This is a genomic window from Micromonospora zingiberis (assembly GCF_004331455.1).
Taxonomy (GTDB): Bacteria; Actinomycetota; Actinomycetes; order Mycobacteriales; family Micromonosporaceae; genus Micromonospora; species Micromonospora zingiberis.
Genome location: NZ_SJJR01000005.1, coordinates 230,687 through 288,357 on the forward strand (window position 1 = coordinate 230,687; position 57,671 = coordinate 288,357).

A 57,671-nucleotide genomic window follows, 5' to 3' on the forward strand; every position below is an offset into this window, starting at 1 on the left:
AGCCCAGCTCGTACCTCGCCGACGCCCGCACCGGCCAACTCGTCTGGTCCACCCCGGCCAGCGGGGACAACGGCCGGGGCGTCTCCGGCGACATCTGGGCCGGCAGCCCCGGCGCCGAAGCCTGGTCGTCGGCGGTCAGCGGCCTGGCCAACACCCGGGGCCAGAACGTCGGCCGCAAACCCTCCTCGACCAACTTCCTGATCTGGTGGGACGGCGACCCGGTGCGGGAACTGCTCGACGCCACCCGCATCGACAAGTACGGCCCGAACGGCGACACCCGACTGCTCACCGGCGCCGACGTGGCCGCGAACAACGGCACCAAAGCCACCCCCGCACTGTCGGCCGACATCCTCGGCGACTGGCGCGAAGAGGTGGTCTGGCGGACCAGCGACAGCCGGGCCCTGCGGATCTACAGCACGCCCCACCCGACCAGCACCCGCATCCACACGCTGATGCACGACCCGCAGTACCGGGTGGCGGTCGCCTGGCAGAACACCGCCTACAACCAGCCTCCACACCCGAGCTTCTTCCTCGGCGACGGCATGACCGTGCCGCCGGCCCCGCGCATCCACCTGCGTTGACCGGGGAATGAACAGGCGGTAGGAAGATAAGGAACAGGCACCGGGCCGCAATCGCGGAATCCGCACAACTGCGGCCCGGTGCCCCACACCGCGGCACCCCCGACCCGTCCCGACCGGGGAGTGCCGTACCACCACCGGATACAAAGTTAGGCGGCCTCCGCGTCGCCAGGGTGACGCTGTCGTGAAGATCGTGTTTCGCGGTCCAGAAACGCTGTGACCTGGGACACCACCACGCCAGCGCGGCCCCCGCTCAACGCCGAAGTCCTCCGGCGACCTCCTCGGCGACCAGCTCGAACGAACGCACCCGGTCGGCGATGTCGTACACCATCGTGGTGAGCATCAACTCGTCCGCCCCGGTCCGCGCCAGCAACTCACCCAACTGCCGGCGAACCGTCTGCGGCGAACCCGTCGCCTGACCCTCACGCCGCTGCGCCACGAACTCCCGCTCAAGATCGCTGTACGGGTATGCCGCCGCCTCCTCCGGCGAGGCCAGCGGCTCCGGCCGCCCGGAGCGCAACCGCAGGAAGGACAACCCGGCCGGGCCCGCCAACCACTCGGCCCGCTCGTCGGTGTCCGCGCACACCACGTTCACCGCCACCATCGCGTACGGCCGCTCCAACCACCGCGACGGGCGGAAACTCTGCCGATACAGCGCCAACGCCGGCACCGTGTGCTGCCCGCTGAAATGATGCGCGAACGAGAACGGCAGACCCAACGCGCCGGCCAACTGCGCACTGAAGCCGCTGGAACCCAGCAACCACACCGCCGGCCGCTGGCCGCGCCCCGGGCTGGCCATGATCCGACCCGACCCGTCCTCGTCGAAAAAGTCCATCAGCGCGGCCAACTCCTGCGGAAAACCCTCCGCAGACAGCCCCTCCATGCTCCGGCGCAACGCCAACGCGGTCACCTGGTCGGTACCCGGCGCCCGACCGATCCCCAGGTCGATGCGACCCGGATGCAACGCCTCCAGGGTGCCGAACTGCTCGGCCACCACCAGCGGCGCGTGGTTGGGCAACATCACCCCACCCGAGCCCAACCGGATCCGGCTGGTGTGCGCGGCCAGGTGCGCGATGAGCACCGCCGGCGCCGACGACGCGATCGCCGGCATGTTGTGGTGCTCAGCCACCCAGAACCGGTGATAGCCCAACTCGTCGGTACGCCGAGCCAACTCGGTGGTGTGCCGCAACGCCTCACCAACGGAGGCGCCGGCCGCGACGGGAGCGAGGTCGAGAACAGAAAGCGGTACGTCGATCACAGCGCCTGCCAACCCGTGAGCTGCCGGTTTTGTTCCCCGCACCCGCGCTGACGTGATCAGCCCAACCCGCGCGCCTGCTCGAAGATCAGGCTGGTCTGGGTGTGCTGCACCGCCGGATCCACCGCCAGGTGATCCAACACGAAGTCGCGCAGCGCCTCGGCCGAGGCGGCCCGCACATGCAGCACGTAATCCTCCGCACCGGCCACGTGGAACACCGACACCACCCCCGGCAGCCGCACCGAACGGGCCCGGAACGCGTCCACCGCCGCCCGGGCGTGCTCGGTCAGCCGTACCGACACCAGCGCCTGCAACGGCAGACCCACCGCCGCCGGATCCACCTCCGCGTGGAACCCGCGGATCGCCCCGCTCTCCCGCAACGCCCGAGTACGCGCCAGACAGGTCGACGGGGCCACCCCCACCCGCTCGGCCAGCGCGTTGTTCGGCAGCCGCCCATCGGCGGACAACGCGGCCAGGATCGCGCGGTCGGTGTCGTCGAGGGCCGAGAACGGCCGTACATCGTTCGATACGAGGGGCATGACGACATCCTCTACCGAACAAGTGCACAGGCGAAAGCTGATTTAGCGAATGCTATTCGAAACTATTGCCTCGGATGCTCGATTCATTCGATCCTGTCCGGCATGACGACCGTGGACACCCGAGCCGTGCACGCCGGCCGTGAAGACCTCACCGCCCTCGGCGTCCACGTGCCGCCCATCGACCTGTCGACCACCAACCCCCTGCCCTCGATCGACGACGGCGGCGACGCGTACCAGACACTCGCCACCGGCGGCCCCCTGCCCACCGGCGCCAGCGCCGTCTACCAGCGGCTCTGGAACCCCACCGTGGCCCGCTTCGAAACCGCCCTCGCCGAACTCGAAGGCACCGCCGAAGCCGTCGCCTACGCCAGCGGCATGGCCGCCCTCACCGCCGCCCTGCTCGCCGCCACCCGCGACGGCAAACGCCACCTGGTCGCCGTCCGCCCCCTCTACGGCGGCACCGACCACGTGCTGGCCACCGGCCTGCTCGGCACCGAGGTCAGCTGGGCCCACCCCGACCAGGTCGCCGCCGCGATCCGCCCCGACACCGCCCTGGTGATCGCCGAAACCCCGGCCAACCCCACCCTCGACCTGATCGACATCGCCGCCCTGGCCGACGCCGCCGGACCCGTACCACTGCTGATCGACAACACCGTCGCCACCCCGATCCTCCAACAGCCCACCCGGCACGGCGCCCGCCTCGTGCTGCACAGCGCCACCAAGAGCATCGGCGGCCACGGCGACGTCCTCGCCGGGGCGATCGCCTGCGACGCCGAATGGGCCGCCCGACTCCGCCAGGTCCGCGCCCTCACCGGCGCGATCCTGCACCCGCTCGGCGGATACCTGCTGCACCGCGGCCTGCAAACCCTGCCCCTGCGGGTCCGCGCCCAGCAGGCCGGCGCGGAAAAACTCGCCGCCTGGCTCAGCGACCAACCAGCGGTCACCCGGGTGCACCACCCCGGCCTCGACGACCCGGCCGGGCTCGTCGGACGGCAGATGTCCGGCCCCGGCAGCCTGCTCGCCTTCGAGGTACGCGGCGGCGCCCCGGCCGCGGCGGCGGTCGCCAGCGCCTGCCGACTGATCACCCACGCGGTCTCGCTCGGCGGCGTCGACACCCTCATCCAACACCCGGCCTCGCTGACCCACCGCCCGGTCGAGGCGGACGCGAAACCCGACGTCGCCCTGCTGCGGCTCTCCGTCGGCCTGGAGGACCCGGAGGACCTGCGTGACGACCTGGCCCGGGCGCTCGCGGCGAGCTGACCACCCGGCCCCCATCCACCCCGCCGGCGGGTCACCACTCCGGCCCACCGGCGGCAGCGAAACCGGTGCCGGCCGGCACCCGAGACTCGCGCCCGCCGGTACCCGAGAGCGGGCTGCCTGTTCGGTCATGACTTCGGCCCGACGTGGCGGTCCAGTGCGGCGACCGCCTCCCGGCGGGCCACCGAAAGGCTGTTGCGACGGTTCATCCGCCACCCGATGCCGAGCAGGTCCAGCGCCCACTGGCACAGGCCCATGATGTCGGCGGACTCGTTGACGAACATGTAACGGGGATAGACGTACTCCCTGCCCCGGACGGTGACCCGATTCGAGACGCGGCAGCCGTCGGAGTGGAAGAGCCCACGTACGAAATGGCCTGGCTGTGCCGTCACGATCTCCTGTTGCCATCCAGCAAGGATGATCGGGCGCTGGTGTTTCTTGCCCGGACCGTGTTGCGGGATCAGGCACGGCCAGTGCTTGCCGGTGCTCTGCACTGCCACACAGCCCTGCTTCTGGATTCGCTGGACCCGATTCGCAAGCACGGCTCTCATCGCGGCATCGCATGACTCGATGAGGTTCAGCCAGGTGTCGGTGCAGTAGATGCGTAACACCGGCACCCGGTCGGTCGTGACGAGATGGCCGTCGCCGAGGTACAGACCGAGCAGGTAGGCATAGGCGGTGGGGTCGGAGGGGCCGACCTGATCCGGCCGACAGCGGAAGCAGCGGGCGGCGCTGTTGGCCTGGACAGGATCAGGCCGGTCGACACACCAGTGCCACACGGTGGTGTACGGCAGAGCCAGGGTGCGGGCCACCGAACGGATGTTGTTGCCCTGGGCGCGCAGAGCGCGGACCCGCGCCCGCATCTCGGGAGAATGCACATCGGGCATCCTCGAACGCCTGTATGACAAAAGTGCCGGGAGCGGGATTCGAACCCGCAAGCCCTTTCGGGCAGAAGTGTTTGAGACTTCCGTGTATGCCGTTCCACCATCCCGGCGGGTGCCGCTTACTGTACCCGACTACGCTCGTGCGGGAGCATGGGTGGTAACCGTGCCGGAAACGATGGTGGGAGTGGCTCGTGGCCGAGACGCAGACGGATGCCGCGCGCAGGCGGGTACTGATCGCCGAGGACGAGGCGCTGATCCGGCTGGACCTGGCCGAGATGCTGGCCGAGGAGGGCTACGAGGTCGTCGGGGAGGCGGGCGACGGCGAGACCGCCGTCCGGCTGGCCGAGGAACTCAAACCCGATCTGGTGATCCTCGACATCAAGATGCCGATCATGGACGGGTTGGCCGCCGCCGAGCGGATCGCCGGTGCCCGGATCGCCCCGGTGATCATCCTGACCGCCTTCAGCCAGCGTGACCTGGTGGAGCGGGCGCGGGCGGCCGGTGCGATGGCGTACCTGGTCAAGCCGTTCCAGAAGAGCGACCTGGTGCCGGCGGTGGAGATCGCGCTGTCCCGCTACTCGGAGATCGCCGCGCTGGAGTCCGAGGTCGCTGGGCTGACCGACCGGCTGGAGGTCCGCAAGACCGTCGAGCGGGCCAAGGGCGCGCTGATGACCACGTACAACATGACCGAGCCGCAGGCGTTCAAGTGGATCCAGCGGACGGCGATGGACCACCGGATGACCATGAAGGAGGTCTCCGAGCGGATCCTCGCCGAGACCGCCGGTGGTGAAGTGGCGCAGCCGGCCTCCTGAGCCGGCTTTTCCGGGGCGCGGGAAACGCGTCGGCGTCGATAGCATCGAATCCGTGGTGATCCGGCGCTGGGGCGCGATCGTTGCGGGTGTGGCGGTGGCGCTGGCCAGTTGCTCGCAACCGGATCCGCCGCCGGTTCCGGGGCCGGTGCACCCGGCCTGGCAGGCGATGGTGTTGCCGGCGCCGCCCGAGATGTCCAACCGGGTGCTGGTGCGCGACGCGGTCGCCTGTGGCGGACGCTGGTACGCCGTCGGCGGCATCGCCGGTCCGGCGGGGGAGAACGCCCCGGCGGCCTGGACCACTTCGGACGGTCTGGTTTGGTCTGCGGTGCCGATGGTGCCGTCGAGTATGTACGGTGCCCGGCACCTGCTCTACGCGGTGGCCTGCCGGGACGGGCGGATGGTGGCGCTGGGCGCGGCGAGTGGGGGTGCGCACGGCAATCCGCGTACCGCCACGTGGGCGCAGCATTCGGACGGTGGGCTGCGGGAGGCGCCGGCCGGGTTCGAGTTGTTCGGCGGGCCGCGAGCGGTGAGTGTGTCGCGGGTGGCGGCCGGACCGCTCGGTTGGCTGCTGGTGGGGGCCCGGTTGAGCGGGGCGGCGGTGTGGACCTCGCGTGACGGTGAGCGCTTCACGGTGCACGAGGCGTTGCCGGAGTTGGCCAGTGACGACCGGGGTCGGACGGTGGCGTACGACGCGGTGGCGGTGCCGGCGGGTTGGCTGGCGGTGGGTGCGGTGCTGGTGCCGGGTGCCGTGCCGGTGGCGTGGAGTTCGTCGGATGCGCGGGTGTGGCGGCGGGTGGAGTTGCCGGGGGCGGACGGTCGTGGTCAGGCGCAGCGGGTGGTGGCCACGGGCGATGCGGTGCTGGCGGTCGGTCCGGTGCGGGACGGTTTCGGGGTGTGGCGGTGGGCGGATTCCGGTTGGCGGTGGGCGGGCGCCTTCGGCTCGGGGAGTCGGGGGGCCCTGTCGGTGCGTGCTCTGGTGGCTGCCGGCGGCCGGGTGGTTACGGTAAGTATCGACGGTGATGGTTATCGCCTGTGGTGCTCGGCGGATGGTGGGGGTTCGTGGCGTCCGGTGGCCCTGCCGGTGGAGGTGCCGGCGGGGGAGACTGCGCTGGTGGTGGCGTTGCGGGACGACCGGCTTATGGTGTTCGCGGACGCCGGGGGTGGGTCTCGTGCCTGGTGGGCGCACCTTTCGGCGGGCTGCTGAAAGAAATCCGCCCAGAGGCGGGTTGCCGCCGATAAAACAAAGGCGAACCAGCCTCACGACTGACGGTTCGACGGTGGCCTCTTACAGCGATCGCACCCTATCCGCCACGGCGTGTAACGGTTCGGTCAACGGCCCCTCCCGGGACTTACGTCACGGCTCCACGGTGGGATAACGTCCGGCCCCAGACCGGCGACGACGGTCTGGTTCGTCCGCCCCCGCAATGGCCAATTGGCAGCGGGTGGTTCGGGCCATGGGACGGAGGAGGGTTCGGGCCGTGAGGCAGAAGTTCGCACGTTTGGTCGGCGGGGTGGCGATCGCCGCTCTCGCCATGGGTGGCGTGACCGCCTGCAAGTCTGACAGTGGAACCGACGAGGCCGCCGGTGACTCCTGCGGCGCCAAGATCGCTTTCTTCGGTGCGCTCACGGGTCCGGCCGCGGCGCTCGGCGTGAACATGAACGGTGGCGTCAAGCTCGCCATCGACAAGTACAACAAGGAGAACGCCGACTGCCAGGTGACCCTGGTGCCGCTGGACTCCCAGGGCAACCCGGAGCAGGCGCCGGCCCTGGCCCAGCAGGCGCTCGACGACGCCAAGATCCTTGGCATCGTCGGCCCCGCGTTCTCGGGTGAGTCCGAGGCCGCCAACCCGTTCTTCTCCGAGGCCGGTCTGGTGCACATCAGCCCGTCCGCGACCCGGCCGAGCCTGGCCGACCAGGGCTGGAAGACCTTCTTCCGGGCGGTCGGCAACGACTACAGCCAGGGCCCGGCGGCCGGTCGTTACATCAAGGACGTGCTGAAGGCCGAGAAGGTCTACGTCGTCGACGACCAGTCCGCGTACGGCGCCGGCCTGGCCGACGAGGTCAAGAAGGTCCTCGGTGCGTCGGTCGTGGGCAGCGAGAAGGTCCAGGGCGAGGGCAAGCAGAGCGACTTCTCGGCCACCGTCACCAAGGTCAAGTCCTCCGGCGCGACCGCGATCTTCTACGGCGGGTACTACCAGGAGGCCGGTCTGATCCGCAAGCAGCTCACCGCTGCCGGCGTCACCGCCACCCTGGTCGCCGGTGACGGCGTGAACGACGCCTCCTACATCACCGGCGCTGGCGCGGCGGCGGCCGAGGGCACCATCCTCACCTGCCCCTGCCAGCCGGCCACCGAGGCGCGCGGCAGCTTCGTCGAGGACTTCAAGGCGCTCAACGGCGGCGAGCCGGGCACCTACAGCGACGTCGCCTTCGACGCGGCGAACATCCTGCTCGCCGGCATCAAGGCCGGGAACACCAGCCGCGACAAGATGCTGGAGTTCGTGAAGGGCTACTCCGGCGAGGGCGTCGCGGCGAGCTACAAGTTCACCGAGACCGGCGAACTGGACCCGACGCAGGTCAAGGTCTGGGCGTACAAGGTCGTGGGTGGCCAGGTCGTGCCGGACCAGGAGATTCCGAAGTCCTAACCGTTCCGCTGTGATTGTGGGGTGCGGCCGGGGAGCACCTTCCCGGCCGCACCCCCCACTGTCTTCCCTTCCTGTACGGAGTGCCCTTCCTTGGACTTCAACGCCCTGTTCTCCGATTTCGGGGGATATACGATAACCGGGCTGACGGTGGGCGCCATCTACGCCCTCGTCGCGCTGGGTTACACGCTGGTCTACGGCGTGCTGAGACTCATCAACTTCGCCCACTCCGAGGTCTTCATCGCCGGTGCCTTCGCCGCGATCTGGGGCTGGGCCGCGTTCGGCCTGGACCGCGACTCGGTGGTCAGCGGATTCGGCTCGATCATGCTCTACCTGCTGGTCGGCGCACTGATCGCCGCGGTGGCCTCGGCCGGCACCGCGACGGTGATCGAGCGGGTGGCGTACCGGCCGTTGCGTAAGCGCAACGCCCCGCCGCTGGCCTTCCTGATCACCGCGATCGGCGCGTCGATCGCGATCGCCGAGGCGTTCGGCATCTACACCCGCCGGCTCCCGGTCGGTGCCCCCACCGTGGTCAAGAACGACGTGCTGTTCGAGGTCTTCGGCGCGGAAGTCACCGTGGTGCAGTTGCTGGTCATCGGTTCGGCACTGGCGATGATGGTCGCGCTGGACCTGTTCATCAACCGCAGCCGGATCGGTCGGGGTATCCGGGCGGTCGCCCAGGACCAGAACACGGCCGCGTTGATGGGCATCAACAAGGACCGGATCATCCTGGTCGTCTTCATCATCGGTGGCGCGATGGCCGGCGTCGCCGGCATGCTCTACGACATTCGGATCGGCACGCTGACCTACAGCGTGGGCTTCCTGCTCGGGCTGAAGGCGTTCACCGCGGCGGTGCTCGGCGGCATCGGCAACCTGCGCGGCGCGCTGCTCGGTGGGCTGCTGCTCGGCCTGGTCGAGAACTACGCCTCCGCGCTGTTCGGTGCGAACTGGAAGGACCTCGTCGCCTTCGTGGTCCTGGTCGTGCTGCTGATGTTCCGGCCGACCGGTCTGCTTGGTGAGTCGTTGGGGAGGGCCCGCGCATGAACAGCGTGAGGGAATGGATCTATACCGGCCGCCACGCGGTGGCCGAGCGGTGGCACAACGCGCCGCGCTGGACCCGGTGGGCCGTCATCGGTGCGGTGATCGTGTTCTTCTACGCGCTGCCGAACCGGGAGTTCTACCAGTGGCTCGGCCCGATCCCGACCACCGGGTCGAACTTCGGGCAGGTGCTCTTCACCATCTCCATCTACGTGCTGCTGGCGGTCGGGCTCAACATCGTGGTCGGCTTCGCCGGCCTGCTCGACCTGGGCTATTTCGGCTTCTTCGCGGTCGGTGCGTACACGGTGGCGGTGTTCACCTCGCCGAGCAGTGACCTCAAGACGCTCTGGCCGTGGCTGCTGGCCCTGCCGCTGGCGATCGCGTTGACCATGGTCTCCGGGGTGTTCCTGGGTACGCCGACGCTGCGACTGCGCGGTGACTACCTGGCGATCGTGACGCTCGGCTTCGCCGAGATGATCCGGGTCGCGGCGACCAGCTCCGAGTTCCTCAAGGGGCAGCGCGGCTTCAACCAGATCCCGCACCCCCCGGGCAGCTACTCCGACGGCAAGCCGATCTTCGGGGTGCTCGACCCTCGGCCGTACTACTGGCTGGTCCTCACGGTGATCATCCTGGTGGTCATCGGGGTGCGGAACCTCAACCGCAGCCGGGTCGGCCGGGCCTGGATCTCGATCCGCGAGGACGAGGACGCGGCGCAGCTGATGGGTGTGCCGACGTTCAAGTTCAAGCTCTGGGCGTTCGCCTCGGGCGCGGCGATCGGCGGTCTGGCCGGGGCGTTGTTCGCCGGCAAGCAGAACTTCGTCAGCTCGCAGAACCTCGAACTGCTCAACTCGATCATCATCCTGGCCGCGGTCATCCTCGGCGGTTCGGGCAACATCGTCGGCGCGATCGTCGGCGGTGGCCTGGTGGCGTACCTGATCGAGCGGTTCCGTGGCATCGAGTTCTTCGGCGTCGAGCTGTACGAGTACCGTTTCATGTTCTTCGGCCTGATCCTGGTGGTCATGATGATCTTCCGACCGCAGGGCCTGATACCGAACCGACGACGAGCGGCGGAGTTCAAGGACCGTCGCAAGGAGGTGATCGTCGGTGGGTGAGACCGTGCAGAAGCCGACCGTTCCGGAGCAGGCCGGTGCGCCGGCGGTGGAGTCGACCTCCGCCGGTCGGGAGCCGCTGCTGGAGGTCGACCACGTGACGCTGCGCTTCGGCGGCGTGGTGGCCCTCAACGACGTGGACTTCACCCTCTACAAGGGGGAGATCCTGGGGCTGATCGGCCCCAACGGCGCCGGCAAGACCACCTGCTTCAACGCGATGACCGGCATCTACCAGCCCTCCGAGGGGGAGATCCGGTTCCGCGGCCAGCGGATCACCGGCAAGAAGAAGCACCACATCACCAAGTTGGGTATGGCGCGGACGTTCCAGAACATCCGCCTGTTCCCGGAGATGACGGCGCTGGAGAACATCCAGGTGGGCGCGGACGCGCACCACAAGACCAGCGTCATCTCCGCCCTGTTCCGGCTGCCCCGGCACCGCCGCGAGGAGCGCGACGGGCTGGAGAAGGCCGAGCGGCTGCTCGACTTCGTCGGCATCCCGCATCGGATGCACGACGCCGCCCGCAACCTCTCCTACGGTGAACAGCGCCGGCTGGAGATCGCCCGGGCCCTGGCCACCGACCCGGTCCTGCTCTGCCTGGACGAGCCGGCCGCCGGCTTCAACCCGGCCGAGAAGGAGGAGCTGCTCCAGCTCATCCGCAAGATCCGGGACCAGGGCATCACCGTGCTGCTCATCGAGCACGATATGCGCCTGGTCATGGGAGTGACCGACCGGATCGTGGTGCTGGAGTTCGGAAAGAAGATCGCTGATGGACTCCCCGCCGAGGTGCGCGAGGACCACCGGGTGATCGCGGCCTACCTGGGGGTGCCGGATGACGACGTTGCTTGAGATCGAAGACGTCAGTCTGCTCTACGGGCGGATCAAGGCGCTGCACGGGATCAGCCTGACCGTGGACGAGGGCGAGATCGTGGCCCTGATCGGCGCCAACGGCGCCGGCAAGTCCACCACGATGCGGGCCATCTCGGGCATCCGGCCGGTCGCCTCGGGCCGGATCCGGTTCGACGGTGAGGACATCACCAAGCTCCGGGCCGACCTGCGGGTGCGGCGTGGGCTCTGCCAGGCACCCGAGGGTCGGGGCATCTTCCCCGGCATGACGGTGATGGAGAACCTGGACATGGGTGCCTACACCCGGCGGGACCGTCCCGAGGTGGCCAAGGACCTGGCCAAGGTGCTGGAGCTGTTCCCCCGGCTGGCCGAGCGGCGTAAGCAGGTCGGTGGCACGCTCTCCGGCGGCGAGCAGCAGATGCTGGCCGTGGGCCGGGCGCTGATGAGCCGGCCCAAGCTGCTGCTGCTCGACGAGCCGTCGATGGGTCTGGCGCCGATGCTGATCCAGCAGATCTTCAGCATCATCACGGAGATCAACCAGCAGGGCACCACGATCCTGTTGGTGGAGCAGAACGCACAGCAGGCCCTTGCCCGGGCGCACCGCGCGTACGTGCTGGAGACCGGCCGGATCGTCAAGGAAGGCACCGGCGCCGAGCTGCTGCACGACCCGTCGGTCAAAGAGGCCTACCTCGGCGTGGCCTGAACGGCCGTCACCCCTCTTCGCAAGGAGTACGACATGTTCAAACTCAATGGGAGCCGGCGGGCCGTGCTCGGCGTTGCCGGTGCGGCACTGCTCACTCTCTCGATGGCCGCGTGTGGCGAGCAGGAGAGCGGCGACCAGCCTGGTGCGGGTCCGTCCGTGTCGGCCGCGCCGGACTCGGATCTCGCCGCGAAGGTGCCGGACGCGATCAAGGCGGACGGTGTGATCAAGGTCGGCACCGATGCGACGTACGCCCCGGCGGAGTTCCTCGACACCGACGGCAGCACGGTGATCGGCTTCGACGTCGAGCTGTTCAACGCGGTCGCGCAGAAGCTCGGCCTGAAGGCGGAGTACGAGTCGGCGCCGTTCGACGCCATCCTGCCGGGTGTGGACTCCGGCAAGTACGAGATCGGTGTCTCCTCGTTCACCATCAACGCCGAGCGGTTGCAGACCGTCAACATGGTGAGCTACTTCTCCGCGGGCACCCAGTGGGCCACCAAGGTCGGCAACCCGGCCCAGGTGGACCCGAACAACGCCTGCGGCAAGAAGGTCGCCGTGCAGGTCGGCACCGTGCAGCTCGACGACATCCAGGCCCGGTCGAAGAAGTGCACCGACGCCGGCCAGCCGGAGATCAGCATCGACCAGTACCAGGCGCAGAGCGACGCCACGGCCGCCGTGGTCAGCGGCAAGAACGACGCCATGCTGGCTGACTCGCCGGTCGGCGCGTACGCGGTGCAGCAGAGCAACGGCCAGCTTGAGGTGCTCGGCGACATCTACGAGTCGGCGCCGTACGGCTACGCGGTGAAGAAGGACCAGGCGGCGTTCGCCGAGGTGCTGAAGGAGGCCGTGCAGGCGGTCATCGCCGACGGCAGCTACGAGGCGGCGCTGAAGAAGTGGGGCGTCGAGGGTGGCGCGATCACCACGTCGGAACTGAACCCGACCAGCTGACATGTCTGTCGGCACCGATTCACCCGAGCGGGCACGGCCGGAACCCATCCAGGCCGTGCCCGTGCGGCATCCCGGGCGGTGGGTCGCCGTCGCCGTCATCGGGGTGCTGGTCGCCATGTTCGTGCACCTGCTGGTGACGAATCAGGCGTTCAACTGGTCGTTCATGGTCGACAACATGTTCCGGCCGCCGATCATGGCCGGCGTGCGCGGCAGCATCGCGCTGCTGGTGACCTCCATGCTGATCGGTATCGTGCTGGGCGTCGTCATCGCGGTCATGCGGCTGTCGGAGAATCCGATCCTGCGCGGCGTCTCCTGGGCGTACACCTGGTTCTTCCGGGCGGTGCCCCGGCTGGTGCTGGCGATCCTCTTCGGCAACCTGGGCATCCTCTGGGCTCGCATCGAGTTCGGGTTGCCCTTCGACCGGCAGATCGGCGCGCTGTTCGGAATCCAGGACTTCGAGGCCCGGCTGTTCGGCTTCTCGGCGGTGGACATCCTCACCGGGTTCGTCGCCGGCATGCTCGCGCTCGGCCTCTCCGAGGCGGCGTACATGGCGGAGATCATTCGGGCCGGCATCCAGTCGGTCGACGAGGGCCAGACGGAGGCTGCCCAGGCACTGGGCATGACCCGCGGCCAGATCCTGCGCCGCATCGTGCTGCCGCAGGCCATGCGGGTGATCGTCCCGCCGACCGGAAACGAGACGATCGCGATGCTCAAGGACACCTCGCTGGTGGCCTTCGTGCCGGTCTCCGCCGAGCTGTTCTTCCAGCTCCGGGCGGTCGGTAGCCGGACCTTCCAGGTTTTCCCGATGTTGGTCGCGGCGACCATCTGGTACCTGCTGTTGAGCAGCGTGCTGCTGGTCGGGCAGTACTACCTGGAGCGGCACTTCGCCAAGGGCATCGGCCGCGCCGGCCAGGCGAAGGCCCGGCTGCGGGGCATGGCGGTCGGTGGGGGCGGCGTCACCGGAGGGGGAGGGGGCGTATGACCGGGGTGACCGTGCCGGGCCAGGCCGGCGTGCCGGCGGCGGAGTCCGGCCCGATGGTGCACGCCGAACAGGTGCACAAGTCGTTCGGGTCGATCGAGGTGCTCAAGGGCATCGACCTACAGGTACGGGCCGGGGAGGTGTGCTGCCTGCTCGGGCCCTCCGGGTCTGGCAAGTCGACGTTCCTGCGCTGCATCAACCACCTGGAGAAGATCAACGCCGGGTGGATCCGGGTGGACGGTGAGCTGATCGGCTACCGGGAGCGCGGCGGCAAGCTGCACGAGATGCGGGAGAAGGAGGTCGCCGCGCAGCGTCGTGCCATCGGCATGGTGTTCCAGCGGTTCAACCTCTTCCCGCACAAGACCGCCCTGGAGAACGTCACCGAGGCGCCGCTGCTGGTGCGCCGGGAGAAGCGGGCCGAGGTCCGCGACCGGGCGGCGGCGCTGCTGGAGCGGGTCGGGCTCGGTGACAAGCTGGGCAACTACCCGAGCCAGCTCTCCGGCGGGCAGCAGCAGCGGGTGGCGATCGCCCGGGCGCTGGCCATGAAACCGAAGCTGATGCTCTTCGACGAGCCGACCAGTGCGCTCGACCCGGAGTTGGTTGGCGAGGTGCTGGACGTGATGAAGGACCTGGCCCGCGACGGCATGACGATGATCGTGGTGACCCACGAGATCGGTTTCGCCCGGGAGGTCGGCGACTCGCTGGTCTTCATCGACGGCGGGGTGGTGGTCGAATCCGGCAACCCCCGTGAGGTGATCGCCAACCCGCAACACGAGCGGACCAAGACCTTCCTGGCCAAGGTGCTCTGACGGGCGTGGTACCCGGCGCGACGGACGCCGTCGCGCCGGGGCCGCACCGCTCACCCGTGACCCGTGCGGCCGGCTCAGGGCAGGTCGTCGGCGGCGAGTTCCGCCACGTACCGGGCCAGCGCGTCGGTGGACCGGTGCCCCTTGAGCTGGTACGTCCGCAGCGCGCCGCGCAGCTCGCCCAGCCCGGACGGCAGGTCGCCGAGGTCGATCCGGGCCCGCCCCGACTGCTCCCGCGCCTCCGCCTCGATCAGCACGTCGCCGGCCGTTCGCGCCTGCGTGACGGCGCGTTCGGCGTACGACAGGGCGTCGCGCGCCGTGCCGGCCTCCCGGTGGGTACGGGCCAGCCCGACCAGGATCTCCGCCACGTCGCGGGCCCCGCAGCCGGCCTCCGCCAACTCCAGCGCGGCGGCGTAGTGCGCGATGGCCTCCCGGTACCGTCCGGTGAGCAGGTGTGCCTCGCCGAGATTGCTGCGTACGAGAGCGCGCAGGTGGGTGGCGTCGGTGAGGGTACGGCTCTGCTGCTCGGCCTCGGTGAGTCGGCGGATCGCCTCCTGCGGTCGGCCGGCGTTGTTCTCGATCGCCGCGAGGTTGAGCAGCGCCGTGGCGGCGCCGAGCTGGTCGCCCGACGCCTGCCGGAGCTGGTACGCCCGGCCGCCGCAGCGGGCCGCCTCGTCGTGCCGGTCGAGCAGGCTGAGTGGGATGGCGAGTCGACTGGCGATCAGCGCCTCTCCGGCGACGTCACCGGCCACCCGGGCCGCCTCGCCGGCCAGCGTGTACAGCTGCACCCACCGGTCCCGATGCTGCCGGCGGAACAGCCAGCCGTACATCGCGGCGGCGATCTGCCAGGCCAGCCGGGGATGCCGGGCGGCGGCCGACTCGACCGCGGCGACCAGGTTGTCGGCCTCGGCGTCCAGCCAGGCCAGGGCGGCGGCCGGCGTGCCGAACCGGATGCCCGGATCGGGGGAGTCGAAGTTGGGCCGTTCCGCCGGGCGGAGCGTACGGTCCGCCTCGTTCGTGGCGTCCCGATACCAGTTCAGCACGCGGACGAGGGCCGCCTCGGCCTCCTCGGGCCGGGTCGCCGCCTGTTCGGCGGCGAAGAGTCGCACCAGATCGTGCAGTTGGTGGCGGTCTTCGGCGATCGGCTGCACCAGATGCGCGGCCGACAGTTGGTCGAGCAGCGCCCGGGCGGTGGTGACCGGCACATCGGCCAGCGCCGCGGCGGCCCGGGTGGACGGCCGCTGGCCGGGGTGCACGCCGAGGCTGCGGAACATCGCCCGGATCGGCTCCGGCAGCGCCCGCGCGGAGACGCCGAGCGCGGCCCGGACCGACACGTCCTCGGTGGCGAGCAGGCCCAGGCGGGAGCCCTCACCGGCCAGTCGGTCGGCGAGCGCCGCGGCGCCGCCCTCGTCGAGCTGGGCGGAGGCGATCCGCAGGGCCAGTGGCAGCCGGTCGCAGAGGGCGGCGACGCGGCGCAGCGAGGCGCGCTGCGCCGGACCGGCGACCCGGACGAGCAACTCGTCCGCCTCCTGCTCGGTCATCGGCGTCACCGACAGTCGGCCGATGCCGTGCGAGGCCACCAGCCCGTCCAGCCGGTGCCGGCTGGTGACGAGCAGCAGGTGTTCCCCGCTGCCGGGCAGCAGCGGCCGGACCTGGGCGGAGGTGGCGACGTTGTCCAGCACCACCACCATCGCCGTCCGGTGCGCCAGCTCGGTCCGGTAGCGGGCGGCACGCTCCTCCGGGTCGGCCGGGATGGCTTCGCCCGGCACGCCGAGCGCCCGCAGGAACCGTTCCAGCACCGCCTCCGGCGGCAGCGGCGGCGCGTCGTCGTTGCCCCGCAGGTCGGCGTAGAGCTGCCCGCCGATGTCGGGCCGCCGGGAGCGGGCGTGCGCCCAGTGCAGTACCAGCGCGGTCTTGCCGACTCCGGGCGGTCCGACCAGGGCGACCGTCCGCGTCCCGCCGTCCACCAGTTCGTCGAGGTGGGCCAGCTCCCGTTGCCGACCCACGAACCCCGCCGGCACCGCCGGTAGCTGGGCGGGCCCGGGCGGTGCGGCCGTCGTGGTCGGTGTGCCGGCCGTCGGCGGCAGCGACCGCAGTAGCTCCAGGTGCAGGCGCCGCAGTGCGGGGTCGGGGTCGGTGCCCAGCTCCGCGGCGAGCCAGCGACGGTGCCGTTCGTACGCGCGCAGTGCCTCCCCGGCGCGTCCGGCGGCGACGAGCGCCCGCATCAGCAGCGCGGTGAAGCGTTCCCGGCTCGGGTGCTGCGCGGCCAACGGCGTCACCGCGTCCACCACCGACGAGGCGTCGGCCCCGGCGTTGAGTTCCGCCTCGTAGCACTGCTCCAGGGCGGTGAGCCGGGCGTCTTCGAGCGCCTGCACCTCGGGGGGCGCGGGGCGGTTCGGCAGCCAGCCGCCGAAGGCCGGGCCGCGCCACAGGCCGACGGCCGCGCGCAGCATGTCGCGTCGCTGTGGCCAGTCGAGACCCTCCTGGTCGCCACGGGCGCGGGCGAGCAGTTGGCGGAACCGGTGGGCGTCGACGGCCTCCGGATCGAGCACCATCCGGTAGCCGTCCCCGCTGGTCAGGATGGCGATCCGGTCTTCGCCGAGTCCGCCGCTGGTCAGCGCGGCCCGCAGTTCGGAAATCCGTGAATGGATCATGGAGCGGGCGGTCCGTGGGGCGCGGCCCTGCCAGAGCGCCTCGACCAGGTCGTCGGTCGGCACGACGGCGTCGGGCCGCAGCGCCAACAGACCCAGCAGGAGACGGTGCATCCGGCGGCCGGGAACGATCGCGGCGTCGCCGTGGCCGACCTCGATGGGACCGAGCAGGCGGAGCTCCAACGGCGTCCCCGAGTCGACTAGGCAGGATGGCGAGCCGCCAGCCTAGTACCGCCACACCCGTTGCCGGATCCCGCCCCGGGTCGACCGCCCAGCGCACCGGAGGTCGGCCGGGCGGGTGTTTTCGTCGAGGAGTTGGGCGAGGCGCGGACCGGTCCGTGCCATGGGCCCGGCCCGCGCCATGCGGCCACAGCTCGGCGGAACCTGACGGGCGGCCCACGGCCCGTGGTCCGCCCGCCCCCGAATTGGATCCGCCGTGCCCGGGATTCCCTCGGGCGTGGTGCCGGCCTTACAGCCTTGCCGCTGCCCCTTCCCGTTTTCTTCCCGCCGGTCCGAGCCGGGACGCCGACGAGAAGATCCTGGCGACGCCGGGCACGAACCGCGCCGCGGCCGGGCCGGGTCGGCCGGCCGAGCGTGGCAGCCGGGCTGCGGCAGGCGGCGGTGACCGCACGACCGGCGATTCGCGGAGTTGTCGGCGGTACGGACTAGAGTCGCACCGTGACAGCTACGACGCCGCGCCTGCTCCTCGTCGACGGACACTCCCTGGCCTACCGGGCGTTCTTCGCCCTGCCGGTGGAGAACTTCTCCACCACGACGGGGCAGCCGACCAACGCGGTCTACGGCTTCACCTCGATGCTGATCAACGTGCTGCGCGACGAACGGCCGACCCACATCGTGGTCGCCTTCGACGTCTCCCGCCGCTCCTTCCGCACCGACAAGTACGCGGAGTACAAGGCCGGCCGCAGCGAGACCCCGACCGACTTCAAGGGGCAGGTCAGCCTGGTCAAGGAGGTCCTCGCGGCGCTGCGGGTGCCGGTGGTGGAGAAGGACGGCTACGAGGCCGACGACATCATCGCCACCCTCGCCTGCCAGGCCCGTGACCAGGGCATCCCGGTGCTGATCTGCACCGGTGACCGGGACGCCTTCCAACTCGTCGACGAGCAGATCACCGTGCTCTACCCGCGCAAGGGCGTCTCCGACCTGGCCCGGATGGACCCGGCGGCGGTCGAGGCCAAGTACGGCGTCGTGCCCGGCCGCTACCGGGACCTGGCCGCGCTGGTCGGCGAGAAGAGCGACAACCTGCCCGGCGTCCCTGGCGTCGGCGACAAGACCGCCGCCAAGTGGATCAACCTGTACGGCGGGGTGGAGGGCATCATCGCCCGCGCCGACGAGATCAAGGGCAAGGCCGGCGACAGCCTGCGTGAGCGGCTCGCCGACGTGATCCGCAACTACGACATCAACTGCCTGGTCGCCGACCTGGAACTACCGATCCGCCCCGACGACGCCCGCTGGCCGGGGTGGGACCGCGAGGCGGTGCACCAGGTCTTCGACACCCTCCAGTTCCGCATCCTGCGCGACCGTCTCTACCAGTACCTCGACGCGGTCGAGCCGGAGGCAGAGGCCGGCTTCGAGCTGGCCGGCGAGGTGCTCACCGGCCCCGGCGCGGTGACCGGCTGGCTGGCCACCCATGCCCCGGCGGGCACCCCGGCCGGGGTGGCGGTCAAGCTCGACACCGGTCCCAACCGGCGGCACACCGCCACCGTCACCGGCATCGCCCTGGCCACCGCCGACGGCGCGGCGGCCTGGTTCGACCCGAGCCTGCTCGACGCGGCCGACGAGGCGGCCCTCGCCGGGTGGTGGGGTGACGAGACCCGCCCCAAGGTGCTGCACGACAGCAAGCCCGCCGTGCTCGCCTTCGCCGCGCACGGCTGGGACCTGGCCGGCATCGCCCGGGACACCCAGATCGCGGCCTACCTGGCCCGGCCCGACCAGCGTTCCTACGACCTGACCGACCTGGCGCTGCGCTACCTGCACCGGGAGTTGCGGGTCGACGTACCCGACGACGGCCAGCTCACCCTGGACGGGTTCGGCGGCGACAGCGAGGCCGAGCAGAATCTGATGCTGCACGCCCGGGCCACCCTCGACCTGGCCGAGGCGATCGACGCCGAGCTGTCCCGCGACGGCGAGCAGTCCGCCCGGCTGATGGCCGGGGTGGAGCTGCCGTTGATGCGGGTCCTCGCCGGCATGGAGCGCACCGGCATCGCCGCCGACACCGACTACCTGTCCGAGCTGGAGGCGCACTTCGCCGCCGAGGTGAAGGCCGCCGCGCAGAGCGCGTACGCGGTGGTCGGTCGGGAGTTCAACCTCGGCTCGCCCAAGCAGCTCCAGGAGATCCTCTTCGGTGAGCTGGCGCTGCCGAAAACCAAGAAGATCAAGACTGGCTACACCACCGACGCCGACGCCCTCCAGTGGCTCTACGCGCAGACCGAGCATCCGCTGCTGCACCACCTGCTGCGCCACCGGGACGTGGCCAAGCTCAAGTCGACGGTGGACGGCCTGCTCAAGTCGGTCTCCGACGACGGGCGCATCCACACCACGTTCAACCAGACGGTGGCGGCCACCGGCCGGCTCTCCTCCACCGAGCCCAACCTGCAGAACATCCCCATCCGCACCGAGGAGGGGCGTCGGATCCGTCGGGCGTTCGTGGTGGGGGAGGGCTACGAATGCCTGCTCACCGCCGACTACAGCCAGATCGAGATGCGGATCATGGCGCATCTGTCGGGTGACGAAGCGCTGATCAAGGCGTTCAACTCCGGCGCCGACTTCCACGCCGCGACCGCCTCCTCGGTCTTCGGGGTGCCGGTGGCCGAGGTCGGTCCGGACCAGCGGCGCAAGATCAAGGCGATGAACTACGGCCTGGCGTACGGGCTGAGTGCCTTCGGCCTCTCCCAGCAGCTCGGCATCACCGCCGAGGAGGCACGCGGGCTGATGGAGGTCTACTTCGCCGGCTTCGGCGGTGTCCGTGACTACCTGCACGAGGTGGTCGCCCGGGCCCGGCAGGACGGCTACACCTCCACCATCCTCGGCCGTCGCCGCTACCTGCCCGACCTGGTCAGCGACAACCGGCAGCGCCGGGAGATGGCCGAGCGGATGGCGCTCAACGCGCCGATCCAGGGCTCCGCCGCCGACATCATCAAGGTCGCCATGCTGCACGTCGACACCGCCCTGCGCGATGCCGGGCTGCGTTCCCGGATGCTGCTGCAGGTCCACGACGAGTTGGTCTTCGAGGTGGCGCCCGGAGAGCGGGCCACGCTGGAGGAGCTGGTCCGCCGCGAGATGGGTGGGGCGTACCCGCTCTCCGTACCGCTGGAGGTCTCCGTCGGCGAAGGCCGCGACTGGAACAGCGCCGACCACTGATCCCGGCGGCCCCATCGCCAGATCTTGGTACGAAAGCGCCCCCAGATGGGCGCTTTCGCACCAAGATTTACCCGACGCGGCGGGTTCGGCGTTCCTTGGGCGGGGCGCCGTGCCGCTGGAGGGCCTTGCGGGACGGGCCGCCGGGCGGCGGCAGCGGGGCCTTGACCGGGTCGTGGCCCCAGTTCATCAGGGAGTAGCGCCACCGGGTCGCGCGGACGTCGCCGCTCGGCCGCTGCGCCATGTGTCGCCGGACGTACCCGACGACCTTGCGCATGTGTTTGAAGTCGGCCTCGGTGAGCTGGTCGCGTTTGCGGCGCAGCAGGTCGATGATCCGGCGGCCGGACTGGTGGCCGACCGACTCACCGCCCTTGCTGCCCCCGCGCCAGCCGACGTGCTTGGACTCCTCGGTCTCCAGCCACGTGGACAGCTCGCCGGGCTTCATGTTCACCGCCTCGGTGAACTCCCGGTAGGTCTGGTCGGGATCGTCACGACTGCTCACGGCGCAGCACCTCCGGCCGGTGCGCGACGTCCCTGCCCGAGTCGTCGTTGCGGATCCGGTACTGCGGCTCCTCCGGGGACGCGTTCACCGCGTGTCCGCGTACGTGGGTGCGTTCGGTCAGTTTCTCCTTGACGACTCCGTACGCCCGGCCGCTGTGGCTGGCCCAGGAGACGTGGTCGCCCGCGCGGAACTCCTTGTCGGCCATGCCGCCGGGTTACCCGGGCTCACCGGGCGGAAACGACCAGGCGGTACGCGGTGCACGGGGTCCCGGTTGTCGGCTGGCTCAGCGGGCCGCCGACCGCCGGGGTGGCGCGTGGCGCGGCCGGGGGCGTGGCCGAGGTCAGCCGGCGGGTTTCTCGGTGACGAAGATGGCGGTGCCGGGGAAGAGGCGGCCCCGCAGCGGGCTCCACTGCCCCCAGATTCCCTGGTGTCCCTCGGGCCAGTCCGGTTCCACCAGGTCCACCAGCCGGAAGCCGGCGGCGACCAGCTCGCGGACCCGGTCGCCGAGAGTGCGGTGCTGCTCGACGTAGCTGGCCACGCCGCGCTCGTCCTGCTCCACGTACGGGCGGGTGTCGAAGTACGAGTGCACGGCGGTCAGCCCACCCTCGCCCGGGTCGTCGAGGAAGACCCACCGCATCGGATGGGTGACCGAGAAGACCCAGCGGCCGCCGGGGCGCAGCACCCGGTGCACCTCGCGCATCAGCGCCGCCGAGTCGTCGACGAAGGGCACCGCGCCGAACGCCGTGCAGGCGATGTCGAACGTCTCGGCCGCGAACGGCAGCGCCAGCGCGTCGGCCTGGGCCAGCGGTACGCGTACGCCGCTGCGCTCGGCGGCCTGCCCGGCGTGGCGCAACATGCCGGCGGAGAGGTCCACGGCGACCGGCCGGGCACCCTGGGTGGCCAGCCAGCGGGCGCAGGCCGCCGCCCCGCAACCCACCTCCAGCACCCGGCGTCCGGCCACCTCGCCGAGCAGCCGGGCGTCGGCCTCGCGCAGCCCCTCCGGGCACCAGACGAAGTCCACGTCACCCAGGAAGTGCCCGTGTTCGGCCTGGTACGCGTCGGCGTCCGCGTCCCACCAGCGGCGGTTGGCGTGGCGCGCCTCGGCGTCGCCGACCCGGCGCCGGGTCACCCGGTTGTCCTCGTCCACCCGCTCACGCTAGGCCCCGGCCAGCCCGCTCCCGGCGGCGCCCCGGCACCTGGCCCCGGGTGTCGTGCCGCGCCCGGCGCCCGTCGCCCGGACAGCGTGGCCCGGCCAGCGTGGCCCGGGTGGCGTGCGGACCGGGTGGCGTGCGCGCCCGGCGACCGTCGCCCGGGTGTCGTGCCCGCCGGGCGACCGTGGCCCCAGCCCTCGGGGACGTGCCGGGGCAGGGCCGGTGCTCTGGGCGTCCGTGGGGCGGTCGGGCGAAATCTCCGCTTTCGCGGGTGGTGCGGCGATGAGGAGACGGGAGGGCTTGCACGCTGTGGTAATGCAGCGGGTAGGGTAGAGGATGCGCTCGCGGATCGTGTGCCTCGGCAGGGAGCAGGTGCGCGGTCGACGGAGTCACATCAAGATCTCGTTCAGCGATTTTTGGGTGGGCCCGCCGACGGATCCGTTGGCGCGCACAGGTCACTGCGACACCAGCCTGCTGTGACACACATCCGACCGGAGCAACCGCCCACATGACGAGCAGCATCGAGGCCCCCTCGAGCGCCACCAAGGTCACCGTCGACGACCTCGGCTCCGAGGAAGCTTTCCTCGCCGCGATCGACGAGACCATCAAGTACTTCAACGACGGCGACATTGTCGAAGGCACCGTCGTCAAGGTCGACCGGGACGAGGTCCTGCTCGACATCGGCTACAAGACCGAGGGCGTCATCCCCTCTCGGGAGTTGTCGATCAAGCACGATGTGGATCCGGCAGAGGTCGTCTCGGTCGGTGACCACATCGAGGCCCTCGTCCTCCAGAAGGAGGACAAGGAGGGGCGGCTGATCCTCTCCAAGAAGCGGGCGCAGTACGAGCGGGCCTGGGGCACGATCGAGAAGATCAAGGACGAGGACGGCGTCGTCCGCGGTTCGGTCATCGAGGTGGTCAAGGGTGGCCTCATCCTCGACATCGGGCTGCGTGGCTTCCTGCCCGCCTCCCTGGTCGAGATGCGGCGGGTGCGCGACCTGCAGCCGTACGTCGGACGCGAGCTCGAAGCCAAGATCATTGAGCTGGACAAGAACCGCAACAACGTGGTCCTGTCCCGCCGGGCCTGGCTGGAGCAGACGCAGTCCGAGGTGCGCACCGAGTTCCTCAACAAGCTCCAGAAGGGGCAGGTCCGCAAGGGCGTCGTCTCCTCGATCGTCAACTTCGGCGCGTTCGTCGACCTTGGCGGCGTGGACGGTCTGGTGCACGTCTCCGAGCTGTCCTGGAAGCACATCGACCACCCGTCCGAGGTCGTCGAGGTGGGCCAGGAGGTCGAGGTCGAGGTCCTGGACGTCGACCTGGACCGCGAGCGGGTCTCGCTGTCGCTGAAGGCGACCCAGGAGGACCCGTGGCGGCAGTTCGCCCGCACCCACGCGATCCAGCAGATCGTGCCGGGTAAGGTCACCAAGCTGGTGCCGTTCGGTGCGTTCGTCCGGGTGGACGACGGCATCGAGGGCCTGGTCCACATCTCCGAGCTGGCCGAGCGCCACGTCGAGATCCCGGAGCAGGTCGTCCAGGTCGGCTCCGAGGTCATGGTCAAGGTCATCGACATCGACCTGGAGCGCCGCCGGATCTCGCTGTCGCTCAAGCAGGCCAACGAGGGCTTCGTCGAGGGCGAGGAGCACTTCGACCCGACCCTCTACGGCATGGCCGCGACCTACGACGCCGAGGGCAACTACATCTACCCGGAGGGCTTCGACCCGGAGACGGGCGAGTGGCTCGAGGGGTACGACAAGCAGCGCGAGACCTGGGAGAACCAGTACGCCGAGGCTCGGCAGCGTTGGGAGGCGCACCAGAAGCAGGTGCAGACCTCTCGGGCCGCCGAGGCCGAGGCCGCTGCCAACCCGCAGCCCGCCGCCACCGGCACCACCACCTCGACCAGCGCGGCCCCCAGCCGCCAGGCCGAGGAGCCGGCCGGCACGCTGGCCACCGACGAGGCGCTCGCCGCACTGCGGGAGAAGCTCGCCGGCGGTAAGTGACCCACTGCCGAAGACGAGGGCCCTGCCCCGACCCGGGATCATCCGGGTCGTGGCGGGGCCCTCGCCGTTGGCGGGACGGCGCGCGGGCAGCCCGCTCCCGTTTGGTGCCCCGGGGAAGATCGGGTTGACTGGTTGCCGTGCTGAGGGTGGGTTTGACCGGCGGGATCGGGTCCGGTAAGAGCGCGGTGGCGCGGCGGCTGGTCGAGCGCGGTGCGGTGCTCGTCGATGCCGACCGACTCGCCCGGGAGGTGGTCGCGCCGGGCACCGACGGGCTGGCCGAGGTGGTGGCCGTCTTCTCCGAGCGGGTCCTCGACGCCGACGGCGCACTGGACCGGGCCGCCCTCGCCGATCTGGTCTTCACCGACGAGGCGGCCCGTCGGCGGCTCGAGGCGATCGTCCACACCCGGGTGCGGGCCCGTACGGCCGAGCTGGTCGCCGCGGCCCCCGGGGACGCGGTGGTGGTCAACGACGTGCCGCTGCTGGTGGAGGTGGGACTCGCGCCCACGTACCACCTGGTGGTGGTGGTGCAGACGGCGGTGGCGACCCGGCTGGAGCGGCTGACCCGCGACCGGGGAATGAGTCGTGCGGACGCCGAGCGGCGGATCGCCGGCCAGGCCGACGACGCCCGCCGCGCCGCGGTGGCGGACGTGCTGCTCACCAACGACGGCACCCTGGCGCAGCTGCATGCCGCCCTCGACGCGCTCTGGTACGACCGGTTGGTGCCCTTCGAGGACAACGTGCGACATCGGCGGGCGGTCCGGGCACGTCCGGTGACGCTGACCGAACCGGATCCGACCTGGCCCCAGCAGTACGCCCGGCTGGCCGCCCGGATCCGGCACGCGATCGCCCCGGCGGACCTGCGGATCGACCACATCGGCTCGACCGCGATGCCGGGTCTGGCCGCCAAGGACGTGATCGACATCCAGCTCAGCGTGCCGTCCCTGGCCGATGCCGACGGACCGTTGGCGCAGCGACTCGCCGACGCCGGCTTCCCCCGGCTGCCCGGCGAGTGGTGGGACACCCCCCGACCGGCCGGCGGTGACCGGTGGGAGAAGCGGCTGCACGGCAGCGCGGATCCGGCCCGCCCGGTTCATCTGCACCTGCGGGTGACCGGATCACCCGGTTGGCGGTACGCCCTGTTGATGGGGGACCACCTGCGCGCCGACCCGGACCGGCGGGCCGCGTACCTGGTGCTCAAGCGGGAGCTGGCGGCGTCGGCACCGGACAGCGGCGCGTACGCCACGGCGAAGGACCCGTGGTTCGACGAGGAGCACCTGCGGGCGGAGGAGTGGGCGGCCCGGACCGGATGGCGTCCGTAGCCGCGCACCGCATGCGAGCTGACGGGTCGTGCCGGGATCAGCGGGTCTTGGCCGGCTTCTTCAGCTGTGGCACCCGGCCAGGGGTCAGGTCGAGCTGCGCCCAGGCACCGCCCCGGCTCGGCAGTTCCAGCCGGCGCAGCAGACCGGACCGGTCTACCCAGTAGCGTGCCGCGCTCGCCCCGGTGCCGACCTCGACCACGTCGACCACGCTGCCGGCGATGTTGTCGCCGCGTACCCGGCGGGCGGTGCCGGCGGGACCACTGCCTCGGGCGGCCCGCAGCGCGGTGGCCACGAGTGGATCCAGCGCGTCGGTGTGGTGCGCGCCGGTCTGCCATCCGGTGGCGGGCGGTGGCAGCGGCGGTGGCTCCGTGAGGTTGCCCGATGACGGCGCCGCCATCCGGGTGACCTTGTCGCGGTCCTGCCGGACCAGGGTCCGGGTGCCGTCGGTGTCGAGATCGGTGACGCCGAGGTAGGCGGTGCGCGAGGTCCAGCTCAGCCAGCCGGTGCCGCGCAGGTTGGTGCCGGCCGACGCCGGGACGGTCAACGTGACGGTCGCGCCGCCGGCGGCCCGCAACCGGTCGGACAGGCGCCGCCAGCGGTCCCGTTCGGCGGTGTTGAGAGCGCGGGGCAGGCCGGGGCGACCGCCCAGCGCGTCGACCGGCCGCAGGGTCGGCCGGTCGGTGCGGTTCAGCTGTACGGTGACCGGCCCGACCGCCGTGACTGTGGTCTCCAGCCGGTGCAGCCGCCCCGCGGAATCCAGCCAGTAACGGGTACCGGTGACCGCCGGCTCGGCGACCGGCGGTGCGGCCTCCAGGATGTCGACGTCCTCGCCGTTGCGGTGGTCGCGGCCGACCCAACGGCCCGACACTTGATCGGTCGGGTCGGGCCGATCGGCGCCCAGCGCGAAGATCATGGCCAGCAGGGGTGCCAGCCGTTGGTCGGCCGGCACCCGCCAGCCGTCGGTCGGTGGGATCAACGGTGGCATCGCGGGCGCCGGGACCGCGGCCGGATCGGGCCGGATCACCAGGACGGTGGGGCTGGCCTGGGCCAGACCGCGCAGTGGGCCGGCGCCGGGCCCGCCCACGTCGAGGTAGACCAGTTGCCGGGCCCAGTCGACCCAGCCGAGCAGGTCGGTGCGGCTCGTGCCGTCGCCGACCGTGACATGCAGGCCGGCGCGCAGGTCGCGGTAGTTGGTCACCCGCATCACGGCCAGCCGGTCCCGCTCGGCCGAGGTCAGCTCGCGTGCCGCCGGCCCGTCCGGGGCCCAGTTGACCAGGGTGGCCACCAGCATGATGGCGGCGACCACGGCGGTCAGGGCGAGCCCGGTGAGGGTGAGTCGGCGGTGGCGGGCTGATCTCTGCCGGGCCTCGTCGGCGTCCTCGTCGACCCCGGCGAGGTCGTCGTCGGTGGGGTCGGCGGCGGCCGGGTCGAGTAGGCGGTGGGTGAACCCGGCGCGGCGTTCCCCGGGCCGCTGGCCCGGCTGGCCGGTGGCCTGCTCGGCGCTGCCGAGACCGAGCCCGGCGGGTGGCCCGATGCCGGCGCGATGTCGCCGGGGACCGCCGCGGTGCCGCCGGTCGGTTCGGCTGCCCGGAGCACCCGCCGGGGGGCCGGAGCGGGCAGGGCTGGCGGTCGGTTCGTCCGGACCGGGACGATCGGTGCTGCGGGCGCCGGGTACCGGTCGTGAGCTGTTCTCCACGGGAGGATGAACGCCTCGGACCAGGCTCGGGTGACGACGTGGCGGCGCTCGCGGCGGCCGGTCTGCGCTTTGTCAGCGCGACCACGTCGGGTGCGCACGCCGCATTGCCGGGTGCTGCGACCCACTGTGCCGGGGGCGGCGTGGCCTGTGCGGCCCGCCACCGGCCCGGTCGGCCGCCGCGAGCGGCCTACGGCAAAAGCGTAGCCGGGTGAGAAGGACCACACAATGCGAATATTGAGGCCGATCACGTGCTGGGCGTAGTCGCCCCGGAGTGTCGGGCCCCCGGCGTACGGTGGGGTCATGGCGCTCGACATTCCCCGGCTCGACGGCCGCTTCCAGGTCGTCAGCGAGTTCCAGCCGGCCGGCGACCAACCGGCGGCGATCGACGATCTGGAGCGGCGGGTCCGCCGTGGTGACCGGCACACCGTGCTGCTCGGCGCGACCGGCACCGGCAAGAGCGCCACCACGGCCTGGTTGGTCGAGCGGTTGCAGCGTCCCACGCTGGTGTTGGCGCCCAACAAGACGCTCTGCGCCCAGCTCGCGAAGGAGTTCAGCGAGCTGCTGCCGGACAACGCGGTGGAATATTTCGTCTCCTACTACGACTACTACCAGCCCGAGGCGTACATCCCCCAGACCGACACGTACATCGAGAAGGATTCCTCGATCAACGAGGAGGTCGAGCGGCTGCGGCACTCGGCGACCATGTCGCTGCTCACCCGCCGCGACGTGGTGGTGGTCGCCACCGTGTCGGCGATCTACGGGCTCGGCACCCCGGAGGAATACCTCGACCGGGCGGTGCGGGTCGCCGTCGGCCAGGAGTTGGATCGCGACCAGCTGCTGCGCCGGCTGGTCGACATCCAGTACGCCCGCAACGACATGGCCTTCCAACGCGGCACCTTCCGGGTCCGCGGCGACACCCTGGAGATCATTCCGGCGTACGAGGAACTGGCCGTGCGGATCGAGCTGTTCGGCGACGAGGTGGAGAAGCTCTACTACCTCAACCCGCTGACCGGGGACGTGGTGCGTGAGGTCGACCACCTGCTGATCTTCCCGGCGACGCACTACGCGGCCGGTCCGGAGCGGATGGAGCGGGCGATCCGCGACATCGAGGTCGAGCTGGCCGAGCGGCTGGCCGAGTTGGAGCGGCAGGGCAAGCTGCTGGAGGCGCAGCGGCTGCGGATGCGCACCACGTACGACATCGAGATGATGCGGCAGGTCGGCTTCTGCTCCGGCATCGAGAACTACTCGATGCACATCGACGGCCGGCTGCCCGGCAGCCCGCCGCACTGCCTGCTCGACTACTTCCCCGACGACTTCCTTACCGTCGTCGACGAGTCGCACGTGACCATCCCGCAGATCGGCGGCATGTTCGAGGGCGACGCCTCCCGCAAGCGGATGCTGATCGACCACGGGTTCCGGCTGCCCAGCGCCGCCGACAACCGGCCGTTGCGGTTCGACGAGTTCCTGGAGCGGGTCGGCCAGATGGTCTTCCTGTCGGCCACCCCGGGGCCGTGGGAGCTGGAACACGCCCAGGGTGAGTACGTCGAGCAGGTGATCCGCCCGACCGGCCTGGTCGACCCGGAGGTCGTGGTCAAGCCGACCAAGGGCCAGATCGACGACCTGATGCACGAGATCAAGCTGCGCACCGAGCGCGACGAGCGGGTGCTGGTCACCACGCTGACCAAGAAGATGGCCGAGGACCTGTCGGACTACCTCCTGGAGAACGGCATCCGGGTGCGTTACCTGCACTCCGAGGTCGACACGCTGCGCCGGGTGGAGTTGCTGCGCGAGCTGCGTCGGGGCGACTACGACGTGCTGGTCGGCATCAACCTGCTGCGGGAAGGGCTCGACCTGCCCGAGGTGTCCCTGGTGGCGATCTTGGACGCGGACAAGGAGGGCTTCCTGCGCAGCGGCCGGTCGCTGATCCAGACCATCGGCCGGGCGGCCCGTAACGTCTCCGGACAGGTGCACATGTACGCCGACAAGATCACGCCGTCGATGGCCGACGCGATCGAGGAGACCAACCGGCGGCGGGCCAAGCAGACCGCGCACAACGAGGCGCACGGGATCAGCCCCGAGCCGCTGCGCAAGAAGATCCACGACATCCTCGACGACATCTACCGGGAGGCGGAGGACACCGAGGCGACCCGGGTCGGCGGTGCGGTGCGGCAGTTGTCCCGGGGCAAGGCCCCGGTCAAGGAGACCCGCAGTCGGGTCCGCCCCGGCGCTGGCACGCCGGCCCGGGAGGGCATGGCGCGGGCCGAGTTGGCGCAGCTCATCCAGGAACTCAACGACCAGATGCTGGCCGCCGCGCGGGAGTTGCAGTTCGAGTTGGCCGCCCGGATCCGCGACGAGGTCGCCGATCTCAAGAAGGAACTGCGTGGCATGGACGCCGCCGGGGTGCGCTGAGCCTGACCTTCTCGCCGCTAGCTGTGCCAGCCGGGGAGAATAGCGGAATGCGAGCGTCCTATTGCGCTGGGTGATCGTCGTGCGTACTCTCCCTCCGTGGGGAGGCGGGGATGCCGTTACCAACGAGTCCGGTCATTCGACGAGCGCGACTCGGCGCCGAGCTGCGACAGCTCCGGCGACGAGAGGCACTGACGCTGGAACAGGTGTGTGACCGGCTCGGTTGGGCATCCACCTCGAAGCTGTCCCGCATCGAGTTGGGGCAGAGCCGGCCCGATCTGGCCGACGTGCTGGACCTGCTCGACGTCTATCAGGTGCCGCCGTCGCAGCGCGATGCGTTGATCGTCATCGCCCGCGATGCCGCTACCAGCCGAGGCTGGTGGAAGGCGCTGGGCGAGATGGGCGAGCGGCAGCGCACGTACGCCGAACTCGAAGCCGGCGCGGCGGGCATCGTGGAGTTCCAGCCCTCGATCGTGCCGGGCCTGTTGCAGACCCCGGCGTACGCACGCCTGCGCATCGCCGCCGGCCAGCTCATGGATCCCGAGGTGGATGTCGAGGCCGATCTGCGGGCCCGGGCCGCCCGGCACGCGGTGCTGCGCCGGGTCGAGCCGCCGCGCTACACGGCGCTGATCACGGAGGCGGCCTGCGAGGCGGCCGGTGACCCGGTCGAGGTCCGGCGCGAGCAGCTGCGGCACCTGCTCGAACTGACCGGGTTGCCGCACGTGACGATCCGGCTGCTGCCGGCCGGGGTCGGGTGGGGGCCGGTGCCGCTCACCCCGTTCTCCTGCTACTCGTTCCCTGATCCGGCGGATCCGCGGACGGTGATGCTGGAGGCGTTGACCATGGATGTCCGGCTGACCACCGCGACCGACGTCGACCGGTACGAGCGGATGACCGACTGCCTGCTGGCGGTGGCGCTGCCGGAGCAGGAGACGGCCCAGGCGCTGACCCGCTGGCTGGACGGGTGAGTGGTGGCGCGTCGACACCGGGCCCGGCGCCCCCGTAGCCGTCGGGAGTCGGTGCCGACGCGAGGCGCAGGATAGGTCAGGGGTACGACAATTTTACCGACGTCGCCGCCGACCAGGGTGACTCGCGGATCTTGGTGCGAAACGGCCTCTATGGGGACCGTTTCGCACCAAGATCCGCGGCTAGGACGAGGCGGGTACGTCGAGGAAATGCTCGACCCGGGGCGGGGCGGCGAAGTGCGGGGCGATCAGCTCCCGCCATCGGACGAATCGCTCACTGGCCCGGAAGTTCTGTTCGTGCGCCTCGACCGAGTCCCACTCGACCAGCAGCACGAATCGGGAGGGGGACTCCACACCTCGGGTCATCCGCACCGAGCGGCAGCCGGGGGTGCCGGCCAGCACCGGGTGTCCCTCGGCGTACGCGGCGGCGAAGGCGTCCTCCCGGCCGGGTACCACGTCGATGAGCGCGACCTCTAGAACCATGCCGGCAGCCTGCCATGTCGGGGCGCGGTTCGGTGTCCGGGCCGGCGAGATTCTCATCCCCCGGGCCGCCGTACATCCCCTAGCCTCCTAGGAAACCTAGGCGGTGTGGCGGCGTCCACGCCTGAGGGTGGACCGCCCTACGACCGACGGCCGTCGTGCGCCACAATGGTCGGCGCGGAGGGGAGTACTCCCCTGTGGCGGAGTCGTCAGCACGGTCGGCACCGGTTCTCCCGGTGGCTCGGCCCGGCGCCGCCGGTCGCCGTCGGTGGCGGTGGCGGAAGAGACCTCCGACAGCCACTGTGCCAGCGTGGTCGGCAGGCGGCCGTCTCCCCGGTGAGGCGTGCGGTGTGCCGGTTGCTGGGTGCCTGCCGGAGGATGAGACTGTGAATGTGTCCGGACTCGTGTGGGCGATCACGCTCGTCGCGCTGACCGCGGTGCTCCTGGTGGACCTGTTCATCATCGGGCGGCGTCCGCACGAGCCGAGCGTGCGTGAGTCGAGCCTCTGGGTCGCCTTCTATGTGGGGCTTGCCCTGCTCTTCGGCGTCGGGCTCTGGCTCACCGCCGGGGGGAGCGTGGCCGGGCAGTTCTACACCGGCTGGCTGACCGAGTACAGCCTCTCGGTGGACAACCTCTTCGTCTTCATGATCATCATGGCGCGCTTCGCGGTGCCCCGGCAGTACCAGCAGAAGGTGCTGCTCATCGGCATCGTGCTGGCGCTGGTCATGCGGGGCGGCTTCATCGCCGCAGGAGCCGCGCTGATCTCGCAGTTCAGCTGGGTCTTCTACCTTTTCGGCGCCTTCCTGATCTACACCGCGGTCAACCTGGCCCGGCAGGGCGAGTCGGCCGAGGAGGAGTTCCAGGAGAACGTGCTGATCCGGTGGAGCCGCCGGGCGCTACCGATCTCCCGGGGCTACGACGGGGCGCGGCTGACCGCGCGGGAGCAGGGCCGGCGGATGTTCACCCCGATGCTGATCGTCATGATCGCGATCGGGACGACCGACCTGATCTTCGCCCTGGACTCGATCCCGGCGATCTTCGGTATCACCCACGAGCCGTACCTCGTCTTCACCGCCAACGTCTTCGCGCTGATGGGGCTGCGGCAGCTCTACTTCCTGTTGGGCGGGCTGCTGGACCGGCTGATCTACCTGAGTTACGGCCTGGCGGTGGTGCTCGGCTTCATCGGGGTCAAGCTGATCCTGGAGGCGCTGGCCGACAACAACCTGCCCTTCCTCAACGGCGGTGACCCGGTGGGCTGGGCTCCGCACATCCCGATCTGGCTCTCCCTGCTGGTGATCGTGGCCACCCTGGCCGTGGCGACGGTGGCCAGCCTGGTCAAGTCGTCGCGGGACCGGCGGCGGGAACTCGCCGGGGCGCGCGGCTGAGGCGACGCCGTCGGTCACCTCAGAACCTGCGGGCATCCACCAGGGTCGCGGTGCGTTCGGGGGGCAGCCGCTCCTCCAGCACCTTGCGGTGCCGGTAACAGGCGTGCAGCATGCGCCGCTCGCCGTGCCCCTGTGGCGCGGCGGTGACGATGCCGATGTGGTGGACCCGGCTACCGGGTTGGGCGAAGGTGTAAAGGTCACCGGGGCGTTCCGTGCCCAGTTCGACCCGCTGCGCGGCGGCGGCCTGGTCGCTGGCGTCGCGGGGGAGTGGCACGCCGAGCCGGCGCCAGGTCAGGTGGACCAGCCCGGAACAGTCGATCCCGTACGCCGACAGGCCGCCCCACAGGTAGCCGACGTCGAGCAACCGCGATGCCACGGCCAGTATCTCCGCGGCGGTGGGTGGCCTGGTCGGTGCCGGCGCCAGATGCACCGCCGGTAGCCACAGCGGCTCGTCGTGCCCGGGCAGATGGACCGGGCGCCAACCGTCGAGCGGCGGGCCGGCCGGCACCAGGCGGGTGCCGAGGACCACCCCGGGCAGCGCGACCGGACCGTCCGGCCTGGTGTGCAGGGCGGTGACGGTGGCGTCCACGACGACCTGTGGCGTGCCGTCGGCGGCCGTTCGGGCCGGGGTCAGGTGCGCTGCCGGCAGCCAGCCCGGGTAGCCGCGCGGGTCGAGGCGGGCGGACGCCTGTTCCACCGCCACCACCTGTGCCCAGCCGTCCGGACGGAGCGCGGTGATCAGCACCCGCTCGCCGAGCAGAAGCTGACTGAGCACGCAGCCGCCGACCCGCTGGTCCGGGTCCAGGCCGGCGACCCACGCCCCGACGTCGGCGGGTGTGCCGAGCGCCGGGGCGTCGACCGGTCGGACTGCTTCGGGGGCCTGCCACAGGGCGCCGACGGTGACCCGAACCACCGCCTCGGCGCCCTGTTGCACATCGACCCCCCGGCCGGTTGCACCCCCAACTGTCGGACCCTATGAAACTTTCCGACAGCTATCAACCATCGGCGTGAATTAATGCTTCGGAGACCGAGGTGATGCCGAGTCCGGGTGCGTCCGGCAGGACGACGTGCGCCGCGTCGTACCGGAGGCCGCCCGAGACCGGCGAGCTGGCCAGCCACCACGCCGCGTCGAGGTCGTTGACGGCGGTGCCGGGGTGGGCGGCGGCCAGGCTGGCGGCGGCGCCCACCCCCACCTGACTCTCCATCATGGAGCCCACCAGCGTGCCCACGCCGTGCGCGGCGGCGAGTTCCAGCATCGTCCGCGCGGTGGACAGCCCGCCACACTTGGACAGCTTCACGTTGACCAGGTCGGCCGCCCGGCGGCGGATCAGCTCCACCAGGTCCCGCAGGTCGAAGACCGACTCGTCGGCGAGGATCGGGGTCTGCACCCGGTCGCTGACCCAGCCCAGCCCGTCCAGGTCCCGCCGGTGGACCGGCTGCTCGACCAGGTCGACGCCGAGCCCGGCGTCTTCGATGCCGCGGATGACCCGGACCGCCTCGCGTGGGGTCCAACCCTGGTTCGCGTCCAACCGGATCCGCACCCCACCGCCGACCGCGTTGCGGACCGCGCGGACCCGGTCCAGGTCGCCGGCGGCGTCCGTGCCGACCTTGAGCTTGAGTACCCCGAAACCCTCGGTGACGCGCCGGCGAGCCGCCGCCACCACCTCCGCCACGTCACCGGCGGCGAGGGTGATGTCGGTGGGTATCCGCAGGCGGGTGCCGCCGAGCAACCTGACCAGCGGTACGCCGAGACGTTGGGCGGCCAGGTCGTGCAGGGCCACGTCGACCGCGCACCGGGCGGCCTCGTTGCCGGCCACCGCCCGCCGTACCTCGGCGCACCGGGCCGTCAGGTCGTCCGGGTCGCGGCCGGTCAGGGTCGGCGCGAGCAGTTCGCGTACGCACGCCTCGGCCCCGGCGACCGAGGCACCGGTCACCTGCCAGACCTGCGGTGCCTCGCCGAACCCGGAGCGGCCGTCGGCGTCGACGAGCTCCACGACCAGGGTGTCGACTGTGGTGGTGCGGCGTAGCGCGGTGACGAAGGGGGTGTGCAGGGCAGCGGTGAGACGATGGGTGCGTATCGCGGTGATCGTCATGTGCGGCACCCTATCGGCGCGACCTGCCGCCGTGGGGCGACGGCGGGGCGCCGGCCGGGGTCACGGTCGGCCGGTGGCGGCGGAGTTTACGGGCCGGCGGGGGTGAGGTCGTGGCGGGCCCGCCAGACCCGGGCCGAGATGTCGGCGACCAACCGGCGGGCCGCGATGTCGGTGTCCTCGCTGCGCTGACCGTCCCTGAGCCGGGTGGTGGTGCAGACCACGAGCAGGTAGGGCGCGGCGTCGTCGGGGAAGACCACCGCCGCGCCGTGCCGGACGCCGCGGACCCAGCCGTTCTTGTGGGCGAGGCGGGTGCCGGCGGGTAGCCCTTCGGCGACGTCCTGCCGGATCTGCTGGGCGCAGAGCACGTCGAGCATCGCGGCGCAGCCGGCGGGCGAGGCGATCGGCCCGGCCCGGGTGGCGCCGGTGGCGACGGCGCCGAGCAGGGCGGCCAGGTCGGCGGCGGTGACCAGGTTGCTGATGCCGGCCTCGCGGGCGGCGAAGTCCTCGATGCCGCGTCCGGTGACGCTGTGCCGGGCACCGGCCCGAGCCCAGACCTGCGCCACGGCGGGCAGCCCGACGTGCTCGATGAGCAGGTTCGTGGCGAGGTTGCTGGACCGTACGATCATCCGCTCGGCGAGCCACCGCAGTGGGGCCCGCTGCCCGAGCCGGTCCCAGACGGCGGGGTCGTTGTCGTGCTGGCGGACGCAGGAGAAGGGTGGCGCGTCCGGTCGGGCCGAGATGAACCGGTTGGCGACCTCGACCGGGGTGTCCAGGTCGGGCCCGCCGGCCTCGGCGCTGCGGTGCAACGCGGCGAGCACCGCCAGTTTCATCGTGCTCGCCGCGTAGTGGGTGGCCTCGGCGTGCCGGGTCCAGGTGGGCGGGGCGTCGAGGCGGCCCGCGTACACCGAGATGGTGCCCGGCACCGCGTCGAGACGCGCGTCGAACCCCCCGAAGATCACCCGCCGAGGGTAACGGAAAGGAAGGGCCCCTTCTTAACGTCTGGTGCGGTGAAGGGGCCCCTTCTTAACAGTGGTCAGCCGGCGTGCTTGCGGCGTGCGGTGGCGCGGGCCCGCTGCGTCTGGTCGAGGGTCACCTTGCGGATGCGTACGGCGGCCGGGGTGACCTCGACGCACTCGTCCTCGCGGCAGAATTCGAGGGCCTGCTCCAGCGACAGCTTGCGCGGCGGGATCAGCTTCTCGGTCTCGTCGGCCGTGGAGGAGCGCATGTTGGTGAGCTTCTTCTCCTTGGTGATGTTGACGTCCATGTCGTCGGAGCGGGAGTTCTCCCCGACGATCATGCCCTCGTACACCTCGGTGCCGGGCTCGACGAAGAGCTGGCCACGCTCCTGGAGGTTGGTCATCGCGAACGCGGTGACGCTGCCGGACCGGTCGGCGACCAGCGAGCCGTTGTTGCGGGTACGCAGCTCGCCGAACCACGGCTCGTAGGACTCGAAGACGTGGTGCAGGATGCCGGTGCCCCGGGTCTCGGTGAGGAACTCGGTCCGGAAACCGATCAAGCCGCGCGCCGGGACCAGCCACTCCATCCGGATCCAGCCGGTGCCGTGGTTGACCAGCTGCTCCATCCGGCCCTTGCGGGTGGCCAGCAGCTGGGTGATCGCGCCGAGGTACTCGTCCGGCGCGTCGATGGTGAGTCGCTCCACCGGCTCGCAGGTCTTGCCGTCGATCTCCCGGGTGACCACCTGGGGCTTGCCGACGGTGAGTTCGAACTGTTCACGGCGCATCTGCTCGACCAGGATCGCCAGCGCCAGCTCGCCGCGGCCCTGCACCTCCCAGGCGTCGGGGCGTTCGGTGGGCAGCACCCGCAGCGACACGTTGCCGACGAGTTCCTTGTCCAGGCGGTCCTTGACCATCCGGGCGGTGACCTTGGCACCCTTGACCCGGCCGACCAGCGGCGAGTTGTTGGTGCCGATGGTCATCGAGATGGCCGGCTCGTCGACCGTGATGAGCGGCAGCGGTACCGGGTTCTCCGCGTCGGCGAGGGTCTCGCCGATCATGATGTCCGGGATGCCGGCGACGGCGATGATGTCGCCCGGCCCGGCCGAGTCGGCGGGCTTGCGCTCCAGGCCCTCGGTCATCAGCAGCTCGGAGATGCGCACCCGCTGGGTGCTGCCGTCGGTGCGGCACCAGGCCACGGTCTGGCCCTTGGCGATGGTGCCCTGACGCACCCGGCACAGCGCGAGCCGGCCGAGGAACGGGGAGGCGTCGAGGTTGGTGACGTGGGCCTGCAACGGGGCCTGCTCGTCGTACGCGGGCGGCGGGATGGTGTCCAGCAGGGTGCGGAACAGCGGCTCCAGCGAGCTGCTGTCGTCCGGCACGGAGCCGTCGGCGGGCTGGGTCAGCGAGGCGATGCCGTCGCGGGCGCAGGCGTAGACGATCGGGAAGTCGATCTGCTCCTCGTCGGCGTCCAGGTCGAGGAAGAGTTCGTAGGTGTCGTCCACGACCTCCTTGATCCGGGCGTCGGGACGGTCCACCTTGTTGATCACCAGGATGATCGGCATCCGGGCCTTGAGCGCCTTGCGGAGCACGAACCGGGTCTGCGGCAGCGGGCCCTCGCTGGCGTCGACCAGCAGCACCACCCCGTCGACCATGGTCAGCCCGCGCTCGACCTCGCCGCCGAAGTCGGCGTGGCCCGGAGTGTCGATGATGTTGATCGTGACCGGGTCGGAGCCGTCCGCCGGCAGGTAGCGCACGCCGGTGTTCTTGGCCAGGATGGTGATGCCCTTTTCCCGTTCGAGGTCCATCGAGTCCATCACCCGCTCGGTCACCTCGCCCCGGGCGCCGTAGGCGCCGGCCTGCCGCAACATGGCGTCGACCAGGGTGGTCTTGCCGTGGTCGACGTGAGCGATGATGGCGACGTTACGGAGGTCGGTGCGAAGCTGCATGGGCTCCATCCTCCCGCCTGTGCCGATGCGGTGCGGCGTCGGGGTCGCCCTGGGTGGGTACCGCCACCCACCCGCCGACACTGTCACACTTGCGGGGCAGTCTGGTCGAGGTGAACCCGGGGGACCGGTGTGCATGAACTGCTGAGCTCGGTGCAACACCTGCCGCCGTGGCTGATCTATGTGGTGGCGGCGCTGGTGGTCGCCGGGGAGACCGCGGTGATCGTCGGGCTGGTGGCCCCCGGCGAGGCCACCCTGCTGCTGGTCGGCTTTCTCACCTACACCGGCACCCTCCGGCTCGGTCCGGCGTTGCTGGTGATGGTGCTGGCCGCCGTGGCGGGCGATGCCGTGGCGTTCCGCGCCGGCCGGCGCTACGGTCCCCGGCTGCGCGCCAGCCGGTGGGGCGCGCGGGTGGGGCCGCACCGGTGGGCCCGGGCCGACGCGATGGTCGGGCGGATGGGCGGCCGGGGAGTGTTCACCGCCCGCTGGGTGGCGTTCGCCCGGACGCTGGTGCCCCGGCTCGCCGGGGCGGCGGGCATGCCCTACCGGCGGTTCGCGCCGTGGAACCTGGCCGGGGTGGTGACCTGGGTCGGCGGCTCGGTACTGGTGGGGAATCTGGCGGGTGAGTCGTACGACACGGTGTCCCGACTGTTGGGCCAGGCGACCGGGGCGGTGTTGGCGCTGGTGGCGGCGCTCGTGGTGGTGGTGCTGGGCGGCCGGTGGCTGGGTCGCAACCCCGATCCGGTACGGGCGCTGCTGGCCTGGGCCGCCCGGCTGCCGCCGGTGCGCTGGTTGTCGGCCCGGTACGGGCTGCTGTTCTTCCTGCTCAGTCTGCGTCTGGGGCCGACCTGGGCGTTGTTGGCGAACCTGGCGGCCGGGGTGGGGCTGTTGTTCCTGGTCGCGTTGGTCGTCGCCGGGGCGCTGCGGGCGGTGGTGCGGCACAGCGGGTTGGCCCTGGTCGACGGTGCGATCGCGAGCTGGTTCGCGGCGCGGCGTACGCCCGACGCGGTCGAGGTGACGCAGCTTGCCGTGACGGTGCTGCGTGGCTCGGCGCTGATCATGTTGGTGGCGGTGGTGGCGGTGGTGCAGGCCTGGCGGCACCGGCCCTGGCGGGCCGACCTGCTCAGCGTGGTCGGCACGATCGGCGCGTTCGTGCCGCTGGTCGTCCTGGCGGTGGTGACCGAGTTGGCCGCCGGGGGGCGGGTGGTGCAGTTCTCCACCCAGAACGCGGTGGTGACGGCCAGTCTCTGCATGCTGGCCTGGCTGTTGTCCCGGGAGGCGCGGTGGCCGGTCGCGGTGGCCCTGTGGACCACCGCCGTGGCCGGCGTGGTCGGCATCGGCGGTGCGCGGCTCTACCTGGGATTGAGTACGGCCAGCGGTACCGTCGCCGCGGTGTTGCTGGGCGCGGGATGGACGGCCGTGTTCATGGTCGCCTGGGCCACCCGGGACCGCGCCGTGGCTGCTGGCGGGCCGTCGATGCGACGCCGAGGCGGGCTGTCGGGGGGCCACTTCGCTGGTCGTTAGCTGCTAGGGTGCGGCCGTTCGTCAGTGCCGAAGGGGGATCGACATGGGACGCAACGTCAGCCGGCTGGGTGTCGCACTCGTCGCGGGTGTGCTGCTGGCCGCCGGAGGTGGCTGCGCCAGAGTGGACGCTCCGGCCCGCGAACTGCCCGCTCCGGTCGCGCTTCCTGAGGAACTGGAGCCGAGCGAGTCGGCCGGGGCCGACGAGCCGAGCGCCACGCCGAAGGCGGTGGAGTCGATGGGCGCCGCCCCCAAGCCCAGCACCAGCGTCAGTGCCAGTGCCAGCGCGGCTGCCTCGCCGAAGCCGTCGCCGAAGCCCAAGCCCAAGCGCACCAGCACCGCGCCTCGATCGGTGCCGAAGCCGCCGACGGAGACGAAGGTGCCGCCGGCTCCACCCAGGCCGGCACCGAGCAGTTGCCAACCCAGCTACAAGGGCGACCAGGCGAGCCGGGCGCAGGCCAAGGCCGCGTTGACCGACGCCGCGGGGCGTACCTACTGGCCGACCTCGGCGCCGGACATCCGTGTCCCGCTGAACCTGGTCAAGGCGACGGCCTGGCAGGAGAGCGGCTGGCAGTCCAACATCGTCGCCTGTGACGGCGGCATCGGCCTGATGCAGGTGATGCCGGACACCGCCACCTGGATGAACCAGCGGTTCGGCCAGAACTACGACGTGTGGGACTACCGGGACAACGCCTACCTCGGCGGCACCTACCTGGCCTGGCTGACGAAGTACATCGGCGACATGTACTTCGACGCCGACTACCGCCTCGACGCCGGCCTGTGCACCAGCGAACTCAACTCCTGCCTGCTCAACGCGGTCATCGCCGCGTACAACTACGGCCACGGCGCGGTGGCTCGGGAGGGGGAGCCGCTGACCATCCCCAACCCGAGCTACGTCCGCAATGTCCGCGCGTTGATGACGGAGTGCGTCTGCCTGGGCTACTGAACCCGCTCGGGGACGATCCGACCGGGCCACCAGAACCGCTCGCCGAGCAGGAACGCCAGGGCCGGGACGACGACCGTACGGACCAGCAGGGTGTCCAGCAGGACACCGAGGCAGACGATGATCCCGATCTGGGTCAGCGTGATCAGTGGCAGCACACCGAGGACGGCGAAGACCGCCGCGAGCAGGATGCCGGCGCTGGTGATCACCCCGCCGGTGACCCGCAGCGCGGAGAGCATGCCGTCGCGGGTGCCGGCGGTGCGGGCGTCCTCGCGGGCCCGGGTGACCAGGAAGATGTTGTAGTCGACGCCGAGCGCGACGAGGAAGACGAAGGCGAGCAGCGGTACGCCGCTGTCCAGTGCCGGGAAACCGAGCACGTGCTCGAAGAGCAGCCACGCCCCGCCGAGGCTGGCGAAGTACGAGGCGACGACGGTGGCGACCAGCAGCACCGGGGCGAGTAGCCCGCGCAGCAGCAGGACCAGCACGGCGCCGACGAGCAGCAGGATGAGCGGCAGGATGAGACGCAGGTCCTGGGCGTCGGCGGTGGCTGAGTCGTACCGCCCGGCGACGGTGCCGCCCACGACGGCGCCGGACAGCTCACCGACCCCGGCCACGGCGGGCGGGGCGGAGCCGTCGACGGCGGCGACGGCGGCCCGCAACTCCGCCACGGCCCGGTCCGCGGCGGCGGTGCCCGGCTCGGCGTCGAGGATCACGTCGACCTGGGCCACACCGGGCCCGGCGGTCCCGGGCCGGGCGGAGGCGACTCCGGGCACCGCGGCGGCGGCTGCGGTGACCGCCGGTACGGCGTCGGGGTTGGTCATCACCGCGAGCGGCTGGGTGGTGCCGGCCGGGAAGGCGCGGGCGAGGGTCTGCGCCCCGGCCACGGCCTCCGGCTGCACCCGGAACTGCTCGGTCTCCGACAGGCCGGTGCGGATGCCCAGGCCGCCGAGGGCGAGCCCGGCGAGCAGCAGGGTGGCCAGCGCCGCGACGGGTACCGGGCGGCGGATCACGGCGGCACCGAGCCGGCCCCAGATCCGGCCCTCGCGGGCGGCGCTGCCGACCTTCGGTACGAACGGCCAGAACAGGCCGCGCCCGAGCAGTACCAGCGCGGCGGGCAGCACGATCAGGGCCGAGGCCATGGCGAGCAGGATGCCGGTGGCGCAGGCCACGGCGAGGGCCCGGTTGAGTTCCTGCTGGCTCAGCAGCAGGGTGAGTACGCCGAGCATGACGGTGCCGCCGCTGGCCAGGATCGGCTCGGCGGTACGCCGCAGGGCGGCCCGCATCGCCGCGAAGCGGTCCTCCTCGCGGCGCAGTTCCTCCCGGTAACGGGCGATCAGCAGCAGCGCGTAGTTGGTGGCGGCGCCGAAGACGAGGACGCTGGCGATGCCGGTGACGGCGCCCCCGGCGAAGTTGATGCCGACCGCCGGGATGATCGTGTCGAGCACGCGCAGGGTGAGTTGTTCGGTGGCGGCCACGATGACCAGGGGCACCATCCACAGCACCGGACTGCGGTAGGTGATCAGCAGCAGCACGGCGACGACGGCGGCGGTGAAGGCGAGCAGGGTCACGTCGGCGCCCTCGAAGACCTTGGTCAGGTCGGCGGTGAAGGCGGGCGGGCCGGTCACCTCGACGGTCAGGTCCCCGGGGAATCCGGTGAGCGCGTCGCGTAGCTGGGCCACCCGCTCGGCGACGGCCTCCTGGCCGCCGGTGCTGTCCAGCGGCACGGCGACCAGGGCCACCGTGCCGTCGGGCGACAGCTGTGGCGGGGCGACCTGACCGCCGACGGCGAGCTGGCCCAGGCCGGCGGTGCCGGCGGTGACCGCGTCACGGTCGGCGTCGCCGAGCGGGGCACCGTCGTCGCGGCTGACCACCACGACGGCCGGCTGGACGTCGCTGCCGGGCAACTCCTGCTGGAGGCGCTGCACCTGGGTGGACTGCCAGTCGGTGGACAGCCCGGTGGCGGAGACGGGTGCCGGGTTGTCCGGGATGGGCAGCCCGAAGAGGGCCGCACCGGCGACGACGGCCACGGCGACGGTGAGCCACGCGGCCCGGCGGCTGCGGGCGACGCGGGTGAACAGGGACATGCTCGGCGCTCCGGTCGTTCGACGATAGTTCGATTGTCGAGAGTTTCGCCTATCAAGAGAGATGTCGCAACAGCTCTCGGCTGCCGAGAATCTCGACTGTCGAGATGATGTCGAAGCCTCCGCTATGCTGCGAATCCGACAGACCTCGGGAGGAAGCGGCGGGACGTGGCAGGTCACGGGATGTACCGGCGGCGTGACACCCGGCGGGAATTGTTGGTCGCGGAGATCACCGCCGAGCTGCGGCGCTACTGCGTGGACGCGCAGCACGTCGGGCACGCCTTCGCCGGCCAGCACGGGCTGGGCGCCACCGACCTCCAGGCGTTGATCGCCGTGATGGACGCCGAACTCCTCGGCGAGCCGATCACACCCGGACGGCTCGCCGAGCACCTGGACCTCTCCTCCGGCTCGGTGACCGCGCTGATCGACCGGCTGGAACGGGCCGGGCACATCCGGCGCGACCGGGACACCACGGATCGCCGCAAGATCCTGCTGCACTACGCGGAGCAGGGCGCGACCGTGGCCATGGACTTCTTCCGCCCGCTCGGTGAGCGCACCGACCGGGTGATGGCCGACTTCCCGGACGAGGAACTGGAGGTGGTGTACCGGTTCCTCACCGCGATGGGGGTCTCCCTGCGGGAACACCGCGACGCCATCCGCGCCACCCCGGCCGCGCCGCCACCACGGCCCGAGGCGGGTTGAGCGCCGGTGCTGGACCGGCTGGCGTCCCGACTCGCCGTGGCCGCGCTGCGGCTGCCCCGGGCGCGTACCCGGAGGATCACCGTCACCCGGGACGTCGCCGTCCGGGCCCGGGACGGGGTGATCCTGCGTACCGACCACTACGCCCCCGATCTCGCGGACGCGCCCACCGTGCTGATCCGCACCCCGTACGGCCGGGGTGGGCCGATGCGGCTGCTCTGCCGGGTCGCCGCCGAGCAGGGATTCCATGTGGTCATCCAGTCCTGCCGGGGGACCGGCGGCTCCGGCGGGACGTTCGATCCGTTCGTGCACGAGCGTGACGACGGGCTGGACACCCTCGACTGGCTGCGCCGGCAGCGGTGGTGGTGCGGCGCGTTCGGCATGTTCGGCGCCAGCTACCAGGGCTTCGTGCAGTGGGCCCTGGCCGCCGACGCCGGTGCGGAACTGCGGGCGATGGTCGCCGTGGCCACCGCCTCGACCACCCGTGACTCCACCTACGCCGGCGAGTCGTTCGCCCTGGACACGGTCCTGACCTGGGTCGAGTTGCTGCAGGCGCAGACCGTGCCGTGGCTGGCCCGGCAGTGGGAACTCAAACGTGGGCAGCCCCGGCTGGTCGCCGCGTTGTCCCACCTGCCGTTGGTCGAGGCCGACCGGGTCGCCACCGGGGTCACCGTGCCGTTCTTCCAGGAGTGGCTGCGGCACCACACGCCGCAGGCGGACTACTGGCGTACCCGGGTCTTCGACGACCGGCTGCACCTGGTGGAGGCGCCGGTGGCCATGGTCAGCGGCTGGCACGACATCTTCCTGCCGGCACAGCTGCGCGACTACGCGGCGCTGCACGCCCGCGGTGCTCGTCCTCGACTGGTCATCGGACCGTGGACGCACGGCAGCCCCGGCCTGTTCGTCGCGGCGCTGCGCGAAGGGCTCGGCTGGCTCGGCACGCACCTTGCGGTCGCCGGCACCGACCAGCCGACCCCCGCGCACCCGGCCGCCGGCGCGCGGCCCGACGACACGCGGTCCAGTGGCGGCGCGACTGGTGGCGCTCCGGGCGGTGGCAGGCCGGCTGGTGGCAAGGAGGCGGGCGCGGACGCGCCGGTGCGGGTGCACGTCGGTGGTTCCGGCGGCGGCTGGCGTGATCTACCGGAGTGGCCGCCGCCCGCGCAGGCCACCCGCTGGTATCTGCACCCACGCGCGACCCTGCGCACCTCGGCGCCCGTACCGTCGGTGCCGGACGGCTTCTGGTACGACCCGGCGGACCCGACGCCGTCGCTGGGTGGCCCCCTGCTGGTGGCCCAGCGGGCCGGGCCGTTCGACAACCGGCCCGTCGAGGCTCGACCCGACGTACTGACCTGGACCAGCGAGTCGCTGACCAGCCCGTTGGAGGTGATCGGGCCGGTGTCCGCGGAGATCCACGTACGCAGCGAACTCAGCTACCTCGACGTCTTCGTGCGACTGTGCGACGTGGACCGCCAGGGGCGGTCCTGGAACGTCTGCGATGGGCTGGTCCGGCTCGATCCGCAGCGTTTCCCCGCCGACGGCACGGGCGCCGTCGCGGTCGCGGTGCAGTTGTGGCCGACCGCCCACCGGTTCGCCCCCGGGCACCGGCTGCGGCTGCAGATCTCCGGCGGCGCCCATCCCCGGTACGCACGCAACCCCGGTACCGGCGAAGCGCTCGGCGCGGCGGTCACACTGCGTGGTGGCTATCGGGAGATCGTGCATGACCCGGAGCGTCCGTCCGCAGTGGTCCTGCCGGTCGTCCATTCTGTCTCTCAGCCTGTTCCAAGCTGAACAGATCCCCTCTGAGCTGGGCATTTGCCGGTGTGGCGGCTATGGTTGGGGCACGCCCGGCGCCGTGCAGCTGATAGTCGGGCCCGCCTGTGAGGCCTCCCTGCCGCGTGACGCGGTGTCACGGTCGTGCCCGGCTCCCGACGAGACCGCAAAGGGGGACCCATGACGCGGGCACCGGAAAACCTGCTGGCCGTCCGACGTTTACTGCTCGAACACCTCAACCGCGACCCGAACCGGGTACGAGACGAGGATCTCGAACCCAACGAGGTCGGCATCGTCGGCGATCCCAACCACCGCGGCGGCTACCACTGTGGTTCCGACCGGGTGGTGCCCAACGACTACTCGGTGGTCGAGTCGCCCCGGGACCGCAACGGCCTGACCCTCGACGCCGCCGCGCTCGACGTGGGCACCTTCCGGGTCACCGTCGGCGGCCGTAACCACAACCTCCAGACGTTCTCCGTCTGGTGTGTGGCGCAGTGCACCGCCAATGCCCCGGACACCAGGGACCTTCGGGAAATCATCTACTCACCGGACGGCAGAGTGGTCCGCCGCTGGGACCGGCTCGGCCGGCGCAGCACCGGCGACCGCTCCCACCTGTGGCACACCCACTTCAGCTTCTTCCGCGACTCGATCAAGGCCAACCGCGACCAGACGCCACTGTTCCGCCGCTACCTGACCAGCATCGGTCTCATCAAACAGGACCCGGAGGCGAACGACATGACACCCGAGGAGCACAACTGGCTCAAGACCGTCCACCGCAACCTGACCGTCCTGGACGGGCGCAACCCGATCGGGCAGACGTACACCCGGATGGCGATGGGGGAGGACCACACCGACCCGAAGTTCCAGGTGTCGCATCCGACGTTGCGCAGCATCGGGGCGCAACTGACCGCACTGCAGACGACGATGGACTCGCTGATGAGCCGTGACTTCACCGACGAGCAGGCGATCGTCACCGGGGTCCTCGCCGGTCTCACTCCGCAGGAGATAGCCGCCGCGATCCCACCCACGGTGGCCCAGCAGGTGGTGCAGGAGTTGGGTCGGCGGCTGGCCGCCTGACCGCGGCCCGACAACGCGGGTTACGGGTGGCGGCGACCGAGAGCCGGCCGCCGCCACCGGCACCGGTCACAGCGGACGAACGTTGTCCGCCTGTGGACCCTTCTGCCCCTGGGTAACGTCGAACTCGACCTTCTGACCCTCGGTCAGCTCCCGGTAGCCACTGCTCGCGATCGCCGAGTAATGGACGAAAACGTCGGGGCCGCCGCCGTCCTGCTCGATGAAACCGAAGCCCTTTTCCGAGTTGAACCACTTCACGGTGCCGGTTGCCATGCGTTTCTCTCTCCCTGTTCCACGCGGGCGACCGCCGGCTGCACGCCGGTGATCGCCCGAATACCTTCCCGACATTAACCGGTAGAAAGCACATTTGCCGGCCGAAGCGCCTGAGGGCGTGTATCGAAGTGCCCGGCCGGCGGGCCGACGGGCGCCGGCGACCAGCGGCCTACCACCTCTGGCGGAGGCCGGGTCAGGGATCACCCGGAGACGATCGAGGGCAACGTCGGGTGGAAACCCGATGTTCGCGGCACTGGCCCAGGCCATAGCGTACGTAGCATGGCAGAGGAGTTGGCCCAGGTCGGAGAGTTACCCATCGCCCTGCTGATGGCCGTGCTCGGGGTGGTCATGCTGTTCGACGCGGTGCCACTGTTCGGCGTCCTGGTTCCCGGTGACGTCGCGGTGCTCGCCGCGGTGGCGGTCGGCACACCCAGCACCGGCCTGGCGACCTTCGTCGCCGTGGTCGCCGGATGCCTGGCCGGCTGGTCACTGACGTTCCTCGTCGGCCGACGGTGGGGCGAGCGGCTGCGCCGCAGCCGCTTCGGTGACTGGGTCGGCGAGCCCCGCTGGGCGGCGGCCGAGCGGATCCTGCGCCGCGACGGCGGACGACTGGTGCTGGTCGCGCCCTTCCTGCCGGTGTTCAACGCGCTGCTGCCACTGGCGGCGGGCGGTCTGCGCATGTCGTACCGGCGGTTTCTCGGCTTCGCGGCGCTCGGCGCGGGTGCCTGGGCCGGGCTCTACCTGGCGGTGGGCACCGCGGCACGGTCACTGGCCAGGCTGCTACCAACCGGGACGAGCCCGCTGCTGATCACCATGGCCGGGGGCCTCGTACTGGCGGCGCTGGTGCTGCTCAGCACGCGTCGCCGGCTCCGTAAGGTCACCAACTGACCCCCGACCACCGTGCCGGTCACCAGCCGCGCGCCCGCCATTCGCCCAGCTGGGGACGCTCCGCGCCGAGCGTCGAGTCCCGACCGTGCCCCGGGTAGAACCAGGTCTCGTCCGGCAACCGGTCGAACAACTTGTGCTCCACGTCGTCGATCAACGCGGCGAAGCGCTCCGGGTCCCGATCCGTGTTACCGACGCCACCGGGAAAGAGACTGTCCCCGGTGAAGAGGTGCGGGATGCCGCCGGGGTCGCGGTAGAGCAGTGCCACCGAGCCCGGGGTGTGCCCCTTGATGTGGATGACCTCCAGGGCGCAGTCGCCGACCGCGACGCTGTCGCCGTCGGCCAGGGGCTGCGCCTCGATCGGCAGTCCGGCCGCGTCGTCGGCGTGCACCAGCACGCGGGCGCCGGTCTTGGCGACCACCTCCTCCAGCCCCACCCAGTGGTCCATGTGCCGGTGGGTGGTGACGACCGCGGCCAACCCGGCGTCACCGACCAACTCCAGCAGGCGCGGTGCCTCGTTGGCCGCGTCGATCAGCACCTGCTCGCCGGTGTTACGGCAGCGCAGCAGGTACGCGTTGTTGTCCATCGGCCCGACCGACAGCTTGGTGATGCTCAGCCGGTCGAGTTCGCGTACCGCCGCAGGGCCGCCGGCAGTGACTTCTCCGTCGTACGTCATGTCTGGCTAGATCCATTCGGGTGGGCGGGGGAGCTGGCCGTCAGGGGTGACGGTCAGGGTGTCACCGGGGCTGCGGCCGGTCAGCCAGGCGGCCAGCTCGACCGCCGGACCGGCGACGACCGGCGCCTGCGCGCGGTCGCCGATCACGAGTTCGTGGCTGCTGCCGTCGAAGCGCAGCACCATCGCCGGTGCGTCGTCGCGGCCGGCGAAGGCGGTGGCCACCTCGCGCAGCAGCCGGTGACCGAAGTCCGGCGCCCAGTCGTGCGGCCGGTAACCGGCGGCCAGGTCGACGTGATGGATCTCCAGTTCGCGTAGCCGACCCCAGACCAGCAGGGAGGCCGGCCAAGGTCCGCGCCGGGTCTGCACGGTGACGGCCCAGGCCGACACCGGCATCGCCGCGACCGCCTCGGCGTACCGGTCGGCACTGCGGCGCAGGTCGGCAAGCTGATCGCCGGGCGGGCGGGGTGCCCCGGCCTCGATGTCGGCGGTACGCGCCTCGGCGCTGGCGTACATCGGGATCAGTTCGCCGGTACGGGCCGAGGTGAGCAGGTTGCCGAAGCCGTCGGCGTTGCGGGCCAGATGGGCCAGCACGTGACCGCGGGTCCACCCCGGCAGCAGCGACGGTGCGGCCAGGTCGGCGGCGTCGAAGCGGGCCGCCGTACGCAGCAGCCGAGCCGTCGCGTCGTCCACGTCACCGGTCAGCAGCAGCGGGTCCATGGTCACGTATCGACCCTAACCGGCCGTGCCGGCCGCGTCGCCGGGGAATTCACTTCCGGCGCAGGCCCAACGCCTCCTACCGTTGGGGAGGTTCGCGGCGCCGGAGCGGAGGGGGTGGTGGTCATGCCGGTCACCGCACGTCTGTATCACCCGCAGCAACCCTGAACGAGGAGCCTTGAACATCACACTGACCGCCCTGGGTTGGGACGACGACCGGGCGGCTTACCTCCGTCGTATCCACACCGACCACCGTCCGGGCCGGGTCGCCCGGGTCGACCGTGGCGTCTGCACCGTGCTCACCGAGGACGGACCGGTGCGGGCCTCCTGCGGCGGGGCCGTGCTGGCCGCCGCCGCGGGCGACGCCACCCGGCTGCCCGGCGCGGGTGACTGGGTGCTGCTCGGCACCTGGCCCGACGCGCGGGTGACCGTGGAGGCGGTGCTGCCCCGGCGTACCGCGCTGATCCGGCGTACCGCCGGCAAGGACGCCAGCGGTCAACTGTTGGCCGCCAACCTGGACACCGCCGCCGTGGTGGAGCCGGTGCACCCCGAGCCGGACGCCGCCCGCATCGAGCGGTTGCTCTCACTGGTGCACGAGTCCGGCGCCCGGCCGCTGGTCGTCCTCACCAAGACCGACCTGACGCCCGACCCGACGGCGGTGGCGCGTCAACTCGCGGCCCTCGCACCCGGGGTACCGGTGCTGCCGGTCAGCGCCGAGACGGGCACCGGCCTGGAACCGCTGCGCGCCGAGGTGGCCCCGGGCCGGACGCTCGGCCTGCTGGGCCCCTCCGGCGCCGGCAAGTCGAGTCTGGTCAACGCGCTGGTCGGGGCGGTGGTCATGCCGACCCAGTCGATCCGGCGGGTCGACGGCAAGGGGCGACACACCACCACCTGGCGGGCGCTGGTGCCGCTGCCCGGTGGCGGTGCCGTGCTGGACACCCCCGGCGTACGGGCGGTCGGCCTGCTCGACGGCGCGTCCGGCCTCGACCGGGCCTTCAGCGACATCGCCGACCTCGCCGCCGGCTGCCGGTACGGCGACTGCCGGCACGAGGCCGAGCCGGGCTGTGGCGTGCGGGCCGCGCTGGACTCCGGCGAGTTGTCTCCCCGCCGCTGGGAAAGCTGGCGTCGCCTGAACCGCGAGATCGCCCACGAATCCCACCGCCACAGCACCCGCCCCATCCGGACCAAGGGCCCCCGCTCCACCCACCCCCGCTGACCCCACCCATCACCACCCCGCCCCCGCTCCCGCCCGCTTTGCCCATGTCCGCCTCCGCCCCGCCCCGGCTCCCGCCCGCGCCCGCGCACCCGCTCTGCCCGCACTCCCGCCTTCGCGCTGCCCTCGCTCCCGCTCTGCCCTCGCTCCCGCGCTGGCGCTTCGCCCGTGCCCGCCCGCGCTAGCGCTCCGCCCGCGCCCGCCCGGGCTGGCGCTCCGCCCGTGCCCGCCCTTGCCTTCGCCGTCGATCTTGCAGTTTTGGTCGCCTGAATGTCGCGTTCATTTGCTTATGTCCCGACCAAAAGTGCAAGATCGCGGGTGCGGGTGCGGGTGCGGGTGCGGGTGCGGGTGCGGGTGCGGGGGGCAGGGGGCAAGGGGTGGGGGTGTTGGGGGTGGGGTGGGATGTGTGGTGGGGGAGTTTGTCGGGGGTCGGGTCTACAGTTGCCGGGGCGCACTCTCCGCGCTGACACAACCGCTGGGTTCACCTCAAAAGCGGACAGATCCTCCTCGTCATTCTCACCCGGGAGTACACGGACCGTGGCCGACCGTCTGATCATCCGTGGCGCACGCGAGCACAACCTGCGTGACGTCAGCCTCGACCTGCCCCGGGACGCGCTGATCGTGTTCACCGGGCTGTCCGGGTCGGGCAAGTCGAGCCTGGCCTTCGACACGATCTTCGCCGAGGGGCAGCGCCGGTACGTCGAGTCGCTGTCGTCGTACGCCCGGCAGTTCCTCGGCCAGATGGACAAGCCCGATGTCGACTTCATCGAGGGGCTGAGCCCGGCGGTGTCGATCGACCAGAAGTCGACCTCGCGCAACCCACGTTCCACCGTCGGCACCATCACCGAGGTCTACGACTACCTGCGGCTGCTGTTCGCCCGGGTCGGCGAGCCGCACTGTCCGGTCTGCGGCGAGCGGATCTCCAAGCAGAGCCCGCAGCAGATCGTCGACCGGGTCCTGGCGATGGCCGAGGGCACCCGGTTCATGGTGCTCGCGCCGGTGGTGCGTGGTCGTAAGGGCGAGTACGTCGACCTGTTCGCCGAGCTTCAGGCCAAGGGTTACGCGCGGGCCCGGGTCGACGGCGTGGTGCACCAGCTCACCGACCCGCCGAAGCTGAAGAAGCAGGAGAAGCACACCATCGAGGTGGTGATCGACCGGCTCAGCGTCAAGCCGAGCGCCAAGCAGCGGCTGACCGACTCGGTCGAGGCGGCGCTGGGGCTCTCCGGCGGCCTGGTGCTGCTCGACTTCGTCGACGTGCCCGAGGACGACCCGGATCGGGAACGCCGCTACTCCGAGCACCTGGCCTGCCCCAACGACCACCCCCTGGCGATCGAGGATCTGGAGCCTCGGGTCTTCTCCTTCAACGCGCCGTACGGTGCCTGCCCGGAGTGCACCGGCCTGGGCACCAAGAAGGAGGTCGATCCGGAGCTGGTGGTGCCCGACCCGGAGCGAACCCTGCGTGAGGGTGCCCTCCAGCCCTGGTCGACGGGGCACAACCTGGAGTATTTCCTGCGTCTGCTGGAGGCCCTCGGCGAGGCGGAGCACTTCGACATCGACACGCCCTGGCGGGCGTTGCCGTCCCGGGCGCAGAAGACCATCCTGCATGGCTCCGGCGACCAGGTGCACGTGCGCTACCGCAACAAGTACGGCCGGGAGCGCTCGTACTACACCGGCTTCGAGGGCGTGGTGCAGTGGATCGAGCGCCGGCACTCCGACACCGAGAGCGAGTGGTCGCGGGAGAAGTACGAGGGCTACATGCGCGACGTGCCCTGCGCGGCCTGTGGTGGTGCCCGGCTCAAGCCCGAGGTGCTCGCCGTCACGCTGGCCGGGCGCAGCATCGCCGAGGTCTGCAACCTGTCGGTGGGTGAGTGCGCCGACCTGCTGGCCGGCATCGAGTTGACCGACCGGCAGAAGCTGATCGCCGAGCGGGTGCTCAAGGAGATCAACGCCCGGCTGCGGTTCCTGCTCGACGTCGGCCTGGACTACCTCTCCCTGGACCGGCCGGCCGGCACTCTCTCCGGCGGGGAGGCGCAGCGCATCCGGCTGGCCACCCAGATCGGCTCGGGCCTGGTCGGCGTGCTCTACGTGCTGGACGAGCCCTCCATCGGCCTGCACCAGCGCGACAACCACCGGCTGATCGAGACCCTGGTCCGGCTGCGCGGCCTGGGCAACACGTTGATCGTGGTGGAACACGACGAGGACACCATCCGCACCGCCGACTGGATCGTCGACATCGGCCCCGGTGCGGGGGAGCACGGCGGGCAGATCGTGCACAGCGGCTCGGTGCCGGCGTTGCTGGCGAACCCGGAGTCGGTCACCGGGGCGTACCTGTCCGGCCGTCGGGAGATCCCGACACCGAAGGGTCGCCGCCCACAGACCCCGGACCGCGAGTTGGTGGTGCACGGCGCCCGCGAGCACAACCTGCGCAACCTGACCGTGAGCTTCCCGCTGGGCCAGCTGATCGCCGTCACCGGGGTCAGTGGGTCCGGCAAGTCGACCCTGGTCAACGACATTCTGTACGCCGTGCTGGCCAACCAGATCAACGGCGCCCGGCTGGTACCCGGCCGGCACACCCGGGTCTCCGGGCTGGAAAACGTGGACAAGGTCGTCGGCGTCGACCAGTCGCCGATCGGGCGTACGCCGCGCTCCAACCCGGCCACCTACACCGGCGTCTGGGACCACGTGCGCAAGCTGTTCGCCGAGACCACCGAGGCCAAGGTGCGCGGGTACGGCCCGGGCCGGTTCTCGTTCAACGTCAAGGGCGGCCGCTGCGAGGCGTGCTCCGGCGACGGCACCATCAAGATCGAGATGAACTTCCTGCCCGACGTGTACGTCCCCTGCGAGGTCTGCAAGGGCGCCCGGTACAACCGGGAGACCCTGGAGGTGCACTACAAGGGCAAGACCGTCTCCGACGTGCTGGAGATGCCGATCGAGGAGGCGGCCGAGTTCTTCTCCGCGATCCCGGCCATCCACCGGCACCTCAAGACGCTCGTCGACGTGGGCCTCGGCTACGTGCGGCTGGGCCAGCCGGCGCCGACCCTCTCCGGCGGTGAGGCGCAGCGGGTCAAGCTCGCCTCCGAGTTGCAGAAGCGTTCCACCGGCCGGACGGTCTACGTGCTCGACGAGCCGACCACCGGCCTGCACTTCGAGGACATCCGCAAGCTGCTGCTGGTGCTGGAGGGCCTGGTCGACAAGGGCAACACGGTGATCACCATCGAGCACAACCTCGACGTGATCAAGAGCGCCGACTGGCTGATCGACATGGGCCCGGAGGGCGGTCACCGGGGCGGGACGGTGCTCGCCACCGGCACCCCGGAAGAGGTCGCCGAGGTGGTCGAGAGCCACACCGGGCAGTTCCTGCGTACCGTGCTCAAGCTCGACGGTGCGGCCAAGGGCGCGGCGGCGGCCACCGCCCGGGCGGCCAAGGCCAACGGAAGCAGGTCGCGCGGCGGCCGTAAGGCTGCCGCCGCCCGCTGACCGCACCGGTCCGGCCTGCACCGGTCCGGCCTGCACCGGTCCGGCCTGCACCGGCCCGGCCTGCACCGGCCCGGCCTGCACCGGCCCGGCCTGCACCGGCCCGGGCCGGTCGCCGGGCCCGGGCTGAGGCGCCGCGCGGGGTCGGTCACGCGCGGGAGTGGTCGATCGGGTGAACCGCCAGGCAGAGTGGTCCGGGTTGAGGAAAGGTAGCCACGGATCATGCACGGTGGTAGCCGAGGAGGGGTACGCGATGACTGACGACCAGGTGGCGGCTGCGGGTACGGTGCGGACGCGGCGGACGTTGCTGGCCGGTGCGGGAGCGGCCGGCGCGGCGGTGGTGCTCTCCGCCTGTGGTGGCGGAGACGACAACGGCGCGGCGCCGACCAGCCCCGGTCCGCAGGTGACGAACACCGGCGACGCCGGTGGCGGCGACCGGCAGGGCAGCCAGTCCCTGGCCCGGACCACCGACATTCCGTTGGGCGGGGGTGCCATCCTGGCCGCCCAGGGGATCGTGATCACCCAGCCCTCGGCGGGGGAGTTCCGCGGTTTCGACCCGAAGTGCCCGCACCAGGGGTGCAACGTGTCGACCATCGAGGGCGGCACGATCAACTGTGTCTGCCACCAGAGCAGGTTCTCCATCGAGGACGGCTCGGTGCAGTCCGGTCCGTCCCCTGCGCCACTCGCACCCAAGAACGTCAAGGTCGAGGGCGACCAGATCTCCCTCGCCTGAGCCGCCCGGCCGGGTCAGCCGATGGTCGTGGCCGGGGCACCACCCCGGCCACGACCGATCGTCCTCAGTGCGCGTACGCGGACAGCTCCCAGAGGGAGAAGCCGTAGGAACTGCCTCGGGTGAGGCCGTACATCCGCACGTACCGGGCCTGCTGCGGGGCGAAGGCGAGCACATCGGTGCCGCCGTCACCCGCCGTGGTCGACCACACCGGGCGCCAGGTGGTGCCGTCGGTGGAGACCTCGACCCGATACGACCGGGCGTACGCCGCCTCCCAGGCCAGCACCACCCGGCCGACCTGCCGCACGCTGCCCAGGTCCACCCGGATCCACTGGTTGTCCGACCAGGAACTGGCCCACCGGGTGCCCAGGTCCCCGTCGACGGCGCGGGCGGCACCATTGCCGAGTTGGCTGCTGGACGCCGTCACCGGCCGCCCGACGGCCAGGTTGGTCAGGTCGTCGCCACGTCGGGCGGGGAACGAGACCACCTGCTGGTAGGTGGGGCGGTTCTGCCAGGCGATGGTGGCGTGCTTGATGCCGCCCAGCGGGGACTGGATGATCGCGTCCGCGCACCACTGGTCACCGGCGGCGCAGGTGTCGTCGCCCGGATACGTCGTACTGGCCGGGGTGGCCGCCGCCGTGCGCAGGGTGTCCAGCAGGATCTGCCGGCACGAGGCGAGGTTGCCGTTGCCGCAGAAGGTACGCCCGAGTCCGCCGGCCACCGGGTCGCCGAGGACGGCCCGCAGGTCCTTGTCGACGTAGCCCCACCAGCCGTACTGGAACGCCGAGCCCTTGTGGGTCTGGGCGCTGTTCGCCGAGGACGGCAGGTTCGACACGTCGCCCTGTTGCCGGCCCGATGGCGACTCGTTCACCTGCAACGTGTTGACCAGGGACTGGTACAGGTCCGGGCCGAGCGGATCGCGGAACATGCCCCGGACCAGCAGCGGCCACCAGGCGTCGAGGGTGCGGATCGCCTCGGCGTGCTGGTACACCTTGCTGCCCTTGCTGGTCTCCACCCGCAGGGCGCCGGCCTGCCGCCAGGCCTTCAACCGGCTGATCTCGGCGGCCAGCGCGGTGTCGGTGACCGGCTGGCTCTCCAGCACCCGGATCAGTTCGCCGAGCACCTCGGCCCCGCGCAGGTCGGTCAGGCCGGCCCGCTGCACCAGCTCGGTCAGCGAGGCCCGGTCGAACGTGCGGCCCGCCGCGAGGGCCGCCCGCACCGGCTTGTCCAGCAGCTCACCCCGGTGTACGGCGCCGAAGCTGAAGTTGCCGTCGGCGGCGCCGAAGTCCTTGGCCTGCTTGTTGTTCCAGCTGATGTAGTAGTCCTGGTTGATCGACTGAGGGTGCGCGGAGCGCGGCGCGTACCGGGCGGTGCGGGCGTCCGGGTCGAAGTCCTGCCACTCGTAGGCCCGATCGGCGCGCATCGGCAGGTTCGGGTTGCTGCCGGCGGCGCGTACCGGGTTGAGCCCGGAGTTGAAGTACCCCGCCTGGGTCGAGTTCACGTAGAACCAGTTGAAGGCGTACTCGACGTTGTGCGCCGAGTTCAGGAACGCCTCGGCGGTGCCCATCTGGGTCGGGTCGTTGAACATCTGGAAACCGATCGCCGAGTCGGCCTCCCGCCCGTAGGTGGAGCGCAGCTGGGTGAAGGCGTGCGGGGCGCCGCCGACGGTGCCGCGCCAGGCCACCAGGCCCAGCTTCGTCCGCCAGGCGACCAGCTTGTACGACCCGGCCGGGGTGCTGTCGGCGACGGTCGGGTTCCACCGGTTGACGTGGGACAGCTCCTCCATCGCCAGGCACTGGCCCCGGAACACGTAGTGGTTGCTGGCCAGCGTCGGCGTGCCACCGCCGGGTACGCACAGCGGCACCGCGTACGTGTCGGTGATGTCGTGGACGGACGAGGTGGCGCTCCAGGCGTAGTCCTGGCCCCGGCCGAGCAGCACGTAGAGGTTGAGCCCGGCGAAGGCGGCACCCCGGGCGCTGATGCCGGGGCCCTGCAACTCCTGGACCATCAGCAGTTGGGGGGAGAAGTAGCCGGTCTGTGGCCCGAACACGGCGATCGGATGGCCGGTCGCGGAGTGCTCGGCGGAGATCACCGCCGCGTTGGACATGCCCCGGTTGGCCGGGGTGATGGTCAGCCCGGAGAGCGCGGCGGCCAGCTCCGAGGCGCTGGTGGAGCCGGCGGTGGTGGCGGAGCCGGTGGCATCGGTGACGATCGGCTCGACCCGGGCCGAGCCCGCGTCGGGCAGCACCACGCTGGGGGCGTCGGGGGAGGCGTCGCCGTACGGGAAGCTCTGCCCGTCGTGCAGGGTCAGCACGGTCTCCGGGTCGTGCTGCCCCCGGAAGCCGTTCCACACCCGGTCGCCCTCGACCGGTCCGTACTTGGCGCGGGCGGCGATGCGGACCAGCGCGGACTGCATCTCGGTGCCGCCACCGCCGCCGAACAGGCCGCCGACCACGCCGGCGATGGCGATCAGGTCGGTCATCGTGAACGGCTTCGGCCCACCGGCGTTGGTGATCGCGTCGAGGTGGCCGGTCAGCACGTACTCACCGGGGCAGTTGCGGCCGGACATGCAGGTGCGGATGTAGGCGTTGACTCCGGCGATGTAGTCCTGCACGTCGGCGTAGAGCTGTTCGCCACGGGCGCCGCCCTTCTGCCGCAGCGCCGCCACCTGTGCCGCCAGGTCGGCCTCCGTGTAGGGGGAGGTACGCCAGACGCTCTGTTCCAGGTCCCGGTTGCCGGGGGCGCCACCGGCGAACGAGGTCAGGGTGCCCCGGCCGACGTGGCGTAGCAGGTCCATGGTGAACAGCCGGTCCTCGGCTCCGGCGTATCCCGCGCCGTACATGGTGCCGGCCCGGGTGGTGCCGGTGATGTGCGGGACGCCGGTGGTGGCATCCCGCACGATCCGTACGTCCGAGCGCGGCGAGTAGTCGCGTTCGACCTGGTTGGGGGCGACGCCGAAGGCGGCGTCGTGGAAGAACTCGCCGATCTGTTCCTCGCGCAGCCCGGCGTAGCCGTAGACGAGGTTGGCGTACTTGTCGAGTTGGTCGGCGGAGTGCCGCGGCAGCGTGCCGAAGGCCTGGTTGCCGAGGATCTCGACCAGGGTGGCGTTGCCGTTCTGGCCGGGCGGCAGGATCTCGGAGCACTCGCCGAGGCAGTAGTCGTTGCCGGCGAAGGCGCTGGCGACGTTCACCGCGAGGGTGTCGGCGCCAGCCGGCGCGGCGAGCGGGGTGGTGGCGGTGGCGGTGGTCGGTACGGCGACGAGGAGGGCGGCGACGGCGATGGCGCCGGTCGCACCGGCGAGCAGCCGGCGGGTGGCGGTGTGATCAGGCATGGGGATCCTCTGTGGACGGGGGGACCATCGGGCGGGATCACTACGTGAAGAACATTCGGTTACTGGATGGTAGGTCGCGGCGGCTGAGATTGGAAGGCGTCAATCAGGAGGGTCGGGCGGGTCGGCCCCGGTCCAGGCGGATACCGGCATCGAGGGATGATTCGGGCTGTCAGGGGTGGGGACTAATCTCGGTGTGTGGCTGATCCGTCGACCTACCGCCCCGCCCCCGGCACCATCCCGGAGTCTCCGGGGGTCTACCGGTTCCGCGACGGCACCGGTCGGGTGATCTACGTCGGCAAGGCGAAGAACCTGCGCAGCCGCCTCAACTCCTACTTCGCCGACCTGCTCGGGCTGCACGACCGGACCCGGCAGATGGTCACCACCGCCGAGGCGGTCGACTGGGTCACCGTCGGCACCGAGGTCGAGGCGCTCCAGCTCGAATACACCTGGATCAAGCAGTACGACCCACGGTTCAACGTCCGCTACCGAGACGACAAGTCGTACCCCTACCTGGCCGTCACCCTCGACGAGGAATATCCCCGGCTACAGGTGATGCGCGGCGCCAAGCGCAAGGGGGTGCGCTACTTCGGGCCGTACTCGCACGCCTGGGCGATCCGCGAGACGCTCGACCTGCTGCTGCGGGTCTTCCCGGCGCGGACCTGCTCCGCCGGGGTGTTCAAGCGGGCCGGCCAGGTCGGCCGGCCCTGCCTGCTCGGCTACATCGGCAAGTGCTCCGCGCCCTGCGTCGGCAGCGTCTCGGCCGAGCGGCACCGGGAGATCGTCGACGAGTTCTGCGACTTCATGGCCGGGCGCACCGACACCATGGTCCGCAAGCTGGAACGCGAGATGACCGAGGCCAGCGCGGAGCTGGAGTTCGAACGGGCGGCCCGGCTGCGCGACGACGTCGCCGCGCTGCGCCGGGCGATGGAGAAGCAGACCGTGGTGCTCGGTGACGGGACCGACGCCGACGTGGTCGCCTTC

General features: G+C 71.3%; 46 protein-coding genes and 1 tRNA gene (2 of these 47 running past the window's edge). 28 read left to right on the forward strand and 19 right to left on the reverse strand.

Annotated elements, in window-relative coordinates; all coding sequences use genetic code 11:
• Positions 1 to 581: the 3' portion of a rhamnogalacturonan lyase family protein gene (locus E0H26_RS10480; protein ID WP_131303380.1), read on the forward strand. The gene continues 1,651 nt to the left of window position 1, outside the view; only the last 581 of its 2,232 coding nucleotides appear in the window; its start codon lies off the left edge, out of view; it ends in the stop codon at positions 579 to 581.
• Positions 582 to 831: 250 nt separating this feature from the next.
• Here the strand turns inward: E0H26_RS10480 and E0H26_RS10485 are convergent, their stop codons facing one another.
• Together E0H26_RS10485 and E0H26_RS10490 are read right to left on the reverse strand one after the other, a co-directional pair.
• A complete protein-coding gene (locus tag E0H26_RS10485; protein WP_240742099.1) occupies positions 832 to 1,836 on the reverse strand; it encodes an LLM class flavin-dependent oxidoreductase in 1,005 nt (334 codons plus the stop codon).
• Between the two features lie 56 nt (positions 1,837 to 1,892).
• The gene (locus E0H26_RS10490; protein WP_131303382.1) at positions 1,893 to 2,372 is read right to left on the reverse strand and encodes an Lrp/AsnC family transcriptional regulator; all 480 of its coding nucleotides are present in this window, start codon (positions 2,370 to 2,372) and stop codon (positions 1,893 to 1,895) included.
• Positions 2,373 to 2,474: 102 nt separating this feature from the next.
• On the opposite strand from E0H26_RS10490, the gene E0H26_RS10495 reads away from it, so the two are divergent.
• On the forward strand, positions 2,475 to 3,632 hold the full coding sequence (locus E0H26_RS10495; protein WP_131303383.1) for a trans-sulfuration enzyme family protein: 1,158 nt from the start codon (positions 2,475 to 2,477) through the stop codon (positions 3,630 to 3,632).
• Between the two features lie 125 nt (positions 3,633 to 3,757).
• Here the strand turns inward: E0H26_RS10495 and E0H26_RS10500 are convergent, their stop codons facing one another.
• Positions 3,758 to 4,516: a transcriptional regulator gene (locus E0H26_RS10500; RefSeq protein WP_240742100.1), complete on the reverse strand. Its 759-nt coding sequence runs from the start codon at positions 4,514 to 4,516 to the stop codon at positions 3,758 to 3,760.
• A gap of 24 nt (positions 4,517 to 4,540) precedes the next feature.
• Positions 4,541 to 4,623: transfer RNA gene (locus tag E0H26_RS10505), tRNA-Leu, on the reverse strand.
• 81 nt (positions 4,624 to 4,704) lie between these two features.
• On the opposite strand from E0H26_RS10505, the gene E0H26_RS10510 reads away from it, so the two are divergent.
• The 10 genes from E0H26_RS10510 (at position 4,705) to E0H26_RS10555 (ending at position 14,391) form a co-directional block, all read left to right on the forward strand.
• Entirely contained in the window at positions 4,705 to 5,325 is a 621-nt protein-coding gene (locus E0H26_RS10510; protein ID WP_131303384.1) for an ANTAR domain-containing response regulator, read from the forward strand.
• Positions 5,326 to 5,377: 52 nt separating this feature from the next.
• Positions 5,378 to 6,529 carry a hypothetical protein gene (locus E0H26_RS10515; RefSeq protein WP_131303385.1) on the forward strand — a complete coding sequence of 384 codons (1,152 nt, stop codon included), beginning with the start codon at positions 5,378 to 5,380 and terminating at the stop codon, positions 6,527 to 6,529.
• Between the two features lie 274 nt (positions 6,530 to 6,803).
• A complete protein-coding gene (locus tag E0H26_RS10520) occupies positions 6,804 to 7,967 on the forward strand; it encodes a branched-chain amino acid ABC transporter substrate-binding protein (RefSeq protein ID WP_131303386.1) in 1,164 nt (387 codons plus the stop codon).
• Positions 7,968 to 8,057: 90 nt separating this feature from the next.
• Positions 8,058 to 9,008, forward strand: coding sequence for a branched-chain amino acid ABC transporter permease (locus E0H26_RS10525; protein ID WP_131303387.1), 951 nt, complete (start codon positions 8,058 to 8,060; stop codon positions 9,006 to 9,008).
• On the forward strand, positions 9,005 to 10,114 hold the full coding sequence (locus tag E0H26_RS10530; RefSeq protein ID WP_131303388.1) for a branched-chain amino acid ABC transporter permease: 1,110 nt from the start codon (positions 9,005 to 9,007) through the stop codon (positions 10,112 to 10,114). Before E0H26_RS10525 ends, E0H26_RS10530 begins: the two co-directional genes overlap by 4 nt.
• A 4-nt stretch (positions 10,115 to 10,118) precedes the next feature.
• A complete protein-coding gene (locus E0H26_RS10535; protein ID WP_420812818.1) occupies positions 10,119 to 10,958 on the forward strand; it encodes an ABC transporter ATP-binding protein in 840 nt (279 codons plus the stop codon).
• A complete protein-coding gene (locus E0H26_RS10540; RefSeq protein ID WP_131303390.1) occupies positions 10,942 to 11,658 on the forward strand; it encodes an ABC transporter ATP-binding protein in 717 nt (238 codons plus the stop codon). The genes E0H26_RS10535 and E0H26_RS10540 overlap by 17 nt, the downstream gene beginning before the upstream one ends.
• Before the next feature lie 33 nt (positions 11,659 to 11,691).
• Entirely contained in the window at positions 11,692 to 12,603 is a 912-nt protein-coding gene (locus E0H26_RS10545) for an ABC transporter substrate-binding protein (protein WP_131303391.1), read from the forward strand.
• A gap of 1 nt (position 12,604) precedes the next feature.
• Positions 12,605 to 13,585 (forward strand): amino acid ABC transporter permease, encoded by a 981-nt coding sequence (locus E0H26_RS10550; RefSeq protein ID WP_131303392.1) that lies wholly within the window; start codon positions 12,605 to 12,607, stop codon positions 13,583 to 13,585.
• The gene (locus tag E0H26_RS10555) at positions 13,582 to 14,391 is read left to right on the forward strand and encodes an amino acid ABC transporter ATP-binding protein (protein WP_131303393.1); all 810 of its coding nucleotides are present in this window, start codon (positions 13,582 to 13,584) and stop codon (positions 14,389 to 14,391) included. Before E0H26_RS10550 ends, E0H26_RS10555 begins: the two co-directional genes overlap by 4 nt.
• Positions 14,392 to 14,465: 74 nt before the next feature.
• Here E0H26_RS10555 and E0H26_RS10560 read toward each other — a convergent pair whose 3' ends face one another.
• A complete protein-coding gene (locus tag E0H26_RS10560) occupies positions 14,466 to 17,222 on the reverse strand; it encodes an AfsR/SARP family transcriptional regulator (protein ID WP_131303394.1) in 2,757 nt (918 codons plus the stop codon).
• A 495-nt stretch (positions 17,223 to 17,717) separates the two neighbouring features.
• Here E0H26_RS10560 and polA point away from each other — a divergent pair, with 495 nt between their 5' ends.
• Positions 17,718 to 20,417: a DNA polymerase I gene (polA, locus tag E0H26_RS10565; protein ID WP_131303395.1), complete on the forward strand. Its 2,700-nt coding sequence runs from the start codon at positions 17,718 to 17,720 to the stop codon at positions 20,415 to 20,417.
• A gap of 67 nt (positions 20,418 to 20,484) precedes the next feature.
• On the opposite strand, the gene E0H26_RS10570 is transcribed toward polA, so the two are convergent.
• The 3 genes from E0H26_RS10570 to E0H26_RS10580 all read right to left on the reverse strand — a co-directional run bounded on the left by E0H26_RS10570 (position 20,485) and on the right by E0H26_RS10580 (position 22,063).
• A complete protein-coding gene (locus E0H26_RS10570) occupies positions 20,485 to 20,916 on the reverse strand; it encodes a DUF3140 domain-containing protein (protein WP_131303396.1) in 432 nt (143 codons plus the stop codon).
• Positions 20,903 to 21,121 carry a hypervirulence associated TUDOR domain-containing protein gene (locus E0H26_RS10575; RefSeq protein ID WP_131303397.1) on the reverse strand — a complete coding sequence of 73 codons (219 nt, stop codon included), beginning with the start codon at positions 21,119 to 21,121 and terminating at the stop codon, positions 20,903 to 20,905. Before E0H26_RS10575 ends, E0H26_RS10570 begins: the two co-directional genes overlap by 14 nt.
• A gap of 135 nt (positions 21,122 to 21,256) precedes the next feature.
• Entirely contained in the window at positions 21,257 to 22,063 is an 807-nt protein-coding gene (locus tag E0H26_RS10580) for a class I SAM-dependent methyltransferase (protein ID WP_131303398.1), read from the reverse strand.
• A gap of 512 nt (positions 22,064 to 22,575) precedes the next feature.
• On the opposite strand from E0H26_RS10580, the gene rpsA reads away from it, so the two are divergent.
• Positions 22,576 to 24,063: a 30S ribosomal protein S1 gene (gene rpsA, locus E0H26_RS10585; protein WP_131303399.1), complete on the forward strand. Its 1,488-nt coding sequence runs from the start codon at positions 22,576 to 22,578 to the stop codon at positions 24,061 to 24,063.
• Positions 24,064 to 24,200: 137 nt separating this feature from the next.
• Positions 24,201 to 25,382: a dephospho-CoA kinase gene (gene coaE / locus E0H26_RS10590; RefSeq protein WP_131303400.1), complete on the forward strand. Its 1,182-nt coding sequence runs from the start codon at positions 24,201 to 24,203 to the stop codon at positions 25,380 to 25,382.
• Positions 25,383 to 25,419: 37 nt separating this feature from the next.
• Here the strand turns inward: coaE and E0H26_RS10595 are convergent, their stop codons facing one another.
• Complete coding sequence (locus E0H26_RS10595) at positions 25,420 to 27,078, reverse strand: hypothetical protein (protein ID WP_206025004.1); 1,659 nt, start codon at positions 27,076 to 27,078, stop codon at positions 25,420 to 25,422.
• Positions 27,079 to 27,378: 300 nt separating this feature from the next.
• Between E0H26_RS10595 and uvrB the strand changes: the two genes are divergently transcribed.
• Both uvrB and E0H26_RS10605 read left to right on the forward strand, forming a co-directional pair.
• Positions 27,379 to 29,487, forward strand: coding sequence for an excinuclease ABC subunit UvrB (uvrB, locus tag E0H26_RS10600; RefSeq protein WP_131303401.1), 2,109 nt, complete (start codon positions 27,379 to 27,381; stop codon positions 29,485 to 29,487).
• A 110-nt stretch (positions 29,488 to 29,597) separates the two neighbouring features.
• A complete protein-coding gene (locus E0H26_RS10605; RefSeq protein WP_131303402.1) occupies positions 29,598 to 30,452 on the forward strand; it encodes a helix-turn-helix domain-containing protein in 855 nt (284 codons plus the stop codon).
• Between the two features lie 180 nt (positions 30,453 to 30,632).
• Here the strand turns inward: E0H26_RS10605 and E0H26_RS10610 are convergent, their stop codons facing one another.
• Entirely contained in the window at positions 30,633 to 30,932 is a 300-nt protein-coding gene (locus E0H26_RS10610; RefSeq protein WP_131303403.1) for an antibiotic biosynthesis monooxygenase family protein, read from the reverse strand.
• A gap of 383 nt (positions 30,933 to 31,315) precedes the next feature.
• Here E0H26_RS10610 and E0H26_RS10615 point away from each other — a divergent pair, with 383 nt between their 5' ends.
• A complete protein-coding gene (locus tag E0H26_RS10615; protein WP_131303404.1) occupies positions 31,316 to 32,314 on the forward strand; it encodes a TerC family protein in 999 nt (332 codons plus the stop codon).
• A gap of 19 nt (positions 32,315 to 32,333) precedes the next feature.
• Here the strand turns inward: E0H26_RS10615 and E0H26_RS10620 are convergent, their stop codons facing one another.
• The 4 genes from E0H26_RS10620 to typA form a co-directional block, all read right to left on the reverse strand.
• Positions 32,334 to 33,248: a C40 family peptidase gene (locus tag E0H26_RS10620; RefSeq protein ID WP_131303405.1), complete on the reverse strand. Its 915-nt coding sequence runs from the start codon at positions 33,246 to 33,248 to the stop codon at positions 32,334 to 32,336.
• A gap of 61 nt (positions 33,249 to 33,309) precedes the next feature.
• Positions 33,310 to 34,407 (reverse strand): mandelate racemase/muconate lactonizing enzyme family protein, encoded by a 1,098-nt coding sequence (locus E0H26_RS10625; protein WP_131303406.1) that lies wholly within the window; start codon positions 34,405 to 34,407, stop codon positions 33,310 to 33,312.
• 86 nt (positions 34,408 to 34,493) lie between these two features.
• The gene (locus E0H26_RS10630; protein ID WP_131303407.1) at positions 34,494 to 35,366 is read right to left on the reverse strand and encodes a serine hydrolase; all 873 of its coding nucleotides are present in this window, start codon (positions 35,364 to 35,366) and stop codon (positions 34,494 to 34,496) included.
• Positions 35,367 to 35,440: 74 nt separating this feature from the next.
• On the reverse strand, positions 35,441 to 37,309 hold the full coding sequence (gene typA, locus E0H26_RS10635; RefSeq protein WP_131303408.1) for a translational GTPase TypA: 1,869 nt from the start codon (positions 37,307 to 37,309) through the stop codon (positions 35,441 to 35,443).
• 129 nt (positions 37,310 to 37,438) lie between these two features.
• Here typA and E0H26_RS10640 point away from each other — a divergent pair, with 129 nt between their 5' ends.
• Positions 37,439 to 38,830 carry a DedA family protein gene (locus tag E0H26_RS10640; RefSeq protein ID WP_131303409.1) on the forward strand — a complete coding sequence of 464 codons (1,392 nt, stop codon included), beginning with the start codon at positions 37,439 to 37,441 and terminating at the stop codon, positions 38,828 to 38,830.
• A 43-nt stretch (positions 38,831 to 38,873) separates the two neighbouring features.
• Positions 38,874 to 39,773: a lytic transglycosylase domain-containing protein gene (locus E0H26_RS10645; RefSeq protein ID WP_131303410.1), complete on the forward strand. Its 900-nt coding sequence runs from the start codon at positions 38,874 to 38,876 to the stop codon at positions 39,771 to 39,773.
• Here the strand turns inward: E0H26_RS10645 and E0H26_RS10650 are convergent.
• A complete protein-coding gene (locus tag E0H26_RS10650) occupies positions 39,767 to 41,854 on the reverse strand; it encodes an MMPL family transporter (RefSeq protein WP_131303411.1) in 2,088 nt (695 codons plus the stop codon). The two genes, E0H26_RS10645 and E0H26_RS10650, sit on opposite strands and share 7 nt — an antisense overlap.
• A gap of 180 nt (positions 41,855 to 42,034) precedes the next feature.
• Between E0H26_RS10650 and E0H26_RS10655 the strand changes: the two genes are divergently transcribed.
• The 3 genes from E0H26_RS10655 (at position 42,035) to E0H26_RS10665 (ending at position 45,397) form a co-directional block, all read left to right on the forward strand.
• Positions 42,035 to 42,553, forward strand: a complete 519-nt coding sequence (locus tag E0H26_RS10655; protein ID WP_131303412.1) for a MarR family winged helix-turn-helix transcriptional regulator — start codon at positions 42,035 to 42,037, stop codon at positions 42,551 to 42,553.
• Between the two features lie 6 nt (positions 42,554 to 42,559).
• Positions 42,560 to 44,338 (forward strand): CocE/NonD family hydrolase, encoded by a 1,779-nt coding sequence (locus E0H26_RS10660; protein WP_131303413.1) that lies wholly within the window; start codon positions 42,560 to 42,562, stop codon positions 44,336 to 44,338.
• A gap of 162 nt (positions 44,339 to 44,500) precedes the next feature.
• Entirely contained in the window at positions 44,501 to 45,397 is an 897-nt protein-coding gene (locus tag E0H26_RS10665) for a hypothetical protein (RefSeq protein ID WP_131303414.1), read from the forward strand.
• Positions 45,398 to 45,463: 66 nt separating this feature from the next.
• Here the strand turns inward: E0H26_RS10665 and E0H26_RS10670 are convergent, their stop codons facing one another.
• Positions 45,464 to 45,667: a cold-shock protein gene (locus E0H26_RS10670; protein ID WP_131303415.1), complete on the reverse strand. Its 204-nt coding sequence runs from the start codon at positions 45,665 to 45,667 to the stop codon at positions 45,464 to 45,466.
• A gap of 279 nt (positions 45,668 to 45,946) precedes the next feature.
• On the opposite strand from E0H26_RS10670, the gene E0H26_RS10675 reads away from it, so the two are divergent.
• The gene (locus tag E0H26_RS10675; RefSeq protein ID WP_131303416.1) at positions 45,947 to 46,555 is read left to right on the forward strand and encodes a DedA family protein; all 609 of its coding nucleotides are present in this window, start codon (positions 45,947 to 45,949) and stop codon (positions 46,553 to 46,555) included.
• A gap of 19 nt (positions 46,556 to 46,574) precedes the next feature.
• Here E0H26_RS10675 and E0H26_RS10680 read toward each other — a convergent pair whose 3' ends face one another.
• Both E0H26_RS10680 and E0H26_RS10685 read right to left on the reverse strand, forming a co-directional pair.
• The gene (locus E0H26_RS10680; protein WP_131303417.1) at positions 46,575 to 47,228 is read right to left on the reverse strand and encodes an MBL fold metallo-hydrolase; all 654 of its coding nucleotides are present in this window, start codon (positions 47,226 to 47,228) and stop codon (positions 46,575 to 46,577) included.
• A gap of 6 nt (positions 47,229 to 47,234) precedes the next feature.
• Positions 47,235 to 47,951: a maleylpyruvate isomerase family mycothiol-dependent enzyme gene (locus tag E0H26_RS10685; protein WP_131303418.1), complete on the reverse strand. Its 717-nt coding sequence runs from the start codon at positions 47,949 to 47,951 to the stop codon at positions 47,235 to 47,237.
• A 169-nt stretch (positions 47,952 to 48,120) separates the two neighbouring features.
• On the opposite strand from E0H26_RS10685, the gene rsgA reads away from it, so the two are divergent.
• The 3 genes from rsgA (at position 48,121) to E0H26_RS10700 (ending at position 53,362) form a co-directional block, all read left to right on the forward strand.
• Entirely contained in the window at positions 48,121 to 49,158 is a 1,038-nt protein-coding gene (rsgA, locus tag E0H26_RS10690) for a ribosome small subunit-dependent GTPase A (RefSeq protein ID WP_131303419.1), read from the forward strand.
• A gap of 534 nt (positions 49,159 to 49,692) precedes the next feature.
• Positions 49,693 to 52,632: an excinuclease ABC subunit UvrA gene (gene uvrA, locus E0H26_RS10695; RefSeq protein WP_131303420.1), complete on the forward strand. Its 2,940-nt coding sequence runs from the start codon at positions 49,693 to 49,695 to the stop codon at positions 52,630 to 52,632.
• A 250-nt stretch (positions 52,633 to 52,882) separates the two neighbouring features.
• Positions 52,883 to 53,362: a Rieske (2Fe-2S) protein gene (locus E0H26_RS10700; RefSeq protein ID WP_131303421.1), complete on the forward strand. Its 480-nt coding sequence runs from the start codon at positions 52,883 to 52,885 to the stop codon at positions 53,360 to 53,362.
• Positions 53,363 to 53,426: 64 nt separating this feature from the next.
• On the opposite strand, the gene E0H26_RS10705 is transcribed toward E0H26_RS10700, so the two are convergent.
• Positions 53,427 to 56,690 carry a penicillin acylase family protein gene (locus E0H26_RS10705; RefSeq protein ID WP_131303422.1) on the reverse strand — a complete coding sequence of 1,088 codons (3,264 nt, stop codon included), beginning with the start codon at positions 56,688 to 56,690 and terminating at the stop codon, positions 53,427 to 53,429.
• A gap of 195 nt (positions 56,691 to 56,885) precedes the next feature.
• Here E0H26_RS10705 and uvrC point away from each other — a divergent pair, with 195 nt between their 5' ends.
• Positions 56,886 to 57,671, forward strand: the 5' end (the start) of a protein-coding gene (gene uvrC / locus E0H26_RS10710; RefSeq protein WP_131303423.1) for an excinuclease ABC subunit UvrC. 1,317 nt of this gene lie beyond the right edge of the window; only the first 786 of its 2,103 coding nucleotides appear in the window; its start codon is at positions 56,886 to 56,888; its stop codon lies beyond the right edge, outside the window.

Excerpts from the sequence above, each read along its gene's own strand:
- E0H26_RS10490 (WP_131303382.1), bottom strand. The coding sequence starts at position 2,372 with ATGCCCCTCGTATCGAACGATGTACGGCCGTTCTCGGCCCTCGACGAC.
- E0H26_RS10495 (WP_131303383.1), top strand. The coding sequence starts at position 2,475 with ATGACGACCGTGGACACCCGAGCCGTGCACGCCGGCCGTGAAGACCTC.
- E0H26_RS10500 (WP_240742100.1), bottom strand. The coding sequence starts at position 4,516 with ATGCCCGATGTGCATTCTCCCGAGATGCGGGCGCGGGTCCGCGCTCTG.
- E0H26_RS10530 (WP_131303388.1), top strand. The coding sequence starts at position 9,005 with ATGAACAGCGTGAGGGAATGGATCTATACCGGCCGCCACGCGGTGGCC.
- E0H26_RS10540 (WP_131303390.1), top strand. The coding sequence starts at position 10,942 with ATGACGACGTTGCTTGAGATCGAAGACGTCAGTCTGCTCTACGGGCGG.
- E0H26_RS10545 (WP_131303391.1), top strand. The coding sequence starts at position 11,692 with ATGTTCAAACTCAATGGGAGCCGGCGGGCCGTGCTCGGCGTTGCCGGT.
- E0H26_RS10550 (WP_131303392.1), top strand. The coding sequence starts at position 12,605 with ATGTCTGTCGGCACCGATTCACCCGAGCGGGCACGGCCGGAACCCATC.
- E0H26_RS10555 (WP_131303393.1), top strand. The coding sequence starts at position 13,582 with ATGACCGGGGTGACCGTGCCGGGCCAGGCCGGCGTGCCGGCGGCGGAG.
- E0H26_RS10575 (WP_131303397.1), bottom strand. The coding sequence starts at position 21,121 with ATGGCCGACAAGGAGTTCCGCGCGGGCGACCACGTCTCCTGGGCCAGC.
- rpsA (WP_131303399.1), top strand. The coding sequence starts at position 22,576 with ATGACGAGCAGCATCGAGGCCCCCTCGAGCGCCACCAAGGTCACCGTC.
- uvrB (WP_131303401.1), top strand. The coding sequence starts at position 27,379 with ATGGCGCTCGACATTCCCCGGCTCGACGGCCGCTTCCAGGTCGTCAGC.
- E0H26_RS10605 (WP_131303402.1), top strand. The coding sequence starts at position 29,598 with ATGCCGTTACCAACGAGTCCGGTCATTCGACGAGCGCGACTCGGCGCC.
- E0H26_RS10610 (WP_131303403.1), bottom strand. The coding sequence starts at position 30,932 with ATGGTTCTAGAGGTCGCGCTCATCGACGTGGTACCCGGCCGGGAGGAC.
- E0H26_RS10625 (WP_131303406.1), bottom strand. The coding sequence starts at position 34,407 with ATGACGATCACCGCGATACGCACCCATCGTCTCACCGCTGCCCTGCAC.
- typA (WP_131303408.1), bottom strand. The coding sequence starts at position 37,309 with ATGCAGCTTCGCACCGACCTCCGTAACGTCGCCATCATCGCTCACGTC.
- E0H26_RS10645 (WP_131303410.1), top strand. The coding sequence starts at position 38,874 with ATGGGACGCAACGTCAGCCGGCTGGGTGTCGCACTCGTCGCGGGTGTG.
- E0H26_RS10650 (WP_131303411.1), bottom strand. The coding sequence starts at position 41,854 with ATGTCCCTGTTCACCCGCGTCGCCCGCAGCCGCCGGGCCGCGTGGCTC.
- E0H26_RS10655 (WP_131303412.1), top strand. The coding sequence starts at position 42,035 with ATGTACCGGCGGCGTGACACCCGGCGGGAATTGTTGGTCGCGGAGATC.
- E0H26_RS10665 (WP_131303414.1), top strand. The coding sequence starts at position 44,501 with ATGACGCGGGCACCGGAAAACCTGCTGGCCGTCCGACGTTTACTGCTC.
- E0H26_RS10670 (WP_131303415.1), bottom strand. The coding sequence starts at position 45,667 with ATGGCAACCGGCACCGTGAAGTGGTTCAACTCGGAAAAGGGCTTCGGT.
- E0H26_RS10675 (WP_131303416.1), top strand. The coding sequence starts at position 45,947 with ATGGCAGAGGAGTTGGCCCAGGTCGGAGAGTTACCCATCGCCCTGCTG.
- E0H26_RS10680 (WP_131303417.1), bottom strand. The coding sequence starts at position 47,228 with ATGACGTACGACGGAGAAGTCACTGCCGGCGGCCCTGCGGCGGTACGC.
- E0H26_RS10700 (WP_131303421.1), top strand. The coding sequence starts at position 52,883 with ATGACTGACGACCAGGTGGCGGCTGCGGGTACGGTGCGGACGCGGCGG.
- E0H26_RS10705 (WP_131303422.1), bottom strand. The coding sequence starts at position 56,690 with ATGCCTGATCACACCGCCACCCGCCGGCTGCTCGCCGGTGCGACCGGC.